Source organism: Streptomyces sp. SolWspMP-5a-2, from assembly GCF_900091845.1.
GTDB lineage: Bacteria > Actinomycetota > Actinomycetes > Streptomycetales > Streptomycetaceae > Streptomyces > Streptomyces doudnae.
In genome coordinates, this window is sequence record NZ_FMCI01000167.1 from 1 (window position 1) to 45,993 (window position 45,993).

The following is a 45,993-nucleotide window of genomic DNA, read 5'->3' on the forward strand; positions in this document are numbered from 1 at the left end:
AGGCCGCGGCACCGGCTCCGGCCGCCGCGCCCGCCAAGCCCGCCGCCGCCCGGCCGAAGGCCGTCCCGGCGACCGAGGCCACGGGCGGCCCGGAGTTCGTGACGCTGCGCGGCCCCGCCGCCGCCGTCGCGAAGAACATGAACGCCTCCCTCGAACTGCCCACGGCCACCTCCGTGCGCGCGGTCCCGGTGAAGCTGCTGTTCGACAACCGCATCGTCATCAACAACCACCTGAAGCGGGCCCGGGGCGGGAAGATCTCCTTCACCCACCTCATCGGCTACGCGATGGTGCAGGCCATCAAGGCCATGCCGTCGATGAACTGGCACTACGCGGAGAAGGACGGGAAGCCCACCCTCGTCAAGCCGGAGCACGTCACCTTCGGCCTCGCCATCGACCTGGTGAAGGCCAACGGCGACCGGCAGCTCGTGGTGGCCGGCATCAAGAAGGCCGAGACCCTGAACTTCTTCGAGTTCTGGCAGGCCTACGAGGACATCGTCCGGCGCGCCCGCGACGGCAAGCTGACGATGGACGACTTCACCGGCGTCACGGTCTCCCTGACCAACCCCGGCGGCCTCGGCACCGTCCACTCCGTGCCGCGCCTGATGCCCGGACAGTCGGTCATCATGGGCGTCGGCTCCATGGACTACCCCGCGGAGTTCCAGGGCACCAGCCAGGACACCCTGAACAAGCTCGGCATCTCGAAGGTCATGACGCTCACGTCGACCTACGACCACCGGGTCATCCAGGGCGCCGCCTCCGGCGAGTTCCTGCGCGTCGTCGCCAACCTGCTCCTGGGCGACCAGGGCTTCTTCGACGACATCTTCGAGGCGCTGCGCATCCCCTACGAGCCGGTGCGCTGGCTCAAGGACATCGACGCCTCGCACGACGACGACGTCACCAAGGCCGCGCGGGTCTTCGAGCTGATCCACTCCTACCGGGTCCGCGGCCACGTCATGGCCGACACCGACCCGCTGGAGTACCGCCAGCGCAAGCACCCCGACCTGGACATCACCGAGCACGGCCTCACCCTGTGGGACCTGGAGCGCGAGTTCGCCGTCGGCGGCTTCTCCGGCAAGTCCCTGATGAAGCTGCGCGACATCCTCGGCGTGCTGCGCGACTCGTACTGCCGCACCACCGGCGTCGAGTTCATGCACATCCAGGACCCCAAGCAGCGCAAGTGGATCCAGGACCGCATCGAGCGCCCGCACACCAAGCCGGAGCGCGAGGAGCAGCTGCGCATCCTGCGGCGGCTGAACGCGGCGGAGGCCTTCGAGACCTTCCTGCAGACCAAGTACGTCGGGCAGAAGCGGTTCTCCCTGGAGGGCGGCGAGTCCGTCATCCCGCTGCTCGACGCGGTGCTGGACTCGGCCGCCGAGTCCCGCCTGGACGAGGTCGTCATCGGCATGGCCCACCGCGGCCGGCTGAACGTCCTCGCCAACATCGTCGGCAAGTCGTACGCGCAGATCTTCCGCGAGTTCGAGGGCAACCTCGACCCGAAGTCGATGCACGGCTCCGGCGACGTCAAGTACCACCTGGGCGCCGAGGGCACCTTCACCGGTCTCGACGGCGAGCAGATCAAGGTCTCGCTGGCCGCCAACCCCTCCCACCTGGAGACGGTCGACCCGGTCATCGAGGGCATCGCCCGCGCCAAGCAGGACATCATCAACAAGGGCGGCACGGACTTCACCGTCCTGCCGGTGGCCCTGCACGGCGACGCGGCCTTCGCGGGCCAGGGCGTGGTGGCCGAGACGCTGAACATGTCGCAACTGCGCGGCTACCGCACCGGCGGCACGGTCCACATCGTCATCAACAACCAGGTCGGCTTCACCGCGGCCCCCGAGTCCTCGCGCTCCTCCATGTACGCGACGGACGTGGCCCGCATGATCGAGGCCCCGATCTTCCACGTGAACGGCGACGACCCCGAGGCCGTCGTGCGCGTCGCGCGGCTGGCGTTCGAGTTCCGCCAGGCGTTCAACAAGGACGTGGTGATCGACCTCATCTGCTACCGCCGCCGCGGTCACAACGAGTCCGACAACCCGGCCTTCACCCAGCCGCTGATGTACGACCTGATCGACAAGAAGCGCTCGGTGCGCAAGCTCTACACCGAGTCCCTGATCGGTCGCGGCGACATCACCCTGGAAGAGGCCGAGCAGGCGCTCCAGGACTACCAGGGGCAGTTGGAGAAGGTCTTCACCGAGGTCCGCGAGGCCGTCTCGCAGCCGGGCACCGGCCCGGTCTCCGACCCGCAGGCCGAGTTCCCGGTCGCCGTGAACACGGCGATCTCGGCGGAGGTCGTCAAGCGGATCGCCGAGTCGCAGGTCAACATCCCCGACACCTTCCACGTCCACCCGCGGCTGCTCCCGCAGCTGCAGCGCCGGGCGGCGATGGTCGAGGACGGCACCATCGACTGGGGCATGGGCGAGACCCTCGCCGTCGGCTCCCTCCTGCTGGAGGGCACCCCGGTCCGGCTCTCCGGCCAGGACTCGCAGCGCGGCACCTTCGGCCAGCGCCACGCGGTCCTCATCGACCGCGAGACGGGCGAGGAGCACACCCCGCTGCAGTACCTCGCCGAGGAGCAGTCCCGCTACAACGTCTACAACTCCCTGCTCTCCGAGTACGCGGTCATGGGCTTCGAGTACGGCTACTCGCTGGCCCGCCCGGACGCGCTCGTGATGTGGGAAGCCCAGTTCGGCGACTTCGTCAACGGCGCCCAGACCGTGGTCGACGAGTACATCTCGGCGGCCGAGCAGAAGTGGGGCCAGACCAGCGGCGTCACGCTGCTGCTGCCGCACGGCTACGAGGGCCAGGGCCCGGACCACTCCTCGGCCCGGGTCGAGCGGTTCCTCCAGCTCTGCGCGCAGAACAACATGACGGTCGCCATGCCGACCCTGCCGTCGAACTACTTCCACCTCCTGCGGTGGCAGGTGCACAACCCGCACCACAAGCCGCTGGTGGTCTTCACCCCGAAGTCGATGCTGCGCCTGAAGGCCGCCGCGTCGAAGACGGAGGAGTTCACGTCGGGTCAGTTCCGGCCCGTCATCGGCGACTCGACGGTCGACCCGGCCGCGGTCCGCAAGGTCGTCTTCGTCGCGGGCAAGCTGTACTACGACCTGGAGGCCGACCGCCAGAAGCGCGGGGTCACCGACACGGCGATCATCCGCATCGAGCGGCTGTACCCGCTGCCGGGCGCCGAGCTGCAGGCGGAGATCGCCAAGTACCCGAACGCCGAGAAGTACCTGTGGGCCCAGGAGGAGCCGGCCAACCAGGGTGCCTGGCCGTTCATCGCCCTGAACCTGATCGACCACCTGGACCTCGCCGTCGGCGCGGACGTCCCGCACGGCGAGCGGCTGCGGCGCATCTCCCGCCCGCACGGCTCGTCGCCCGCGGTCGGCTCGGCCAAGCGGCACCAGGCGGAGCAGGAGCAGCTGGTGCGCGAGGTCTTCGAGGCGTGACCCGCTGACCCCGGCCGTCCGGACGTCCGGCCCCGTCGCCCCCTGGGGGTGGCGGGGCCGGACGCGTTCCGGCGGGCGCGTCATAACCTGGGGGGCAGCAACCCCCGGCCCACGGCCCAGCCCCAGGAGAGCAATCCGTGTACTTCACCGACCGAGGCATCGAAGAACTGGAGAAGCGGCGCGGCGAGGAGGAGGTCACCTTCGAGTGGCTCGCCGAGCAGCTACGGACGTTCGTCGATCTCAACCCGGACTTCGAGGTACCGGTGGAACGCCTGGCGACCTGGCTGGCCCGGCTGGACGACGACGAGGACGCCGACGACTGACCGGCGGCCCGGCGGCGGACGGGTCGCCGGAGCAGGTGGACGAGGGGTGCCCACGGGCGCCCCTCGACGCGTGTACGGGCCTCCGCGGGCGTTCCGGGGCTTCCCGGGTGGCCGGTGCGGGCCGCGCCGCGCCCGTGGCCCCCGGGTGGCGTCCGCGGGGCTCAGTCGCGGGGCCGGGTCAGGTCGTGGACGAGGCCGAAGGCGCCGTGGGCCAGCAGCAGCGCCCCGGCCGCCGCCCAGCCCGCGCCGCGGCGGCGCAGCCCGCGGACGGTGAGCGGGAGGCCGACGGCGATCTGGGCGAGGGCCAGGGCGCGGGCCCGCGAGGTGCCCGACCGGGGCAGCCAGGGGCCGAGGGGGCTCGCGTCGACCGCGTCCAGCTCGGCGCGGACCGCCTCCCGCCAGCCGGGCCAGGCGACCGTGCGAGCGCCGGGGTGGGCGCGGGCCGCCTCGCGCAGACGGTCCTGCGGCTCGCCCGGGGCGAGTCCGGCGGGCAGCGCCACCTCCGCGCGGGCGAGCACCAGGAGCAGGCCGCGCAGCCGCGCGCGGGCGTCGAGGACCCGGGTCGGGTCGGGCGCGGTGAGCCGGTCGAGGGCCTGCACGTCCAGGACGGGGTCGAGGCCGAGGCGGGCGGCGAAGGTGCGCATGGCCTCGTCCTCGCCCGCCGGGGTGCCGTCGGCGAGCCAGACGTAGCCGACCGGGCGGCGGAAGCCGGAGGCGAGGGTGAACCCGGCCCGGTCGGCGTCCCACCACAGGGCCAGGGCGGGCCAGGGGGCGCCGACGGCGAGCGCGGTGGCCCAGCCGGTCAGGACGCGGTCGACGGGCTCGGAGCCGTCCTGCCAGGGCCTGCCCTCGGGCACGAGCACGCTCCACGGGCCGCCCGCGCCGGTGACCAGCATGGGTTCGCGCAGCAGATGAGCCGCGGGGGCGACCGAGGCGGGCTCCGCGCGGCACAGCAGCAGGGCGCCGGTGGCGGACCCGGTGCGGACAGTGTCCTTCGACATGATCACACGGTAGGACGACAAGCGGCTTTGCGGCATTTCGTGGGCATCCGGTCCCCGAACGAGCGCCTTGACAAACCCCGACCGCGATATATCGTGTTTAGAGTGAAGACGCGATATGGCGCGTCCGCACGGGGAGGTGCAGGATGTCCGAGTGGTCCGTCGCGGAGCCCGCGAAACTGACGTTCGACGAGCCGGTGAGAGAGCTCCAGGTGCGCGTCGTCAACGGAACGGTGAACGTGATGGGCACCGAGGAAGGTTCCGCGCGCTGCGAGATCACCGAGGTGGAGGGCCCGCCCCTCGTGGTGACCCAGCGGGACGGCGTCCTCACGGTGGCCTACGAGGACCTCACCTGGAAGGGGTTCCTCAGCTGGCTCGACCACCGCAGCAGGCGCCGCAGCGCGGTCGTCTCGCTCGCGGTGCCCGCCGCCACCCGGGTGGAGGTGGGGGTCGTCGGGGCGGCGGCCGTCGTCTCCGGGATCGACGGGCCGACGGAGGTGAAGGGCGTCTCCGGGGACACCACGCTGGTCGGCTGCACCGGAGCGGTCCGCGCCGACACCGTCTCGGGGAACCTGGAGGCCCAGTCGCTCAGCGGCGACCTGCGCTTCCACTCCGTCTCCGGGGACCTGACGGTCGTCGAGGGCGCGGGCCCCTCGGTGCGGGCCGAGTCGGTGAGCGGCTCGATGATCGTCGACCTGGACCCGGCGGGCCGCCCCACCGACATCGGTCTGACGAGCGTCTCGGGCGAGATCGCCATCCGGCTGCCGCATCCGGCGGACGCGCGCGTGGAGGCGAACACCGCGAGCGGTTCCGTGTCGAACGCCTTCGAGGACCTGCGGGTCGGCGGCCAGTGGGGCGCCAAGCGCATCACCGGGCGGCTGGGCACCGGCCAGGGCAGCCTGAAGGCCACCACCGTCTCCGGTTCGATCGCGCTGCTGCGCCGGCCACCGGCCGAGGAGGAGCCGTGGGAGCGGGAGCCGGGGGCACCGGTGGACGGGGCCCCTGAGGGCCCGGGGGACAATTCCCCTTCCGGCCCGGCCGACGGCGGGGGCGACGACCCGGACGAGCGCGCGAGCGACGCCCCGGACGGCGCCGCGCCCGACGGCCCGAGCGACGGCCCGACCGGTGGTCCGACCGACAAGAAGGTGCTCTGACATGTCCCCCGTCTTCGCCCACGGCCGCCTCCGCCTCTACCTGCTGAAGCTGCTCGACGAGGCACCGCGCCACGGCTACGAGGTGATCCGGCTCCTGGAGGAGCGGTTCCAGGGGCTGTACGCGCCGTCGGCGGGCACCGTCTACCCGCGGCTGGCCAAGCTGGAGGCGGAAGGTCTGGTCACCCACACCACCGAGGGCGGCCGCAAGGTGTACGCCATCACGGACGCGGGCCGCGCCGAACTCGCCGACCGCAGCGGTGAACTGGCCGACCTGGAGCTGGAGATCCGCGACTCGGTGGCGGAGCTGGCTGCGGAGATCCGGGCCGACGTCCGGGGCGCCGCCGGTGACCTGCGGCGCGAGATGCGGGCCGCGGCCTCCGAGGCCCGGCGCGGCCCCGGGGCGCGGGCGGGCAGGACCGCGGGCGACGGCGGCCCCGACGGCGGTGGGGACTTCGCCGACATCGGCGACAAGGAGTCCTGGCGCGCGGCCAAGGAGGAGATGCGGCGCGTCAAGCAGGAGTGGAAGGAACAGGCCCGCCGGGCCAAGGACGAGAGCCGCCGGGCCAGGGAGGACGCCCAGCGCGCCCGGCACCAGGCCAAGGAGGCCCAGGAGCGGGCCCGCGCGCAGGCCCAGGAGGAGGTCCAGCGCATCGCGCGCCGGGTCCAGGACCAGGTCCAGGACCACTTCACGCGGGGCGACTGGCCGACCGGGGTGCGCGAGGGGCTGACCGAACTGGCCAAGGAGTTCGGCGAGTTCGGTAAGGACTTCGGCAAGGAGTTCGGCAAGGACCTGGGGTTCGGCCGGTCGTCCCGCCCCGGCGCCGAGGAGGGGCCGGACACCCGCGGCGACTACAGCCACGGGGAGGACGTCCCGTTCGCGTACGAGCCGAGCTGGGCGCACGAGAGCCCGACCGGCGACACCGCCCGCGACCTCGACCGGCTCCTCGACCGCTTCCGTGACGACATCCGCGACGCCGCCCGCGACCACGGCGTCACGGACGACCAGCTCCGTGACGCCCGCCGCCATCTGTCGACGGCCGCCGCGCACATCGGGGCGCTGCTGCGGACCCCGAAGGGCTGACCGGCGGGTCGGCGCCCCGGCCGGGGCCGGGCGGGCGTCAGCTCGCCCGGGACTCCGCTCCCCCGTCGTGCAGGGCCTGCGTCACCGTCTCGTGGGTGACTCCGTGGTCGTGCAGGATCTCGGCCTCGCCGCCGGGGCGGGTGACGAGGGCGAGCAGCAGGTGCTCGTCCCCGATGTGCCGGTCGCCGCGGGCCCCTGCGGCGCGCAGGGCGCGCGCGAGGACGTCCTTGGCGTCCGGGGTGAAGGGGCGCCGTCCCCGGCCCGCCCGCCGGTCGCCGGACATCGCGCCGACCCCGTGCGCCTCCTCCACCCGGGCGACGATCTCGGTGACGTCGATGCCGAGTCCGGCGAGGGCGTCGGAGTCGGCGCGGGAGAGTCCGGCCCTGCGGCGGGTGTCGGCCAGGGCCCGGCGCACGGACTCCTTGCGCTCGGCGCCGACGCCGAGCGCGGCGAGGACGGCGCGGCAGCGGCCGCTCTCCCGGTCGAGGAGGGCGAGCAGCAGATGGCCGGGATCGACGCGCGGCGCCCGTGCCGCTTCGGCGTGTCCGACGGCGCCCTGCACCACCGCCCGCGCGTCCCCGGTGAACCGTTCGAACATCAATGCCTCCCGTACTTCTTGTGCACGGCCTGCCTGCTGACGCCGAGTTCGGCGGCGATCTCCTGCCACGACCAGCCCTGCCGGCGCGCGCTGCGCACCTGGACCGCCTCCAGTTGCTCCAGCAGACGGCGCAGTGCGGCGACGGCACGCAGGCCGACCCGCGGGTCACGGTCGCCCGCTCGCGCGGCGAGATCCGTTGCTTCGGTCATGCCGTCAACTTACGTTGACACAGACAGACCGTCAACCCTGGTTGACACGAAGGGGCGGCGGGGAGACAGCCCCGGTGCCGGAGAAGTGGCCCGGCACCGGAGGGGGGGCCGTACTCGGGAGGCGCACCCGGGGAGGCGTACCCGGGGAGGCGTACCCGGAGGGGGAAGGCGGCCGTGCCGGGAGGGTCAGGCGTTGGTGAGGACGATCTTGCCGAACTGCTCGCCGGACGCGAGGCGTTCGAAGCCCTCGCGGGCCCGGTCCATCGGCAGCACCTCGTCGATGACGGGCCTGACCCCCGTCGAGGCGCAGAACGCCAGCAGGTCGTCCAGCTCGTCCTTGGTGCCCATCGTGGAGCCGACGACCTTGAGTTCGAGGAAGAAGATCCGGGTCAGCTCGGCGTGCGAGGGCCGGTCGCCGCTGGTGGCGCCGGAGATGACGAGCGTGCCGCCGGGCTTCAGCGACTTCACCGAGTGCGACCAGGTCGCCGCGCCGACCGTCTCGATCACCGCGTCCACCCGCTGCGGCAGCCGCGCGCCGGGCTCCAGGGCCTCCACCGCGCCCAGCTCCACCGCCCGCGCCCGCCGGGCCTCGTCGCGGCTGGTGGCGAAGATCCGCAGGCCCGCCGCACGGCCGAGCACGATCGCGGCCGTGGCGACCCCGCCGCCCGCGCCCTGCACCAGCACCGAGTCGCCGGGGCGCACCCCCGCGTTGGTGAACAGCATCCGGTACGCGGTCAGCCAGGCCGTGGGCAGGCAGGCAGCCTCGGCGAAGGAGAGTTCCCTGGGCTTGGGGAGGATGTTCCAGGTCGGCACGGCGACCTGCTCGGCGAACGTGCCCTGGTGCCGCTCGGTGAGGATGGACCGGGGTTCGCGCGGGCCGACGCCGTGGCCGCTCTGTCCGATCACGGAGTGCAGGACGACCTCGTTGCCGTCCGCGTCGACCCCGGCGGCGTCGCAGCCGAGGATCATCGGCAGCCGCTCCTCGGGCAGGCCGACGCCGCGCAGCGACCAGAGGTCATGGTGGTTGAGGGAGGCGGCCCTGACATCGACGGTGCTCCAGCCGGGGCGGGCGCCGGGGGCCGGACGCTCCCCCAACTCCAGTCCGGAGAGCGGCTGGTCGTGGTCGATGCGAGCGGCGTAGACGGCGAACATGGCGTCGACGATAGGGCTCCGCCCGTGCCCCGGGGAACCGGACGCCCCTGTGACACTCGCCCTCTTGAATCCGGCGCGAGGGGCTGGTGGGGCCCGCGGGAGAGCGCGCCGCCCTGCCCCGGGGCGTCTCCCGCGGGCCCGGCAGCTCCCGCGCGGACCCGGCTCCGGCCCCCGGAACGCCGGAAGGCCCCGCCGGGGACGGCGGGGCCCGTGGTGCGGGAGGGGCGTCAGCGGCGGGCGACGCCCTCCGCGCGGGCCGCCGCGGCGACGGCCGCCGTCACCGCGGGGGCGACGCGCTCGTCGAACGGCGACGGGATGACGTAGTCGGCGGCGAGGTCGTCGCCGACCACCCCGGCGAGCGCCTCGGCCGCCGCGATCTTCATGCCCTCGGTGATCCGGGACGCCCGGACCTGGAGCGCGCCCGCGAAGATGCCGGGGAACGCGAGGACGTTGTTGATCTGGTTCGGGAAGTCCGAACGCCCGGTGGCGACGACCGCCGCGTACTTGTGGGCGACCTCGGGGTGCACCTCGGGGTTCGGGTTGGCCATGGCGAAGACGAACGCGCCCTCGGCCATGGAGGCGACCGCGGACTCCGCCACCGTCCCGCCGGAGACGCCGATGAAGACGTCGGCGCCCGCGAGGGCGTCCTCCAGCGTGCCGGTGAGCCCGGCCTTGTTGGTGAACCCGGCGACCTCGCGCTTGACCGGCGTCAGATCGGCGCGGTCGGCCGAGACGACACCCTTGCGGTCGGCGACCGCCACGTCCCCGATACCGGCCTCGACCAGCATCCTGGCGATGGCGACACCGGCCGCGCCCGCCCCGGAGATGACCGCGCGCAGATCGGCGAGGCCCTTGCCGGTCAGCCGCGCCGCGTTGCGCAGGGCGGCCAGCGTCACGACCGCGGTGCCGTGCTGGTCGTCGTGGAAGACCGGGATGTCGAGCCGCTCCTGGAGCCTGCGCTCGATCTCGAAGCACCGGGGCGCCGAGATGTCCTCCAGGTTGACGCCCCCGAAGGAGGGCGCGAGCCGCACCACGGTCTCGACGATCTCGTCGACGTCCGTGCAGGCGAGCGCGATCGGCACCGCGTCGACGCCGCCGAACTGCTTGAACAGGATCGCCTTGCCCTCCATCACCGGGAGGGACGCCTCGGGACCGATGTCCCCGAGGCCGAGCACGGCCGTGCCGTCCGTGACGACGGCGACGACCGATGACTTCCACGTGTAGTCGTGGACGAGTTCCGGCTGCTCGGCGATCGCGGTGCACACGCGCGCGACGCCAGGTGTGTACGCCAGGGACAGGTCGTCCTTGTCGCGGATCGGCACGGTGGCCTGCACAGCCATCTTGCCGCCGCGGTGCAGCGCGAACGCCGGATCGAAGGAGTCGAGGGGCTCGCCCCCGCCGTCCTGGTCCGCCGTGCTGTCGCTGCGAGGATTGACGATCTCCGCTGCCACTTGTCTGACCCCTTAGATGTTCATTCGATGGAGGGTTGCCACTCCTGGTGAGGGGTGGGCGGGACCGCGTGTGCCCGATTTTGTGAGGTACGCAAAGGACATACGCGACGGGCGCGCCGCACACGCGCCCGGAGCCCCGGATGAGGGGTGTAAAGAACCTTCTTACCGGACGGAGCGCTTCGCGGACGAGCCCATTCGGGGCAAGCTCCCATCGGGGGTCGGGGAGGTCACGTCTTGGTGACGAGAATGGTCACGAAATATGGCGACACCTGACCGGCCCCCGTGCTGACCTGGGGCCGAAACAGTGAGCAACGCCTCTGGTCCGGCGTCCGCATCCCGAGACGCGCGGGAGATCCTGCGGTCCGCGGCGGTGAATCCCGCAGATGGTCCGGCGGGGGTGCGCCGGTCCGGCGCGGTTCGGCCGAGACCCGTTATCCGATTTTGACATCGGAGGTCCCCTGAACGGCGTAGCCCGAATGGCAAGATGCCGTCATCGTTCAAGGTCGCGACACTCAACGGTGCGTGTACCCGTCGACCCGTCGGCAACTCCACCCATCCGCCGGAGGACCAGAAAATGACCGCATTCACCACCCGCCGTACGACCGCCCGCGCCAGGACCGCCGCGGTCGCGGCGATCGCGGTCGCCGGCGCCCTGATCCTCACCGGCTGCGGTGACCAGACCAAGGACGACGGCGCCAAGAGCTCGGACGGAGCGAGCGACAGCTCCGCCCCGCTGGCCGACAAGCTGCCCGCGGAGATCCGCAGCGCCGGGGTCGTCAAGGTCGGCTCGGACATCGCGTACGCGCCGGTCGAGTTCAAGGACGACTCCGGGAAGGTCGTCGGGCTCGACCCGGACCTGGCCGCCGCCATGGGCAAGCAGCTCGGCGTGAAGTTCGAGTTCGAGAACGGCACGTTCGACGCGCTGCTCACCGGTATACGTTCCAAGCGGTACGACATCGCGATGTCGGCGATGACGGACAACAAGAACCGCCAGGACGGCGTCGACCCGGACACCGGCAAGAAGGTCGGCGAGGGCGTCGACTTCGTCGACTACCTGACCGCGGGCGTCTCCATCTACACGCGCAAGGGCGACACCGAGTCGATCACGACCTGGTCCGACCTGTGCGGCAAGAAGCTCGGCGTGGAGCGCGGCACGGTCTCCGAGGACCTCGCCAAGGCCGAGGCGAAGAAGTGTCCGAGCGGCAAGAAGCTCACCATCGAGGCGTTCGACGACGACCAGCAGTCCCAGACCCGGCTGCGGGCGGGCGGCGTCGACGCGGCCTCCTCGGACTTCCCGGTCGCCGCGTACGCGGTGAAGACCTCCGGCGGCGGCAAGGACTTCGAGCTGGTCGGCGAGCAGGTCGAGGCCGCGCCGTACGGCATCGCCGTCAGCAAGGAGAACACCCAGCTGCGGGACGCGGTCCAGGCCGCGATGGACGCCCTGATCAAGAACGGCGAGTACAAGAAGATCCTCACGAAGTGGGGCGCCGAGGAAGGCGCCGTCACCAAGTCCGTCGTCAACGGCGGCAAGTGACCGCGCGCGCGGCCACCGAGAGGCATGACCCGTGACTGCTGACACCGAGAAGGCGGCGGCCCCCGAGACGCCCGCCGCAGGACCGCAGGCCATCAAGGCCGTGCCGGTCCGGCACTACGGGCGGTACCTCACCGCCGTCATCGCGATCGGCCTGCTGGCCTCGATCGTCTACGCGTTCGGCCAGGGCAAGATCAACTGGCACGCCGTACCCGACTACTTCTTCGACGACCGCATCCTGACCGGCGTCGGCAAGACCCTGCTGCTGACGGTCCTGTCGATGGTGATCGGCATCGTGGGCGGCATCGTCCTCGCCGTGATGCGGCTGTCGAAGAACCCGGTGACGTCGTCCATCGCCTGGTTCTACATCTGGTTCTTCCGCGGCACCCCGGTGCTGGTCCAGCTGTTCGTCTGGTTCAACCTGGGCCTGGTCTTCCAGTACATCAACCTCGGTCCGATCTACAAGGACTACTGGTCGAGCTTCATGACGCCGCTGCTGACGGCGCTGCTCGGCCTGGGTCTGAACGAGGCCGCCTACATGGCGGAGATCTGCCGGGCCGGTCTGCTCGCCGTGGACGAGGGCCAGACCGAGGCGTCGCACGCCCTGGGCATGAGCCACGCCAAGACGCTGCGCCGGATCGTCATCCCGCAGGCGATGCGCGTGATCGTGCCGCCGACGGGCAACGAGGTCATCAACATGCTGAAGACGACCTCCCTGGTGGCGGCCGTCCAGTTCCAGGAACTCTTCCGCTACGCGCAGGACATCGGCCAGAACTCCGGTGCCCCGGTGGAGATGTACTTCCTCGCCGCGGCCTGGTACCTGATCATGACGTCGATCCTGAGCGTGGGCCAGTACTACGTCGAGCGGTACTACGCGCGCGGCTCCAGCCGCCAGTTGCCGGCGACACCGTGGCAGAAGGTCCGAGCCCATCTGGGGTCCTTCTCCAGCAGGAAGGTCGCGGTATGACCGAGAAGCTCAGCGGCGCGCGGGCCGTCGCCCCGCGCGACCCGTCGGTGCCGATGGTGAAGTCGGAGGGCGTCCACAAGTCCTTCGGGCCCGTCGAGGTGCTCCAGGGCATCGACCTGGAGGTGAAGGCCGGTGAGGTGTTCTGCCTGATCGGCCCCTCCGGCTCCGGGAAGTCGACGTTCCTGCGCTGCATCAACCACCTGGAGAAGATCAACGCCGGACGGCTGTACGTCGACGGCGAGCTGGTCGGCTACCGCCAGAAGGGCGACAGGCTGTACGAGCTGAAGGACAGCGAGGTCGCGCTCAAGCGGCGCGACATCGGCATGGTCTTCCAGCGCTTCAACCTCTTCCCGCACCTGACCGCCGCCGAGAACGTCATGGAGGCGCCGGTCCAGGTCAAGGGCGTCAGCAAGGCGCAGGCGCGGGAGCGGGCGACGCAGCTCCTGGAGCGGGTGGGCCTCGCCGACAAGGCCGGGAACTACCCCTCGCAGCTCTCCGGCGGCCAGCAGCAGCGGGTGGCCATCGCGCGGGCGCTGGCGATGGACCCGAAGCTGATGCTGTTCGACGAGCCGACCTCGGCGCTCGACCCGGAGCTGGTCGGTGACGTCCTCGACGTCATGCGCGACCTCGCCGAGTCCGGCATGACCATGGTCGTCGTCACCCACGAGATGGGCTTCGCCCGCGAGGTGGGCGACAGCCTGGTCTTCATGGACGGCGGTGTGGTCGTCGAGTCGGGCCACCCGCGCGAGGTGCTGACCGACCCGCAGCACGAGCGGACGAAGGCGTTCCTGTCGAAGGTCCTCTGACCGGACCGCACGACGCGAGAGGGGTGGCACGGCGAGTCCGTGCCACCCCTCTCGCGCGCCGCGCCGGACGCCGCCGCGGGCGCTACTTGAGGGCCAGCAGCAGGGTGTCCGTCGGCGAGCACCAGACCGGACGGGCCTCGGCGAAGCCGTGCTCGCGCAGTACCCGCGCGTGCCAGCCGACCGAGGGGGTGTCGCCCTCGGCGTGCTCGCCGTAGATCTCGAAGCGGCGGGCGGTCGGCCCGGCGAGGACCGGGTCCTGGGCGGCGAGCGCCCACCACTGCGCCCAGTCGACGGCGCCCGCGGCCTTGGCCTGTTCCATGCGGACGTGGCGCTGGGCCCGCTCGGCGGCGTTGATCCGGGGCGTGGAGTCGTCGATCATGTGGTCCGCGTTCATGAAGACACCGCCGTCGCGGACGAGTCCCGCGATCTGACCGTAGAGGGCCGCGAGGGGTTCGCTGTGCAGCCAGTGCAGGGCCGTCGCGGTCAGGACGGCGTCGTAGGAGCCGTGCGGCAGCCGCGCCGTCCACTCCGGGTCCTTGAGGTCGGCGGCGACGAGGGTGACCCGGTCGTCGCCCGCGAAGGTGCCCCCGGCGATGGCGAGCAGCGCGGGATCGAGGTCGACGCCGGTGCTGGTGGCGCCGGGCAGCCGGTCCAGGAGCCGGGCGGTGATGGTCCCGGTGCCGCAGGCGAGGTCCAGGACGCGCGGGGTGGGTCCGGCGAGCGCCTCGACCATGTCGAGCATGATCCGGAAGCGCTCCTCGCGGTCCGGCATGTACCACTCCTGCTGGCGGTCCCAGCTCCGCTGCCAGGCGGCCCAGTCGGTGCCGTCGCTCGCCGTCGTCTCGGTGTTCGTGTCCGTCATCGGGCTCCTCCGTCAGGTGACGACGCGCGTTGCCGTAATACCCTGTAAGGACGATCAGCCATTACCTGACCGTCGGCACGACCCTAGAACACTGCCGTAAGGACTACAAGTGGAACTGGCCTATTACTCGGACTACGCGGTCCGGCTCGTCAACAGCGAGGAACCGGCCCGGGGCAAGGACTCCCTGACCTCGGTCGAGGCCGTACGGGACCTCTTCGGCGCGAACGGTTCGGCGGCCCGCCGCGCCACAGACGCCGACGTCACCCGGTTCCGTTCGGTGCGGGGCCGGCTGCGCGCGGTCTTCGAGGCGGCCGACGGCGGCGACGAGACCCTCGCGGTGGACCTGCTGAACTCCCTGCTCCTGGAGTTCCCGGTGAGCCCGCAGATCTCCGGGCACGACCACCGCGACGACGACGGCAGCCCGCTGTGGCACATGCACCTCGCCGACCACCCCTCGAACGCGACGGCGGGCTACGCCGCGATCGCCGCGATGGGCCTGGCCTTCCACCTGACCGAGTACGGCGTGGACCGGCTCGGCGTGTGCGAGGCGCCGCCGTGCCGCAACGCCTACCTGGACACCTCGACCAACCGCTCCCGGCGCTACTGCTCCGACCGGTGCGCGACCCGGGCCAACGTGGCCGCCTACCGGGCCCGCAAACGCCTGGAGGCCGACCGGTCGGAGAACACCGGCCTGGCCGCCGAGAAGGCCCAGCGGGCCACCGCGAGCGGCGAACGCTGACCGTCGGCGCGCGGCCGGTACCGCAGCCGCACCCGGCCCAGCACCAACTCCTCGGGGACGGTGCCGTAGTCGGTGCTGTCGCCCCCCGCGTACGGGTTGTCGCCCAGCACCCACCAGCCGCCCGCACGGCGCTCGGCCGCCCGCTTGACCACCAGCAGGTCCTGCTGGAAGGGGTGGCGCAGGACCACCACGTCACCGGCCCGGACGCGGGCGCCGTAGCGCACCACCAGCAGGTCCCCGTGGCGCAGCGTGGGCGTCATGGACGGCCCGTGCACCCGGGCGGCCCCGTAGGGCAGCAGGTGCCGCCCGCGCTCGCTCTCCTGCGACAGCCCCGTCATCAGCGGCACCTCCCCGGTCCGATCCTCCACCAGTCTCAGTCTGACCCCGGACTTTTGTCCTAAGCGCATGGGGGCACTCGCGAAATCGGCCGTCCCAGGGAGTAATGTCGCACCTGAGAAGACGATCACGAGGAAGGAATGCTCCATGCTTTCCCGCCTGTTTGCCCCCACGGTCAAGGTCAGCGCGCACTGCGACCTGCCCTGCGGTGTGTACGACCCGGCCCAGGCCCGCATCGAGGCGGAGTCGGTGAAGGCCGTGCAGGAGAAGATGGCCGCCAACGACGACCCGCACTTCCAGGCGCGGGCCACCGTCATCAAGGAGCAGCGCGCCGAGCTGGCGAAGCACCACGTCTCCGTGCTGTGGAGCGACTACTTCAAGCCGCCGCACTTCGAGAAGTACCCGGAGCTGCACCAGCTGGTCAACGAGACCCTGAAGGCCCTGTCGGCCGCCAAGGGCTCCACCGACCCGGCGACCGGCCAGAAGGCCCTGGACTACATCGCCCAGATCGACAAGATCTTCTGGGAGACGAAGAAGGCTTGATCTCTGGCGAGGCTGCCTGACCTGCGGTTTCGCGGGTCGCATCGCCTACCTGTCCGCACCCGGTCCGCAGGCCGCCGAGAACGGCGTCCATGACGGTCCGGGTGCGGTCTTCTTCGCCCGGCCACAGGTGGGCGTAGATCCGCAGTGTGACGACGGCGGACGCGTGGCCGAGGACCAGCTGGACCTGCTTGACGCTCGCTCCGCCGGCGATGAGCGCGGAGGCGTGGAAGTGCCGCGGGTCGTGGGTGACCATGTGCGGCGGCTCGACAGGCTTGCGGCCCTCGCGCCCGGCCGCCTTGTTCTCCTCCGCCTGGAGCGTCCTGCGGGCGCAGTTCCACTCCGTCTTCCAGCGGCGGTAGTTGAGGGGCTCGCCCTCCTCCATCGTGAACAGCCGCTCCTTGGAGGGGCGTGCCGCGAGGTGGATAAGAAGGGTTTCCGTGACGACCTCGCCGACCGGTACCGTATGGCGAGATTTGGCGGTCTTCGGCGGGCCGATCTTCGCGGTAGCGGGCTCGCCATTTGCCGTTGGGGTGCTTCTGAATGTTGGCCAAGTGGCCTCTTCTTTGTATCGGTTGCCAGTAGTGGCCGCCGTCCTCGATGTCGCCGCTGAGGGTGCGGGCGTCGCGGGTCTCGTCAGCAGCCCGAGGGGGACTGGGTAAGTTCCTCCGCAACAATCCGCCCGGACGGATGGACTACATCCGCATAGTCGGCGACGGCTACGACATCACCTACCCCTGAGGGATGTGAACCGTGTCCTCCCACCACAGCATCTTCATCCACCCCGGTCACCCTGTCGACGCCCTCGTCGGGGACGTGGCGCTGGCCTGTGGTGGGAGACTGCGGCCCACCGTGAACGGGCCCGCGGACTACATCCTGGGCCTGAGCGACGCAACGCTTGAACTGGAAACGGAACATGGGTACGGGGAAGACAAAGGTGTTCCCTTCGAGCGCTACGAAGTCGTCCTGACTGTGCGCAACTCCGACGGCGACATGGAGCGGGAGGAAGTCATCGCCCGACAGATCTTCCACGAACTCGCGGTTCTGCGGCGATACTGGCTGGTCCTCGTCTTCGACCTTCAGGCAGTCATCGACACGGCTGCTCCGCCCGGGCAGAGAACGTTCCCGCCTGCCGGAGACCGATAGGCGAATTCGGGGTGGGTGACAGTGCGCTGTCACCCACCCAGGGCCTCGGCAAAGTTGTTGATCAGGCTGTCAGGAGTGCCGGTGGTGCGGTGCGGGCGTTCGCGCTGGTGATCAGGTGGACGATCTCGACGGTCCGTCGGCCCTTCCTGGTGACGGTGCGTCGCAGTAGAGCGACCTGCACGGCTCCGCTGCGCGAGGGCGGCGACCAGGTGCGGAGCCGCGGAGCCGCGGCAGCTTGCGCCCCGGGCCGTCTTGCTGTCGACGGCGATCACCCTGCGGCCTGCGAGACGTACGGTCCAGGTCACCGCCCAAGCACCCAGCACCGCATCGAGACGGTCCGCGTCGAGGCGGGCGAACAGGCGCCGCAGCGTCGATTCAACGGCAGAAGGCCGGGTCGGCGGCCTGCAGGGATGATCCCCGCAGGTCGCCGACCCGGCCCTTTACTAGGAGACGAAAAAGGCCTGATCCCCGGATCTGGCTTTCTTCTGACCTGGGATCGTCGTCCAGGTCGCAGCGTCTCCGTCCTGGTGGGCTTCCTGCCCGCGGGGCGGGGGCACCGGGTTTCGCCCCCTGGGTAAAAGTCGCGCGGTGCGGGCCGAGGGCAAGCCCCTGCCGCCCGGGGCGCAACCCCTCCCCGGCGTGCGATGCTGGCGGGGTGAACCGTGAGGACCTGGTGCGGCTGCGGAAGGCGCGGGACCGGATGGACCGCGACTACGCGCTCCCCCTTGATGTCCCGGAGCTGGCCCGCACCGCCCTGATGTCGCCGGGCCACTTCCAGCGCAGCTTCCGCGCCGAGTACGGCGAGACCCCCTACGGCTACCTCATGACCCGCCGGGTCGAGCGGGCGAAGACGCTGCTGCGCCGGGGCGACCTCTCGGTGACCGAGGTCTGCATCGCCGTCGGCTGCACCTCGCTCGGCTCCTTCAGCTCCCGCTTCACCGAGCTGGTCGGCGAGACCCCGAGCGCCTACCGGGCCCGCCCGCACGAGAGCGGCGCCGTGATCCCGCCCTGCGTGGCCCGCCGCTTCACCCGCCCGAAACGACGCCCCCAGCTCCCCTAGGGCGTGTCTGTCCACGGGCGGCGCGAACCCGCCTCGGCGTCCTAGCCTGGAGGCATGGACATCGCCCTGCGCACCTGTTTCCTCGCCGTCGACGACCACGACAAGGCCATCGCCTTCTACCGGGACGTCCTGGGTCTGGAGATCCGCAACGACGTCGGTTTCGAGGGCATGCGCTGGGTCACCGTCGGATCGCCGGCGCAGCCGGACGTGGAGATCGTGCTGGAACCGCCGGGCGCCGACCCGGACGCCTCCCCCGCCGACAAGGAGGCGCTGAGCCGCCTGCTCGCCAAGGGCATGCTGCGCGGCGTCATCTTCTCCACCGCCGACTGCGACGCCCTCTACACCCGGGTCCGGGACTCGGGCGCCGACGTGCTCCAGGAACCGATGGACCAGCCCTACGGCGTGCGGGACTGCGCGTTCCGCGACCCGGCGGGCAACCTGCTGCGCTTCATGGAGCGGGCCGCCTGAGTCCGGCGCCCGCGGGCGGCGCTCACTCCCCCGGCCAGGCCCGGACCTCCACCACGGCATTCACCGGGATCGGCCCGTACACGTGCGGGAAACCCCCCTCGTAGCGCACCTCCGCGTCCAGCAGTGCCGGGTCGACGACCAGGACCACCAGGTCGTCCAGACCGGCGTAGAACGCCTCTGCGACGCCCGGGAGTTGGGCCGCTGTGGAGCAGTGCACGAAGCCCTCCTCCTGGAGGGTGCGCCCCCGGGTGGACATCTCGTAGACGCCCCGCGCGCGGGACGCGTCCCAGAGCGCGCGTTCGGTGAGGTGGAGGATGGTGGCATCGGCAGCGTCCGGCATGGCACCACCGTACGGGGCGGGGCCGTACGGACACCGGGGAGGTTCCCCCTGTGCCGGGGAGGTCACCGGGGAGCCGGGGTGGTGAGGCTGCTCGGACGTGACGTGCGCGGCACCGGGCCCGGCCAGGTGCGGCTGCGGCCCCGCGCATCGTGGGGATGCGCGGGACCCGCCGGGCCGAAACCCCCGAGGCCCACACGGGGTCAGGTCCGCGTGGTCTCGCGGTCTCGGCCGTCTCGGCTGTCCTGTCCGTCTCGGCCGTCTCCGGGACTTCCTGGTTCCTTCCGCGAGCGCCGCGCGGGGTGCCGCCGCACCCCGTTCGACAGCCGCCCCCGTCTTCTCTCCCCCCTGTGGCCGCGCCCCTGTCAGTTGCTGCGGCGCGTCACGAACTCCGCGAGGGCCAGCAGGCCGCCCGCCGACTCCGGTTCGGGGACCGCGCGGGACAGCTCCTGCATCGCGCGGGCCATCCGGTCAGCCGCCTGGACCTGCGCCCAGTCCCGGCCGCCCGCCCGTTCGACCGCCAGCGCGATCCGGTCCACGGCCTCCTGGTCGCCCTCCGCGCAGGGCAGCGCGTACAGCTCCGCCAGCTCCGCCGAGGCCGGGGCGCCGGAGGTGAGGGCGGCGACCACCGGCAGGGACTTCTTGCGGGCCGCGAGGTCGGCGCCGGCCGGTTTGCCGGTGCGGTGCGGGTCGCCCCATATCCCGATGACGTCGTCGATGAGCTGGAAGGCGAGCCCGGCCTGGCGGCCGAACGCGTCCAGCGCGTCGACGTCCTCGCGGTCCGCGCCCGCGTAGAGGGCGCCCAGCGCACAGGCGCACCCGAGCAGGGCGCCGGTCTTCGCCTCGGCCATCGTCAGCACCTCGGCGAGGGAGACCTCCGTCGGGGAGCGCCGTTCCATCGCGGTGTCGGCCTGCTGTCCCGCGCACAGCTCGATGACGCAGTCGGTGAGCCGGACGGCGGCCCCCGCCGAGGCCGGGTGCGGGTCCTCGGCGAACAGCCGCAGGGCGAGCGCCTGGAGGGCGTTGCCGGTGAGGATGGCGTCGGCGTCCCCGAAGACCGTCCACGCGGTGGGCCGGTGGCGGCGGGTGGGGTCCCGGTCCATCACGTCGTCGTGCAGGAGCGTGAAGTTGTGGACCAGCTCCACCGCGGCCGCGGCCCGGACCGCCCGTTCCCTGGCCCGCGGGCCGCCGAGCGCGCCGGCCGCGGTGAGGACGAGCGCGGGACGGATCGCCTTGCCCGCGTTGCCGTCCGCCGGGGTGCCGTCCGCGTGCTCCCAGCCGAAGTGGTAGCGGGCGACCCGGCGCAGCGATCCGGGCAAGGAGTCCACGGCGGCCCGCAGTTCGGGGTCGACGCGGGCACGGGCGCGTTCCAGGATCGCCGCGGCCTCGGATCCGTCCAGGGGGTGTGCCTCCACCGTCAGTTCGGCCATGGGGTCCCCCTCGGACAGTGCTCGGACGCCACCGCCCGGACCGCCGCCGGGCGTGTACGCCGGAGATGTACCCGCCCCGGAGGGCGGGGACACGGCTCCGAGGTGCAAAGACGTCACCGCCAGCGGCCGATCTCGACGTTCTCCAGCACGCCGAGCGCGTCCGGCACGAGGACCGCCGCGGAGTAGTAGGCGGTCACCAGGTAGTTGATGATCGCCTGCTCGTTGATGCCCATGAAGCGCACCGACAGGCTCGGTTCGATCTCGTCCGGGATGCCCGCCTGCTGGAGGCCGATGACGCCCTGCTCGCTCTCGCCGGTGCGCATCGCGATGATCGAGGTGGTGCGGGCCTCGGTGACCGGGATCTTGTTGCACGGGTAGATCGGCACGCCGCGCCAGGTCGGGATGCGGTTGCCCGCCACCTCGATGGACTCCGGGACCAGCCCGCGCTTGTTGAACTCGCGGCCGATCGCGGAGATCGCGCGCGGGTGGGCGAGCAGCAGCTTGGTGCCGCGGCGCCTGCTGAGCAGCTCGTCCAGGTCGTCGGGGCTGGGCACGCCGTCGTGCGGCTGGAGGCGCTGGTCGTACTCGCAGTTGTGCAGGAGCCCGAACTCCCGGTTGTTGACCAGCTCGTGCTCCTGACGCTCCTTCAACGCCTCGACGGTGAGCCGCAACTGGTGCTCGGTCTGGTTCATCGGCTGGTTGTAGAGGTCGGCCACGCGCGAGTGGATGCGCAGGACGGTCTGCGCGATGCTCAGTTCGTACTCGCGGGGGCGGGCCTCGTAGTCGACGAAGGTGTGCGGGATGTCGGGCTCGCCGCTGTGGCCCGCGGCGAGGTCGACGGCCTTCTCGCCGTACTTGTTGGTGCTCTGCTCCGGGATCGCGCGCACCTCGGCCAGGTGGTCGCGCAGGGAGTCGGAGCGCTCCGCGATCTGCTGGACGTCCTGGCGGGAGAGGGCGAGGACCGTGCAGGCGGTGACCGCGCGGGCGGTGGACTCCCAGACGGCGTCGTCGGAGAGCAGCGCGGCCTCGCCGAAGTAGGCGCCGTCGGCGAGCACGCCGAGGACCGCGTCGTCGCCGTAGGGGCCGGTACCGACCCGCTCCACCCGGCCGTGCGCGAGCAGGTAGACCTCGTCGGTCGGGGTGCCGTCCGAGACGATCACGTCCCCGGGAGCGAACTCCCGCTGGCGGCAGCGCTGGGCCAGCTCGCCGAGCACGTCCTGGTCCTCGTAGGAGCGCAGGGCGGGCAGTTCGCCCAGCTCCGCCGGGATGACCTCGACCCGGTCGCCGGTCTTCACGAACGTGATGCGGCCGTCCCCCACGGTGTACGTGAGACGCCGGTTGACCCGGTACGCGCCGCCCTGCACATTGACCCACGGCAGCATGCGCAGCAGCCAGCGCGAGCTGATCTCCTGCATCTGCGGCGCGGACTTGGTCGTGGTGGCCAGGTTCCGCGCGGCGGCAGTGCCGAGACTCTGCTGCGGCTTGTCCTGCTCCGTACGGACCTCTTCGCCTACCGACATATGAGAATTGCCCTCCCTGTCCTGCGCCGATGCCTGCCGCTCGGGCGCATCGGCGTGCTCACGGGGCAACCCTTCCATCACGGAGCGTGCTGATGCTATTACCCGAAAGAGCGGGAATGGATCACCGGCGGCCGGGGCATGATGAGCGTTCCGCCGACGGCCCGCATCCACCCAAACGCCTCGAACTCCCCTGCCAGATGTCCTGATCGGGTCGCACAGGGCCCGAACAAGGCATGTGGACGGGCTCCTTCCGGTACAAGCAGCGGTACGAGACGGCCGTGCACGACGGCCGTCGGCGCAGCACGGAAGAAAGGGGCGGTCATGGCCTCACCCATGTCCGCGGGCACGTTCCTGCGCGCTCTCAGGGCCGAGGGCGTCACCGTCGTCGAGGTCGGCGACTGGGAGCACCACAACCGCAACCACAAGGGGCCGTGGGGCCCCGTGAACGGCGTGATGATCCATCACACGGTGACGAGCGGCACCGCGAGGACGGTGGCGCTCTGCCGGGACGGCCACAGCGAGCTGCCGGGACCGCTCTGCCACGGCGTCATCGCCAAGGACGGCAAGGTCCACCTGGTCGGCTACGGCCGCGCCAACCACGCGGGGTTCGGCGACGACGACGTCCTGCGCGCGGTCGTCGCGGAGAAGTCGCTGCCGCCCGTCAACGAGGCGAACACGGACGGGAACCCGCGCTTCTACGGCTTCGAGTGCGAGAACCTCGGGGACGGCAAGGACCCGTGGCCGCAGGCCCAGTTGGAGGCGATCGAGAAGGTCTCCGCAGCCGTCTGCCGCCACCACGGCTGGACGGAGAAGTCGGTGATCGGGCACCTGGAGTGGCAGCCGGGCAAGGTGGACCCCAGGGGCTTCACCATGGCGTGGCTGCGCGGCCGGGTCCGTGACCGCCTGAAGTGACCGTCGCGGCCTGGGCCACCGGTCAGGACCGGGTGGCCCCGGCCGCGCGGGACCGCCGGGCGGCGCGCTGTCCTCGCAGGTCACAATGGTGACGTGACCGGCAGCACCCCCCTCGACCCGTCCGCGGTCCCCGATCCGGGGCACGCCGCCGACCCGCGCGCCGTCCTCCGGCCGAACCTGCCCTCCCCGCTGCGGGAGGTGCGGGACGGCCGGTTCGAGCGGCGCGGGGTGCGGCTGCTCGTCAAACGGGACGACCTGATCCATCCGGACCTCGTCGGCAACAAGTGGCGCAAGCTGGCGCCGAACCTCGCCGCCGCGGCCGGCCGGACCGTCGTCACCTTCGGCGGCGCCTACTCCAACCACCTGCGCGCCACGGCCGCCGCGGGCCGCCTCCTGGGGCTGTCCACGGTCGGCGTGGTGCGCGGGCAGGAGCTGGCCGACCGGCCGCTCAACGCGTCCCTGGCCCGGTGCGCGGCCGACGGCATGCGGCTGCGGTTCGTGGACCGCTCGACGTACCGGAGGGTGTCCGAGCCGGAGACGCTGGCGGCCGTGCTGCGCGCGGCGGACGCCCCGCGCGCGTACGTCGTCCCGGAGGGCGGCAGCAACGTCCTGGCGGTCCGCGGCTGCCGGGCGCTCGGCGAGGAACTGCGCGGGCACGCGGACGTCGTCGCGGTGGCCTGCGGCACCGGCGGCACGCTCGCCGGACTCGCCGCGGGGCTCGCCGGGGGACAGCGCGCGCTGGGCGTCGCGGTCCTGCGCGGCGGCTTCCTCGGCCGGGAGACGCAGGCCCTCCAGGAGGCGGCGTTCGGCCACCGCGTGGGCGCGTGGGACGTGGACGACCGCTTCCATTTCGGCGGCTACGCGCGCGTGCCGGCCGCGCTGGAGGCGTTCGCGGCGGACTTCGAGGACCGGCACGGCGTCCCCGTGGAACATCTCTATGTCGCCAAGTTGCTGTACGGACTCGTCGCCCTGGCCGAGGAGGGCGGGTTCCCGCGCGGGACGACGGTCGCCGCGGTGATCACCGGGGCGCCGTTCACCGGGTGACGCCCCCGCGGGCGGCGGCCCTCACGCCGTCTCCCGGTAGGCCGCCGCCTCCTCCAGGTCGAGGCGTCTGAGCAGGGTGCGGAGCATTTCGTCGTCGATGTGGCGGGCGTCGCGCAGCCGCACGAAGACCTCGCGCTCGGAGCTGATCATCGCCCGGGACAGCCGCCGGTAGACGTCGTCCACGGTCTCCCCCGTGACCGGGTTGACCTGGCCGAGCCGCTCCCAGACGGCGTTGCGGCGGCGTTCGAGGACGGTGCGCAGGCGGTCGGCGAGCGGCGGCGGCAGGGCGTTGGACTCGTCCGCCAGGAGTTCGTCGAGACGGCGTTCGGCGGCCCGGGACGCCTGCGCCTGGGCGTTGGCCTCGGCCAGCGTCTCGGCCCGTGAGTCGCGGCCGGGCAGCTTCAGGAGCCGGATCAGAGTGGGCAGGGTGACGCCCTGGACGACCAGCGTGCCGATGACGGTGGTGAAGGTCAGGAACAGGATCAGGTTGCGCCCGGGGAAGGGGGCGCCGTCGTGCAGTTCGACCGGGATCGAGAAGGCGATGGCGAGCGAGACGACGCCCCGCATGCCCGCCCAGCCGATCACGAAGGGGCCCTTCCAGCCGGGGTTCTCCTCGCGCCCCCGGATGCGGGCGGACAGCAGCCGGGGCAGGAAGGTCGCCGGGTAGACCCAGACGAAGCGGGCCGCGACGACGACCAGGAAGACGGCGACGGCGTACCAGGCGGCGCTGAGCCCCTGGTAGGCGCCGAGGCCCTTGAGGACGATCGGCAGCTGGAGGCCGATCAGGGCGAACACGGCGGACTCCAGGACGAACGCGACCATCTTCCAGACGGCCTCCTCCTGGAGGCGGGTGGCGAAGTCGACCTCCCACGCGCGGTGGCCGAGCCAGAGCGCGACGACCACGACCGCGAGGACACCGGAGGCGTGCACCTGCTCCGCGGCCGCGTAGGCCACGAACGGGATCAGCAGGGAGAGCGTGTTCTGGAGCAGCGCCTCCTTCAGGTGGGTGCGCAGCCAGTGCAGCGGCACCATCAGCACCAGGCCGATGCCGACACCGCCGAACGCGGCGAGCAGGAACTCGCCGATACCGCCCGCCCAGGTGGCGCCCTCGCCGACGGCCGCCGCGACCGCGACCCGGTAGGCGGTGATCGCCGTGGCGTCGTTCACCAGGGACTCGCCCTGGAGGATCGTGGTGACCCGGGAGGGCAGGCCGACCCGGCGGGCGATCGCGGTGGCGGCGACCGCGTCCGGCGGCGCGACCACCGCGCCGAGCACCAGCGCCGCCGTCAGCGACAGCCCCGGCACGATCCGGTAGGCGGCCCAGCCGACCACGAGGGTCGCGAACAGCACGTACCCGACGGACAGCAGCGCGACCGGCCGGAGCTGCGCCCTGAGGTCCAGGTAGGAGCTGTCGGTGGCGGCGGTGTACAGCAGCGGCGGCAGCACCAGGGGCAGCACGATCTCCGGGTCGAGGGTGTAGTCGGGCACCCCGGGCACGTACGACACGATCAGCCCGATCGCGACGAGCAGCAGCGGCGCGGGCACCGGTGTGCGCCGGGCCGCCGCCGCCACCGCCGCGCTCCCCGCCACCAGCAGCAGCAGTGGCATCACGTCCATCGTCCTCGCCCGCCCTCGTCATTCCGCGCGGTCGTCCCCGCGGGAGTCGTAATCTGGCAATCATGAAACAGTGCACGCACGCCGACGCGCTGCCGCACCCGGAACCCGTCCCGCTGAGCGAGACGTGCACCGAGTGTCTGGCGCTCGGCACCCACCCCGTCCAGCTCCGGCTCTGCCTCACCTGCGGCCACGTCGGGTGCTGCGACTCCTCGCCAGGACAGCACGCCACCGGGCACCACAAGGATTCCGGTCACCCGGTGATGCGGACCTTCGAGCCGGGCGAGAGCTGGCGTTGGTGCTTCGTGGACCACGTCCTGGTGTGACCGGAGGCGACTCCGGTTCAGTACGGTTCGACGGTCCGGCCACTGGGTACGTCAACCCGGCGCGCGCTCTTCCCAATTGGGCCCGCAGACCCCCTAGCCACGGAGCGTATTCATAGGTTTACTATGAGTGACGGCAAGGGGATGGGGTCCTGGGGACAGGACAGTTCGGAGCGCGATAGCGTCACCGCTGAACCACTCATCGCGTTACCCCGGGGGGCGACCCTCGGCCCCGAAAAGCTTGTACCACCTTGGAGGTGAGGGTGTCCCAGATCGCAGGCGAGCCCGCGACCCAGGACTTCGTGGAAGTCCGGCTGCCGGCCGCGGGTGCCTACCTGTCGGTGCTGCGTACGGCCACGGCCGGCCTCGCGGCCCGTTTGGACTTCACCCTCGACGAGATCGAGGACCTCCGCATCGCGGTGGACGAGGCCTGCGCGATCCTGCTCCAGCAGGCCGTGCCGGGCTCGGTGCTCAGTTGTGTCTTCCGACTGGTCGACGACTCGCTGGAGGTCACCGTCTCGGCGCCCACCACCGACGGCCACGCCCCGTCCCGCGACACCTTCGCCTGGACCGTCCTGTCCGCCCTGGCAGGCAAGGTCTCCTCCGCGGTGGACGAGGACAAGACCGTGTCGATCAGCCTCTACAAACAGCGCGGCGCGGGACCCGGGCCGGCGTGAGGACAGGGGACGGTCCGGTGCGTGACGAAGAACGCGGCACCCGGGAGCCACCGGCCGACGGCGCAGGTGGTTCCCGGCGCGCGGGGGACGCCGTCGACGGCGTGACCGGCATCCCCGAGCAGGCCCGCCCGCACCCGCAGGACGACGGGGGACGCGAGGGGGAGGGCGCCGCGCCGGGCACGCCCCCGGGCGGGCGGAACGGAGTCTCACCGGTCCGCCCGGACGCGAGGGCGCAGCGAAGGACAACGGGCGGGACGATGAGCGAGCACCAGCGAGACGAGCAGCAGGCTCCACCGGCCGCGCCACCGGCCACCCCTCACGACGCGCACGACCGCAGCGGAGCGCGGGCGCTGTTCATCGAGTTGCGGGGGCTGCAGGACGGCAGCCCGGAGTACGCGGAGCTGCGCAACCGGCTGGTGCGGATGCACCTGCCGCTCGTCGAGCACCTCGCCCGCCGGTTCCGCAACCGCGGCGAACCGCTGGACGACCTCACGCAGGTCGCCACCATCGGCCTGATCAAGTCGGTCGACCGCTTCGACCCGGACCGCGGCGTCGAGTTCTCGACGTACGCGACCCCGACGGTCGTCGGCGAGATCAAGCGGCACTTCCGTGACAAGGGCTGGGCGGTGCGGGTGCCGCGCCGCCTCCAGGAGCTGCGGCTCGCGCTCACCACGGCGACCGCGGAGCTGTCCCAGCAGCACGGCCGCTCCCCCACCGTCCACGAACTCGCCGAGAAGCTGGCGATCTCGGAGGAGGAGGTCCTGGAGGGCCTGGAGTCGGCGAACGCCTACTCGACGCTCTCGCTGGACGTGCCGGACACGGACGACGAGTCCCCGGCCGTCGCGGACACCCTGGGCGCGGAGGACGAGGCGCTGGAGGGCGTCGAGTACCGCGAGTCCCTGAAGCCGCTCCTGGAGGATCTCCCGCCCCGGGAGAAGCGGATCCTGCTGCTGCGCTTCTTCGGCAACATGACGCAGTCGCAGATCGCGCAGGAGGTCGGCATCTCGCAGATGCACGTGTCGCGCCTGCTGGCGCGCACCCTCGCGCAGCTCCGGGAGAAGCTCCTCGTCGAGGAGTAGCAGCGAGGCGGCCCGACGGCCGTCGCGGAAGCGAGTACGAACGCACCCCGCGACGGCCCGGTTCCCCGGGGACCGCAGTCCACCGGCCCCGCGGAGGTCGGCCTCCCTGGGCACCATCGCCCCCGCGAAAGCCCGGCCTCCCCGAACAGCCCCGGCCACCGGCCACGCGACGGCCCGGCTCCCCGAACACCACCCCCGCGAGGGCCCGGCGCCGATCACCCCGGCCCCGCGGCGCCGCTCCCCCGGCCGTGCCGTCTCCCGGTGTCGGCCCGCCTACTTCTCGGTCGCGCGTCCGCCGTCGCGGGGGCGTCCGGCGGGGTCCTTCTCGGCGTCCGCCCGTCCCGGGCCCCGGATGCCGAGGGTGCGGTTCGTCTCCGGGTGGATCAGCAGGACCAGCGCGGCGACGGCGACGACCCCCAGGACGATCCCCGCCGGGATGGCCACGCTGTCCGCCTGGAGCAGCGTGTAGGCGACCGGCAGCGCCATGATCTGCGTGATCACCGCGGGGCCCCGGCTCCAGCCGCGCAGCCCCAGCAGACCGCGTGCGGCCAGCAGCGGCAGCAGCGCGAGGACGAGCAGGGTGATCCCGCCGGTGACGGCGGAGCCGCGGCCGTCCGGGTCCCCGGTGAGGCCGCCGACGAGCATCCACGCGCCGCCCACGACGAGGGCGGCCCCCTCCAGCGCGGCGAGCGCGGCGGCGTACGTCAGCCGGCGCGGACGGCGGTCCGCTGGGGGCCTGACGACGGAGTCCTCGGTGGCGGGGTTCGGCTCTCTGGTCACCTCAGCAGGGTAGCCGTCGGCCGCGCGGCGCCCCGGGCTCCCTCCGTGGCGAGGCTCACGCCCCCGCCTCTTACCGGATCCCTACCTCGGCCTGTGCCGGGTACCACCCAGTAGGTAACCTGCAACCCATGCGTGCACTCCTCGTGGTCAATCCGGCGGCAACCACCACAAGCGCACGTACGCGCGACGTCCTCATCCACGCGCTCGCCAGCGAGATGAAGCTGGAGGCGATCACCACCGAGTACCGCGGGCACGCGCGCGACCTGGGCAGGCAGGCGGCCGACAGCGACGACATCGACCTGGTGGTGGCCCTCGGCGGCGACGGCACGGTCAACGAGGTGGTCAACGGTCTGCTGCACGCGGGCCCCGACCCCGAGCGGCTGCCCCGGCTCGCGGTGGTCCCGGGCGGCTCCACCAACGTCTTCGCCCGCGCGCTGGGGCTGCCGAACGACGCCGTGGAGGCGACCGGCGCGCTGCTGGACGCACTGCGCGAGAACAGCGAACGCACGGTCGGAATGGGGCGGGCCGAAGGCACCCCGGGGACCGAGGACGAGGCGGCGCCCGCGCGTTGGTTCACTTTCTGCGCGGGACTGGGATTCGACGCGGGTGTGGTCGGGCGCGTGGAACAACAGCGCGAGCGGGGCAAGAAATCCACGCACGCGCTCTATCTCCGCCAGGTGATGCGTCAGTTCCTCCAGGAGCCCAACCGCCGCCAGGGGACTATCACTTTGGAGCGGCCGGGTGCCGATCCGGTGACCGATCTCGTGCTCTCCATAATCTGCAACACCTCGCCGTGGACGTATCTGGGCAATCGTCCGGTGTACGCCGCGCCTAAGGCTTCGTTCGATACCGGGCTCGACGTAGTGGGTCTCAGCCGCATGTCGACCGTGGCGGTTGCCCGGTATGCCACACAATTGCTCACTTCGTCCCCCGAGCGGGGACCCCATGGCAGGCATGCGGTGGCCCTGCACGACCTGGACCAGTTCACCTTGCATTCGAAGGCCCCCCTCCCCCTCCAGATGGACGGCGACCACCTCGGACTGCGCAGAAGCGTGACGTTCACAGGCGTACGCCGTGCACTGCGTGTGATTGTGTGAGCAGAAAAGGCCAAAGTCCTTTCACTCGAACGTTTAGGCCAGGGTCCACCCCATGGAAGTACGGCTGTGACCTAGTCGACACCGAGGAATCAAAAAAACTTTCCAGAAGGGGTTGTATCCGCCGCTGAGGTTTGCGAGTCTCTACGTGGCGATCGGGACGGCCCCCGCAACACCAGCCTCCACAGATCACCGGAACCCCTCTTCGAAACACAGGACCACACCAGGGAACCTGGCGGTAGGCCCTTCACTTGTTGAGGGATTCGTGAAAGCGTTCACATTCACAAGCAACTTGCACGTAATACCAAGGAGAGGTAGCAGCCATGGACTGGCGTCACAACGCCGTTTGCCGCGAGGAAGACCCCGAGCTCTTCTTCCCCATCGGCAACACCGGTCCTGCGCTGCTGCAGATCGAGGAAGCCAAGGCCGTCTGCCGTCGCTGCCCGGTTATCGAGCAGTGTCTGCAGTGGGCGCTTGAGTCCGGCCAGGACTCCGGCGTCTGGGGTGGTCTCAGCGAGGACGAGCGCCGTGCCATGAAGCGCCGCGCCGCCCGCAACAGGGCTCGTCAGGCCTCCGCCTGACCACATCCACCCCGTACACAGCCTGAGCTTGGCGGCGCGTACAGCGAGTACGCATCTCCCGCCCCCGAGCCGCAGCGCGCAGTACCCCGATGCGCTTACGCTTAGCGAACAAGCAGCAACGAGCACAGGCCCCGGACCTTCTCGAAGGTCCGGGGCCTTTTGCTGTCACGGGAGTTGGCGTTCCGCACGGCGGACATCCGGCAGAGTCGTTTCTGCCGGAGTCCGGAGCCGGATCCCCTATTTGTTGGCCTGCACCGGGACGTCCAGGATGACCCGGGTGCCCCCTTCCGGCACCGGCACCATGTCGAAGGTCCCGCCCAACTCGCCCTCCACCAGCGTCCGGACGATCTGGAGGCCGAGGTTGCCCGCGGTGTGCGGGTCGAACCCCTCGGGCAGTCCGACGCCGTCGTCCTGGACGGTGACCAGCAGCCGCGTCTCCTTCGTGGTGCCGCCGCGCACCGCCGACACCTCGACGGTCCCGGTCTCGCCCTCGCGGAAGCCGTGCTCCAGCGCGTTCTGGAGGATCTCGGTGAGCACCATGGAGAGCGGGGTGGCGACCTCGGCGTCCAGGATGCCGAAGCGTCCGGTGCGGCGGCCGGTGACCTTGCCCGGCGAGATCTCGGCGACCATCGCGAGCACCCGGTCGGCGATCTCGTCGAACTCCACCCGCTCGTCCAGGTTCTGAGACAGCGTCTCGTGCACGATGGCGATCGAGCCGACCCGCCGCACCGCCTCCTCCAGCGCCTCCCGCCCCCGGTCGGACTCGATCCGGCGGGCCTGGAGCCGCAGCAGCGCGGCGACCGTCTGGAGGTTGTTCTTCACCCGGTGGTGGATCTCCCGGATGGTCGCGTCCTTGGTGATCAACTCCCGCTCGCGGCGGCGCAGTTCGGTGACGTCCCGGAGCAGGACGAGCGAGCCGATCCGGGTGCCCTTCGGCTTGAGCGGGATCGCCCGGAACTGGATCACCCCGTCGTGCGCCTCGATCTCGAACTCCCGGGGCGCCCAGCCGCTGGCGAGCTTGGCCAGGGCCTCGTCCACCGGCCCCCGGGTGGGGGCGAGTTCGGCGGTGGTGACGCCGAGGTGCTGGCCGACCAGGTCGGAGGCGAGGCCCATCCGGTGGTAGGCGGAGAGCGCGTTCGGGGAGGCGTACTGCACGATGCCGTCCGCGTCGAGCCGCAGCAGTCCGTCGCCGACCCGGGGGGCCGCGTCCATGTCCATCTGCTGGTTCGGGAACGGGAAGGAGCCGGCCGCGATCATCTGCGCGAGGTCGGACGCGCTCTGCAGATAGGTCAGTTCGAGGCGGCTCGGGGTGCGCACGGTGAGCAGGTTGGTGTTGCGGGCGATGACACCGAGGACCCGGCCCTCGCGGCGGACCGGGATCGACTCGACCCGGACCGGGACCTCCTCGCGCCACTCGGGATCGCCCTCGCGCACGATCCGGCCCTCGTCGTGGGCGGCGTCGAGCATGGGACGGCGGCCGCGCGGGACGAGGTGGCCGACCATGTCGTCCTGGTAGGAGGTCGGCCCGGTGTTCGGGCGCATCTGGGCGACCGAGACGTACCGGGTGCCGTCGCGGGTGGGGACCCACAGGACCAGGTCGGCGAAGGAGAGGTCGGAGAGCAACTGCCACTCCGAGACCAGCAGATGGAGCCACTCCAGGTCGGAGTCGTCTAGGGCGGTGTGCTGGCGGACCAGTTCGTTCATGGAGGGCACGGAAGGGAGCGTACCTCCCGGTTTGCGCGGGCCCCGGGACACCCGCGGGCCGCGGCGCCTGGGAGGGACCCTCGACCCTCCCGGCACCGCAGCCCGGAGCAGCATCGGCCGTGGGGTGTGCGGTCCCGGTCGGCCGAAGGATGAGGATCCGGGGCAGTCAGGGCAGAGAGCTCCGGGTCCTCGGTCCGCCCTCCTGTGCGGGGAAGGCGGAAGTCGTGTGCCGTGGCGCCGTTCCGCCACTCCTACGATTGTGGACTAGACCACTACGTGTGTCCATGTGTCGGAGCCTGTTTGTTGCCGTCGCTTCCGGTGCTGTTCCCCGGCGGCTCGCGGACATACTCGGACGTCCTGGTATCCACTCCGCAGCCTAGCCCGCGCCCCTCGTCCGTGGGGGCCTTCGGGCGGAGCAATCCGGCGAACGAACGACCGCGGACTCGGTGCGGCCCGGTAGGGCACGGCGCACCTCGGTACGGCGCACCTCGGTACGGCGCACCTCGGCATGGCGCGCTCCATGCCGCCCGCGCCCCTGTCCCCGTCCCGCCCCACCCTCGCCCCCGCGCCGCGCCGCGCCCTCCGCCCTCCGCGGCATGCCGCAGGTCCGGGGCGGCGCTGTCGAGGCCGCCGCGGAAGAGAGGCATGGAAGGGGAGCGCGGAAGGGGGGCGTGGCCTGCGTGTTCATCTGCTCGCCGCCTCGCGTGGGGGGAATTTTGCGGCGGGTGACAGCGGGAGGTGAGCGAGTGGGACGGGCGGTCCGCACCTGGGCCGTCGGAGTGAATTCTGTTAGATTGGTCTAAACCACATAGCCCTCTCCGGACCGTTCCCGCGGTCCCCTCAGAACGGCAGGACCAGCGTGGAAGTTGTCATCGTCCCGGACGCCGCGGCGGGTGGCGAGCTGATCGCCGACGCGCTGGCGCAGCTCCTGCGGCGCAAGCCCGACGCCCTGCTCGGGGTGGCCACCGGTTCGACGCCGCTGCCCGTCTACCAGGCGCTGGCGGCGAAGGTGCGCTCCGGTGCGGTGGACACCACGCGGGCGCGCATCGCGCAGCTCGACGAGTACGTGGGCCTGCCGGCCGACCACCCCGAGTCCTACCGTTCGGTGCTGCGGCGCGAGGTGCTCGATCAGCTCGGCATCGGCATGGACGCCTTCCTCGGTCCGGACGGCGCGGCCGAGGACGTGCGGGCCGCCTGCGAGGCGTACGACCGGGCGCTGGCCGAGGCGGGCGGGGTGGACCTGCAGATCCTCGGGATCGGCACGGACGGGCACATCGGCTTCAACGAGCCGTGCTCCTCCCTGGTCTCCCGCACCCGCATCAAGACGCTCACCGAGCAGACCCGCGTCGACAACGCGCGCTTCTTCGACGGCGATCTGACGCAGGTCCCGCACCACGTCATCACCCAGGGCATCGGCACCATCCTGGAGGCCAGGCACCTGGTGCTGCTCGCCACCGGCGAGGGCAAGGCCGACGCGGTCGCGGCGACCGTCGAGGGCCCGGTGGCCGCCGTCTGCCCCGCCTCCGCGCTCCAGCTGCACGGACACGCGACGGTCGTCGTGGACGAGGCCGCGGCCTCCAAGCTGAAGCTCGCGGAGTACTTCCGCCACACCTACGTCAACAAGCCGGACTGGCAGGGCATCTGAGCACGGCCGAAGGCGCCGGTCCCCTCGGGGGCCGGCGCCTTCGGTGTGCGCGGGGCGGGGCGACGGGCCGTCGCCCCCGGGTCAGGGCGCGGTCGGCGGCCGGGTGCCCGCGATGACCTCAGCGGCGGCGCGGCCGCAGACCCGGGCCGCTCCGTGGGTGGCGAGGTGCAGGGCGCCGCGGGGAGCGGCCTGCGGGACGCCCATCTCGACGACCAGGGTGTCCGGGCGGGCAGCGAGCAGGGCGTCGAGGGCCGCGGCCATCCACGGGTGCCGGTGCTCGTCGCGGACGACGGCGACCACCCGGCGGGAGCCCGCGGCGGCCAGGGCGGCGGGGCCCGCGCCGTCGCCGGAGAAGCTGCCGGTCCCGGTGCCGGGCAGCAGCCGCAGCAGCTCGGCGGCGACGCCCCAGGGGGTCTCGTCGCCGACGGCGATGTTGGCGACCGGGGTGAGGGCGGCGACGTAGGGCGCCTCGGTGAGCGGGGTGAAGGGGCGGCCGGTGCCCGGGGTGATCCGCAGCGCCCGTCGGGCGGCCCGCAGGCCGACGTCGGAGGCGTCGGCGACCGGACCGCCGTCCGCCCGGCCGCCGGGCTCGCGGGCCGTCGCGCCCGCCGTCCAGGTGGCGAGCGTCCGCACCCGGGCGGCCGCCTCGGCGAGGCGTTCCTCGGGGAGTTCACCGGCGCGGACCGCGCCGACCAGGGCGTCGCGCAGCCTGCGGACGGTGTCGTCGTCGGCGAGGCCGCCGCCCACGCAGATGGCGTCGGCGCCCGCGGCGACGGCGAGCACGCTGCCGCGTTCGATGCCGTAGCCGGCGGAGATGGCCTGCATCTCCATGCCGTCGGTGACGATCAGGCCGTCGTAGCCGAGTTCCTCGCGCAGCAGGCCGGTGAGGATGCGCCGGGAGAGGGTCGCGGGGCGCTCCGGGTCCAGGGCGGGGACCAGGATGTGGGCGCTCATCACGGCGCGGGTGCCGGCCGCGATCGCCGCGCGGAAGGGCGTCAGCTCGCGTGCGGCGAGGTCGGCCGCGGAGACGTCGATGCGGGGCAGCGCGTGGTGGGAGTCGGTGGCCGTGTCGCCGTGGCCGGGGAAGTGCTTGGTGCAGGCGGCCACGCCCGCGGCCTGGAGACCGGTGACGTAGGCGGCGGTGTGCCGGGCGACCAGGGCGGGGTCGGCGCCGAAGGAGCGGACCCCGATCACCGGGTTGCCGGGGTTGGAGTTGACGTCGGCCGAGGGCGCCCAGTTGAGGTTGACGCCGCAGGCCGCGAGCCGTCGGCCGAGGTCGTGGGCGACCTCGCGGGTCAGCTCGGGGTCGTCCACCGCGCCGAGGGCGTGGTTGCCCGGGTAGGAGGATCCGGCGCGGACCTCCAGGCGGGTGACGTCGCCGCCCTCCTCGTCGATGGCCACCAGGACGTCGTCCCGCTCGGCGCGCAACTGGGCCGTCAGCGCGGCGAGTTGCTCGGGCGAGGCGATGTTGCGGCCGAAGAGGCCGACGGAGGCGAGGCCCTCGCCGAGCCGCCGCAGCAGCCAGTCGGGGGCGGTGGTGCCGGTGAAGCCGGGCTGGAGAACGGTGAGCGCGTCCCGCGTCAGGGTGTCGGTGCCGCTGGCGAATGTCGTCATCGGGGGGCGTTTATCCCTTCACGGCGCCCGCGGTCAGACCCGCGGCCATCTTGCGCTGGACGAGGAGGAAGAGGACGACGATGGGCAGGGCCATCATGGTGGCTCCCGCCATCATCGGGGCGTACTCGGTGCCGTGCTTGGTGGTGAAGTTGCCGAGCCAGACGGTCGCCGTCTGGTTCTTCTGGCTGAGCAGCATCAGGGCGTACAGGTACTCGTTCCACGCCTGGATGAAGCCGTACACCGAGGTGGCGACCATGCCGGGGGCGAGGAGCGGGAAGACCACCCGGACGAAGGCGCCGGTGCGGCTGCAGCCGTCGACCATGGCCGCCTCCTCCAGCTCCTTAGGGATGTTGACGATGAACCCGCGCAGCGTCCAGACCGTGAAGGGCAGGATGAAGGTCAGATAGGTGATGATCAGGCCGGTGAGCTTGTCGTACTGCCCCAGGTCGTTGAGGAGCAGGAAGACCGGGATGATCATGGCGACCAGCGGGATCATCTGCACCGCCAGGATGCCGACGATCACGATCTTGCGGCCGCGGAAGGCGAACCGGGAGATGGCGAGCGCGGCCAGCAGGCCGACGACGACGCCGATGGCGACCACCGAGAGGGAGACGACCAGGCTGCGTCCGACCGGGCCCCAGAAGTCCGCGATGTCCAGCGCGCGGCTGAAGTTGGACAGCGTGAGGGACGACGGCAGCAGGCTCGGGTCCGGGTCGATGGCGTCCTTGGCGGGCTTGAACGCCGTGTTGAGCATCCAGTAGACGGGGAAGCCCGCGACGACGAAGACCAGCAGCCCCAGGACGTTCCAGCCGAGCTTGGACTTGCGGGGCGGGCGCACGGCCCGGGGGGCGGTCGCGGTGCTCGCGCTGCTCATTCGACGTCTCCGATCTTCAGCATCTGACGCATGTAGACGGCGACGACACCGAGCAGCAGGAGCACGGTGATGAGGGCGATCGCCGAGCCCTGCGCGTAGTCGTTGACCACGAAGGCACGGTCGTACGAGTAGGTGGTGAGGAGCTGGAACTCCGCCTCGGGATGGCCGTTGCGCATCACGAAGACCTGCGGGAAGACGCCCATGTCCCAGATGACCGACAAAGTCGTGAGCATCACGATGATCGGCTTGAGGATGGGCAGGGTGACGTACCGGAAGACGCCCCAGGCGCCCGCGCCGTCGAGCCGGGCGGCCTCCTCCAGCTCGGCCGGGACCTGGGTGAGACCGGCGCTGAGGGTGATCACCACGAACGGGACGGCTCCCCAGATCACCAGGAGCATGATCACGGCCAGGCCCTGGGGGCCGCTGGCGAACCAGTTGTGGCCGATCATCTCGACGCCCGGCAGCTTGCTGAGGAGCGCGTTGAGGATGCCGTAGTCGGCGTCGAACAGCCACTTGAAGACGGTGGTGGCGACGATGATCGGCATGCCCCAGCTCGCCACGAGCACGATGTTGATCAGGGTCTTCACCCAGCCGGAGACCCGCTGCAGGAGCAGCGCGACGAGCATGCCGAGCACCATGGTGAAGACGACGGACCCGGCCGCGAAGACGATCGTGCGCAGCACGACCTGCCAGAACTCGCCGTCCCCGAGCACCCCGGTGAAGTTGTCGAAGCCGACCCACTCGGCGGGCTGGAAGCCCCAGAGCTGGGACTGCCCGAACTTCTGGAAGGAGAGGCTGAGCAGGCGGAACAGCGGGTAGCCGAGGACCAGCGCCAGGATCAGCAGGCAGGGGGCGAGCAGCAGCCAGGGGGTGGTCGCGCCGCCCTGGGTCCGCACGCGGCGCGGCTTCCCGGCGGCGGCGGGCGGTGGCGGTGCCTGCCGCGGTGGCGGCACCTTGGCGGGGGTGGTGGTGTCTGCGGCACTCATCGCGCGCTCCTCAGCGGTCCCTCATCAGGTCGTACGGTCCCACGAGCCCCGTACCTCCCGCCCTGGCGGTCGTACAGGCCCACGGAAGGCGGGACCCCGCCGTCGGACGGGGTCCCGCCTCGCGTCACTTGGTGTTGATGACCTTGTCGATCGCGGCGTCCGCTTCCTTCGCGGCGTCGGCGACCGACTTCTTGCCGGTGCCGATGTTCTGCAGCATCGTCTGGAGGACCTGGGCCTTCTCGACCTGGCCCCAGCCGGGCGCCATCGGGACGAACCAGTTGGACTCGGCCGCGGTGGCCGGGACCGCCGTCGCCGGGTCGCTCTTGAGGGTCGCGAGGTCGGTCTTGTTGTTGGGCAGGTTGCCCTTGGCGATCAGGCCCTTCTGACCGGCGGGACCGGTGAAGGCGTTGATCCACTCGGCGGCGACGTCCTGCGCCTTGGACTTGACCGGGACCGCGAGGTCCGAACCGCCCAGGAAGACCGGCATGTTCTTGCCGGAGGGGCCGGGCATCACGAAGTTCTCGAGGTTGTCCTTGAGCTTGCCGGTCTTGTCGTTCTTCGGGTCGGCGGAGGTCGCGCCCTCCCAGGCCGCACCGAAGATCATGCCCGACTTGCCCTGGCCGTAGACGATGTACCGGTCGGACTCGTCCTTGGTCTTGTCGCCGTGCATGTACCTGTCGACGACGTTCTTGTACTCACCGAGGCCCTTGAGCGACTCGGGCGAGGAGAGGCTGCCCTTCCACTGGCCGCCCTCCTCCTTGGCGATGGCGCCGCCGGCGTCGTAGACGAAGGACATGGCCGCGTACCAGTCACGGGTGGGCTGGTACCAGGCGGAGAACTTGTCGCCCTCCTTCTTCTGCACCTTGTCCAGGGCGGCGGTCAGCTCCGCGTACGTCTTCGGCGGGGTCTTGACCCCGGCGGCGGCGAACACGTCCTTGCGCCAGTTGGCGACCCGGCCACCGGCGTAGTACGGGACGCCGTACGTCTTGCCGTCGTAGGTCACCGACGCCTTGAGGCCGTCGAGCCAGGCGGAGGAGTTGTCGAACTTGGCCGCGTCCAGGGGCGCGAAGGCACCCTTGACCATGTAGCCGAGCATCTCGGTGTTGCCCATCTCGACCACGTCCGGCGCCTTGTCGGTGGCGAGGACGGCGTCGAGCTTGGTGTTCTTGTCCGGCCAGCCGTAGTACTCGTGGTTGATCTTGATGCCGGGGTGCTTCTTGGTGATCGCCGCGTCGGCGGCCTTCACCAGGTCGGGCCAGTTGTTCTGGGCGTCGACGGTGAGCCAGACGGTCAGCTCCTTGGCGTCCGCCCCCTGCTTGTCCGAGCCCTTGTCACTGTCCCCGCACGCCGCGATGGAGACCATCATGCCCGCGATACCGATCGCGGCTACCAGCTTGCGCTTCACGCCATCCTCCTCAGGGATGCCACAAACCCCCCTGCCTCCCCGCGGTGACCGTCGTCGACATACGTACCGCCCGTGGAGCCGGGACCTGGACCAATGGTGTAGACCAGTAGGGGGAGCTTGGCCCAGACCAACAAGCGTGTCAAGGGTGGCCGAATAGGCTCCGACCAGCCGTTATGGGACCTACATATGCAGGAACCTTTAAGTAAGAAGCCCTCGAAAATGCGCCCCCGCGCGGGGGTCCTCCCGGTAGACCACTTGAGGTGGTGGACTAGACCAACGCGGGGCACGACGGTATACAGAGGGGATCACGGAGCGTGCGGGTCCACCCGCACGCGGCCGTGCCACGATGTGAGCCGTGGCCGACGGGGCGCCGGTCGCATCTGCACCAGGAGCCGGGAAGGCAGAGCATGAGCACCGACGTCGGCAGTGCGGAGAACGAGGGTGGGGCAACCGTCCGTACCGCGCGCGTGCCCAAGTACTACCGCCTCAAGAAGCACCTGCTGGACATCACGGACACGCAGACGCCCGGCACCCCTGTACCGCCGGAGCGGACCCTCGCCGCCGAGTTCGACACCTCCCGCACCACCGTCCGCCAGGCCCTCCAGGAGCTGGTCGTCGAGGGGCGGCTCGAACGCATCCAGGGCAAGGGCACCTTCGTCGCCAAGCCGAAGGTCTCCCAGGCGCTCCAACTCACCTCGTACACCGAGGACATGCGCGCCCAGGGGCTCGAACCCACCTCGCAGCTGCTGGACATCGGCTACATCACCGCCGACGACCGGCTCGCCGGGCTCCTCGACATCACGGCCGGCGGCCGGGTGCTGCGCATCGAGCGGCTGCGGATGGCCAACGCCGAACCGATGGCCATCGAGACCACCCACCTGAGCGCCAAGCGCTTCCCGGCGCTGCGCCGTTCGCTGGTGAAGTACACGTCCCTCTACACCGCGCTCGCCGAGGTGTACGACGTCCATCTCGCCGAGGCCGAGGAGACCATCGAGACCTCGCTGGCCACCCCGCGCGAGGCCGGGCTGCTCGGCACCGACGTCGGTCTGCCGATGCTGATGCTCTCCCGGCACTCCCTCGACCGCACCCAGCAACCGGTCGAGTGGGTGCGCTCGGTGTACCGGGGCGACCGCTACAAGTTCGTCGCCCGCCTCAAGCGCCCGCAGGACTGAGCGAGTTCACATTTCGTACCCCCGTCCACTCCTTCACCGAATCGGCATACGGATATGCCGCCGGGGTCTTCCGCAGCTCTGACACCGTGACCTAGATTGCCTGCGCATTGCGCACGTGAAGTGCAGGTTCGCAGCGAGGGGACGGAGCCGCGGTATGTCCGATGTGCGGGAGACGGAGCCACCGGTGGTGACACCGGTACGGGTGGTGATCGCGGTCTGCCTGGTGGCGCCCTTCGTGGCGATGCTCTGGGTCGGGTCGTACGCGAAGACGGACCCGGCGTTCATCGGCATCCCGTTCTTCTACTGGTACCAGATGGCGTGGGTGCTGATCTCGACCGCGCTCACCATGACCGCGTACCGGCTGTGGCAGCGTGACCAGAGCGCCCGCGCCACCGCGAAGGGTGGTGCGGCGAAGTGAAGGACGGCGTGAACGGCGTCGCGCTCGGCGTCTTCGTCTTCTTCTTCGTGGCCGTCACCGTCGTCGGCTTCCTGGCCGCGCGCTGGCGCAAGGCCGAGAACGAGCACAGCCTCGACGAATGGGGCCTGGGCGGACGGTCGTTCGGCACCTGGGTCACCTGGTTCCTGCTGGGCGGCGACCTCTACACCGCGTACACCTTCGTCGCGGTGCCCGCGGCCGTCTACGCGGCGGGAGCGGCCGGCTTCTTCGCGGTGCCGTACACGATCCTGGTCTACCCGCTCATCTTCACCTTCCTGCCCCGCCTCTGGTCGGTCTCGCACCGGCACGGCTACGTGACGACGTCGGACTTCGTGCGCGGCCGGTTCGGCTCCAAGGGGCTGTCGCTCGCGGTCGCCGTCACCGGCATCCTCGCGACGATGCCGTACATCGCCCTCCAGCTCGTCGGCATCCAGGCGGTCCTCGACGTGATGGGCGTCGGCGGCGACGACGGCACCAACTGGTTCGTGAAGGACCTGCCGCTGCTGATCGCCTTCGGCGTGCTGGCCGCGTACACCTACTCCTCGGGACTGCGGGCCCCCGCGCTCATCGCGTTCGTGAAGGACACCCTGATCTACCTCGTCATCGCGGTGGCGATCATCTACATCCCGATCAAGCTCGGCGGCTTCGACGAGATCTTCGCCAAGGCCGACGCGAAGTTCACCACGACCGGCGTGGGCGGGCTCGCGCCCCCGGCCGCGGGTCAGTGGACGTACGCCACGCTGGCGCTCGGCTCCGCGCTGGCCCTGTTCATGTACCCGCACTCGATCACCGCGACGCTCTCCTCCCGCAGCCGGGACGTGATCCGCCGCAACACCACGATCCTGCCCCTGTACTCGCTGATGCTCGGCCTGCTGGCGCTGCTGGGCTTCATGGCGATCGCGGCCGGGGTGAAGGTGGACAACGGGCAGCTCGCCATCCCGCAGCTGTTCGAGGACATGTTCCCGGACTGGTTCGCGGGCGTGGCCTTCGCGGCGATCGGGATCGGGGCGCTGGTGCCCGCGGCCATCATGTCCATCGCGGCGGCCAACCTCTTCACCCGCAACATCTACAAGGACTTCATCCGGCCGGACGCCACGCCCGCTCAGGAGACCCGGGTCTCCAAGCTGGTCTCGCTGCTGGTGAAGGTCGGCGCGCTGGTCTTCGTCCTCACCATGGACAAGACGGTCGCCATCAACTTCCAGCTCCTCGGCGGGATCTGGATCCTGCAGACCTTCCCGGCCCTGGTCGGCGGCCTGTTCACCCGCTGGTGCCACCGCTGGGCGCTGCTCGCGGGCTGGGCGGTCGGCATGGTCTACGGCACGGTCGCCGCGTACGGGGTGGCGTCGCCGACCCAGAAGCACTTCGGCGGCTCCTCCGACGAGATCCCCGGCATCGGTGAGATCGGCTACATCGGCATGACCGCGTTCGTCCTCAACGCCCTGGTCGTGGTGGTCGCGACCTTCGTCCTGCGGGCCCTGAAGGCGCCCGAGGGCGTCGACGAGACCCGCCCCCAGGACTACACGGCGGACGCGGGCGACCCGGGCGTCGAGGTGGAACTGCCCCCGGCGACGGCGGGTTCCACCCACTGAGACACCCGCACACCGCGCACGACCCGCAGCGGGCCGCCGTCGAAGGAGACGGCGGCCCGCTGTCACGCTCCGGAACCGCTCCCCCGCGAGCCGCTGGACCGGCCCGCGCGCCACCGTCCGCGCGGCGCCCCCCGCCGCACCCGGACGGGTCTCCCGGCGGGCCCGCGTCGAGCGCACAGGGCCCTTCCCGGGGCGTTCCCGAGCCACCCGGCGGACCGCACATCCGTCCCTCACGCACCCGTCCGCCCGGGGCCCGCCCAGATCACTCTGCTCACCTACGAGTTGACGCTCCGAGACCGGCGCGACACAACATCTGGGGGTGCTACCGCAGCCCGGCACTAGATGTATGCTCATGCTCGCTGTCGCCGCAGGGGAATCCGGTGCGAATCCGGAACTGTCCCGCAACGGTGTACTTGCGTACATTCGCGTACCCGCGTTCCGTACGCACGTCCAGTCCGAGGACCTGCCGACAGCGCGCCCGGCCTCCCGGTCCGGGCGCCCTGAGACGTCCGGGCCTCGCGGAATGGGCGGTCGGACGCGGCGTGTGTGCGCCCGCGGCCGACCCCTGCCCTCTTCGAGGCCCCCGTGCCGAGCGAGGGAGAGCCCCCACGTGACCATCGCGCCAGTCGACCCGGCTTCAGTCACCCCGGTGGAGAACGACGGCCCCGGTGCCGCGCTGCTGCGGACCCTGACCGAGCTGACCGCCGACCTCCCCGACGCCGACCCCGGCCGGGTCGCCGCCTCCGCGCTGCGCGGCCGGTCCGCGCGGGCCGACGAGGCGGAGCTGCGCGAGCTGGCCACCGAGGCGGCCGCCGGACTCATCTCGGAGGACCCCGCCTACTCGCGGCTCGCCGCCCGGCTGCTGACCATCAGCATCGCCGTCGAGGCCGCCACCCAGGGCGTCACGTCCTTCACCGAGTCGATCGCCGTGGGCCACCGCGAGGGCCTGATCGCCGACCGCACCGCGGAGTTCGCCCGCACGCACGCCTCCCGCCTGGACGCGCTGATCGACCTGCGCGGCGACGACCGCTTCGGCTACTTCGGCCTGCGCACCCTCTACAGCCGCTACCTGCTGCGCCACCCGATCACCCGCAAGGTCGTCGAGACGCCCCAGCACTTCCTGCTGCGGGTCGCCGCCGGTCTCGCCGAGGACGACACCGCCCGCTCGGTCGACGAGGTCTCGGCGCTCTACGGGCTCATGAGCCGCCTGGACTACCTGCCGTCCTCGCCCACCCTCTTCAACTCCGGTACCCGCCACCCCCAGATGTCGTCCTGCTACCTGCTGGACTCGCCGCTGGACGAGCTGGACTCCATCTACGGCCGCTACCACCAGGTGGCCCGGCTCTCCAAGCACGCGGGCGGCATCGGCCTCTCCTACTCCCGCATCCGCTCCCGCGGTTCGCTGATCCGCGGCACCAACGGGCACTCCAACGGCATCGTGCCGTTCCTGAAGACGCTGGACGCCTCGGTGGCCGCCGTCAACCAGGGCGGCCGGCGCAAGGGCGCGGCCGCGGTCTACCTGGAGACCTGGCACTCCGACATCGAGGAGTTCCTGGAGCTGCGCGACAACACCGGTGAGGACGCCCGGCGTACGCACAACCTGAACCTCGCGCACTGGATCCCGGACGAGTTCATGCGCCGGGTCAACGCCGACGGGCAGTGGTCGCTGTTCTCCCCCTCGGACGTGCCGGACCTGGTCGACCTGTGGGGCGACGAGTTCGACGCCGCGTACCGCGCGGCCGAGGCGGCGGGCCTGGCGAAGAAGACCATGCCGGCCCGTGAGCTGTACGGCCGCATGATGCGCACCCTCGCGCAGACCGGCAACGGCTGGCTGACCTTCAAGGACGCGGCCAACCGGACCGCCAACCAGACGGCCGAGCCGGGCCACGTCGTGCACTCCTCGAACCTCTGCACGGAGATCCTGGAGGTCACGGACGACGGCGAGACCGCGGTCTGCAACCTCGGCTCGATCAACGTCGGCGCGTTCGTGGCCGGCGGGGACATCGACTGGGAGCGCCTGGACGAGGCCGTCCGCACCGCCGTGACGTTCCTCGACCGGGTCGTCGACATCAACTTCTACCCGACCGAGGAGGCGGGCCGCTCCAACTCCAAGTGGCGGCCCGTGGGTCTGGGCGCGATGGGCCTGCAGGACGTCTTCTTCAAGCTGCGGCTGCCGTTCGACTCGGCCGAGGCGAAGGCGCTCTCCACCCGGATCGCCGAGCGGATCATGCTCGCCGCGTACGAGGCGTCCGCCGACCTCGCCGAGCGCAACGGGCCGCTCCCCGCCTGGGAGAAGACCCGCACCGCCCGCGGTGTGCTGCACCCCGACCACTACGGCGTCGAGCCGACCTGGCCGGAGCGCTGGGACGCGCTGCGCGCCCGGATCGCCACCACCGGCATGCGCAACTCGCTGCTGCTCGCCATCGCCCCGACGGCGACGATCGCGTCCATCGCGGGCGTGTACGAGTGCATCGAGCCGCAGGTCTCCAACCTGTTCAAGCGCGAGACGCTCTCCGGCGAGTTCCTCCAGGTCAACTCCTACCTGGTGGAGGAGCTGAAGAAGCTCGGCGTCTGGGACGCCCGCAGCCGCGAGGCGCTGCGCGAGGCCAACGGCTCGGTGCAGGACTTCGCCTGGATCCCGGCGGACGTGCGGGCGCTGTACCGCACGGCGTGGGAGATCCCGCAGCGCGGTCTGATCGACATGGCCGCGGCCCGCACCCCGTACCTCGACCAGGCGCAGTCGCTGAACCTGTTCCTGGAGACGCCGACCATCGGCAAGCTCTCCTCGATGTACGCGTACGCGTGGAAGTCGGGCCTGAAGACCACCTACTACCTGCGTTCGCGTCCGGCGACCCGGATCGCGCGGGCCGCCCAGGCCCAGGCGCAGGCCACTGTCCCCGTCCAGGCCGCCGACCCCGACGCGGTCGCCTGCTCCCTGGAGAACCCCGAGTCCTGCGAGGCATGCCAGTAATGACCAGCGAAGCCAAGAACCTGCTCGACCCCGGCTTCGAGCTGACCCTGCGTCCGATGCGCTACCCGGACTTCTACGAGCGCTACCGGGACGCGATCAAGAACACCTGGACCGTCGAGGAGGTGGACCTGCACTCGGACGTCGCCGACCTGGCGAAGCTCTCGCCCGAGGAGCAGCACCTGATCGGCCGCCTGGTGGCGTTCTTCGCGACCGGTGACTCGATCGTGGCGAACAACCTGGTGCTGACGCTGTACAAGCACATCAACTCCCCCGAGGCGCGGCTGTACCTGAGCCGTCAGCTGTTCGAGGAGGCCGTGCACGTCCAGTTCTATCTGACGCTGCTCGACACGTACCTGCCCGACCCGGAGGACCGCACGGCGGCCTTCGCGGCGGTCGAGAACATCCCCTCGATCCGCGAGAAGGCGGAGTTCTGCTTCAAGTGGATCAACGAGGTGGAGAAGCTGGACAGCCTGCAGACGCAGGCCGACCGGCGCCGCTTCCTGCTCAACCTGATCTGCTTCGCCGCGTGCATCGAGGGCCTGTTCTTCTACGGTGCCTTCGCGTACGTCTACTGGTTCCGCAGCCGCGGTCTGCTGCACGGTCTCGCCACCGGCACCAACTGGGTCTTCCGTGACGAGACGATGCACATGAGCTTCGCCTTCGACGTGGTCGACACGGTCCGCAAGGAGGAGCCCGAGCTGTTCGACGACCAGCTCCAGCAGCAGGTCACGGACATGATGCGGGAGGCCGTCGAGGCGGAGCTGCAGTTCGGCCGCGACCTGTGCGGCGAGGGCCTGCCGGGCATGAACACCGAGTCGATGCGCCAGTACCTGGAGTGCGTCGCGGACCAGCGGCTGACCCGGCTCGGGTTCGCGCCGGTGTACGGCTCGGAGAACCCGTTCTCCTTCATGGAGCTGCAGGGCGTGCAGGAGCTGACCAACTTCTTCGAGCGCCGTCCCTCGGCGTACCAGGTCGCCGTGGAGGGCACGGTCGACTTCGACGAGGAGTTCTGACCGGTTCCCGGTCCGGCCCGCGCCGGTGACCGGGGCCACGCACGGATTCGTCACGGACGGCCCGGGGAGCGACTCCCCGGGCCGTCCGCGTGCGTGCGGGCCCCGGCGGCGGGCCGGGGTGGATCCGGAAGCGGGGCCGGTACGTCCCAGGGGTGAGGAGGCCCCATGCGACCCGTACGAGCAACGACGCCCCGCACCGCCCTCGCCGTCTGCGCGCTGAGCCTGCTGCTGGCGGGCTGCGGCGGCGGGACCGACGGCGCCGGCGGCGCCCCCGAGCACCGCCCGGACCGTCCCGCCGTCGCCACGTCGTCCGCCCGCCG

At 71.4% G+C, this 45,993-nt stretch carries 42 protein-coding genes, 1 pseudogene and 1 riboswitch; of the genes and pseudogenes, 25 read left to right on the top strand and 18 right to left on the bottom strand.

What is annotated here, in order from left to right; translation table 11 throughout:
* A partial coding sequence (locus GA0115242_RS17150) for a multifunctional oxoglutarate decarboxylase/oxoglutarate dehydrogenase thiamine pyrophosphate-binding subunit/dihydrolipoyllysine-residue succinyltransferase subunit (RefSeq protein ID WP_093829341.1) occupies positions 1 to 3,452 on the top strand: 3,452 nt, incomplete at its 5' end.
* A gap of 137 nt (positions 3,453 to 3,589) precedes the next feature.
* Positions 3,590 to 3,775: a DUF6104 family protein gene (locus tag GA0115242_RS17155; protein ID WP_093829343.1), complete on the top strand. Its 186-nt coding sequence runs from the start codon at positions 3,590 to 3,592 to the stop codon at positions 3,773 to 3,775.
* 161 nt (positions 3,776 to 3,936) lie between these two features.
* Here the strand turns inward: GA0115242_RS17155 and GA0115242_RS17160 are convergent, their stop codons facing one another.
* Complete coding sequence (locus tag GA0115242_RS17160) at positions 3,937 to 4,776, bottom strand: hypothetical protein (RefSeq protein ID WP_093829413.1); 840 nt, start codon at positions 4,774 to 4,776, stop codon at positions 3,937 to 3,939.
* A 143-nt stretch (positions 4,777 to 4,919) separates the two neighbouring features.
* On the opposite strand from GA0115242_RS17160, the gene GA0115242_RS17165 reads away from it, so the two are divergent.
* A complete protein-coding gene (locus GA0115242_RS17165; RefSeq protein WP_093829345.1) occupies positions 4,920 to 5,927 on the top strand; it encodes a DUF4097 family beta strand repeat-containing protein in 1,008 nt (335 codons plus the stop codon).
* Position 5,928: 1 nt separating this feature from the next.
* Positions 5,929 to 7,008: a PadR family transcriptional regulator gene (locus GA0115242_RS17170; RefSeq protein ID WP_093829347.1), complete on the top strand. Its 1,080-nt coding sequence runs from the start codon at positions 5,929 to 5,931 to the stop codon at positions 7,006 to 7,008.
* Between the two features lie 37 nt (positions 7,009 to 7,045).
* Here the strand turns inward: GA0115242_RS17170 and GA0115242_RS17175 are convergent, their stop codons facing one another.
* From GA0115242_RS17175 to GA0115242_RS17190, 4 genes are all read right to left on the bottom strand, one after another.
* The gene (locus GA0115242_RS17175; RefSeq protein WP_093829349.1) at positions 7,046 to 7,606 is read right to left on the bottom strand and encodes a Clp protease N-terminal domain-containing protein; all 561 of its coding nucleotides are present in this window, start codon (positions 7,604 to 7,606) and stop codon (positions 7,046 to 7,048) included.
* On the bottom strand, positions 7,606 to 7,815 hold the full coding sequence (locus GA0115242_RS17180) for a helix-turn-helix domain-containing protein (RefSeq protein ID WP_093829351.1): 210 nt from the start codon (positions 7,813 to 7,815) through the stop codon (positions 7,606 to 7,608). Before GA0115242_RS17180 ends, GA0115242_RS17175 begins: the two co-directional genes overlap by 1 nt.
* Before the next feature lie 186 nt (positions 7,816 to 8,001).
* Positions 8,002 to 8,967: a zinc-binding dehydrogenase gene (locus GA0115242_RS17185; protein ID WP_093829353.1), complete on the bottom strand. Its 966-nt coding sequence runs from the start codon at positions 8,965 to 8,967 to the stop codon at positions 8,002 to 8,004.
* Positions 8,968 to 9,194: 227 nt separating this feature from the next.
* Positions 9,195 to 10,418, bottom strand: a complete 1,224-nt coding sequence (locus GA0115242_RS17190) for an NAD(P)-dependent malic enzyme (protein ID WP_093829355.1) — start codon at positions 10,416 to 10,418, stop codon at positions 9,195 to 9,197.
* Positions 10,419 to 10,992: 574 nt separating this feature from the next.
* Here GA0115242_RS17190 and GA0115242_RS17200 point away from each other — a divergent pair.
* Genes GA0115242_RS17200 through GA0115242_RS17210 form a run of 3 tightly spaced genes read left to right on the top strand, consistent with a single transcriptional unit; the run spans position 10,993 to position 13,722 of the window.
* Positions 10,993 to 11,952 carry an ABC transporter substrate-binding protein gene (locus GA0115242_RS17200; protein WP_093829357.1) on the top strand — a complete coding sequence of 320 codons (960 nt, stop codon included), beginning with the start codon at positions 10,993 to 10,995 and terminating at the stop codon, positions 11,950 to 11,952.
* A 31-nt stretch (positions 11,953 to 11,983) separates the two neighbouring features.
* On the top strand, positions 11,984 to 12,916 hold the full coding sequence (locus GA0115242_RS17205; protein ID WP_093829359.1) for an amino acid ABC transporter permease: 933 nt from the start codon (positions 11,984 to 11,986) through the stop codon (positions 12,914 to 12,916).
* 53 nt (positions 12,917 to 12,969) lie between these two features.
* Entirely contained in the window at positions 12,970 to 13,722 is a 753-nt protein-coding gene (locus tag GA0115242_RS17210) for an amino acid ABC transporter ATP-binding protein (protein ID WP_093829415.1), read from the top strand.
* Between the two features lie 82 nt (positions 13,723 to 13,804).
* On the opposite strand, the gene GA0115242_RS17215 is transcribed toward GA0115242_RS17210, so the two are convergent.
* Positions 13,805 to 14,584: a class I SAM-dependent methyltransferase gene (locus GA0115242_RS17215; protein ID WP_093829361.1), complete on the bottom strand. Its 780-nt coding sequence runs from the start codon at positions 14,582 to 14,584 to the stop codon at positions 13,805 to 13,807.
* 109 nt (positions 14,585 to 14,693) lie between these two features.
* Here GA0115242_RS17215 and GA0115242_RS17220 point away from each other — a divergent pair, with 109 nt between their 5' ends.
* Positions 14,694 to 15,323: a CGNR zinc finger domain-containing protein gene (locus GA0115242_RS17220; protein ID WP_093829363.1), complete on the top strand. Its 630-nt coding sequence runs from the start codon at positions 14,694 to 14,696 to the stop codon at positions 15,321 to 15,323.
* Here GA0115242_RS17220 and sodX read toward each other — a convergent pair.
* On the bottom strand, positions 15,227 to 15,661 hold the full coding sequence (gene sodX, locus GA0115242_RS17225; protein WP_093829417.1) for a nickel-type superoxide dismutase maturation protease: 435 nt from the start codon (positions 15,659 to 15,661) through the stop codon (positions 15,227 to 15,229). The two genes, GA0115242_RS17220 and sodX, sit on opposite strands and share 97 nt — an antisense overlap.
* 145 nt (positions 15,662 to 15,806) lie before the next feature.
* On the opposite strand from sodX, the gene sodN reads away from it, so the two are divergent.
* Positions 15,807 to 16,202 (top strand): superoxide dismutase, Ni, encoded by a 396-nt coding sequence (gene sodN, locus GA0115242_RS17230; protein ID WP_093829365.1) that lies wholly within the window; start codon positions 15,807 to 15,809, stop codon positions 16,200 to 16,202.
* A gap of 10 nt (positions 16,203 to 16,212) precedes the next feature.
* Here sodN and GA0115242_RS17235 read toward each other — a convergent pair.
* A pseudogene (locus GA0115242_RS17235) lies at positions 16,213 to 16,707 on the bottom strand (tyrosine-type recombinase/integrase); the annotation flags it as partial.
* A gap of 245 nt (positions 16,708 to 16,952) precedes the next feature.
* Between GA0115242_RS17235 and GA0115242_RS17240 the strand changes: the two are divergent.
* From GA0115242_RS17240 to GA0115242_RS17255, 3 genes are all read left to right on the top strand, one after another.
* On the top strand, positions 16,953 to 17,345 hold the full coding sequence (locus tag GA0115242_RS17240; protein ID WP_093829367.1) for a hypothetical protein: 393 nt from the start codon (positions 16,953 to 16,955) through the stop codon (positions 17,343 to 17,345).
* Positions 17,346 to 18,000: 655 nt separating this feature from the next.
* Complete coding sequence (locus GA0115242_RS17250) at positions 18,001 to 18,405, top strand: helix-turn-helix transcriptional regulator (protein WP_093829369.1); 405 nt, start codon at positions 18,001 to 18,003, stop codon at positions 18,403 to 18,405.
* Between the two features lie 54 nt (positions 18,406 to 18,459).
* Positions 18,460 to 18,873 carry a VOC family protein gene (locus tag GA0115242_RS17255; protein ID WP_093829371.1) on the top strand — a complete coding sequence of 138 codons (414 nt, stop codon included), beginning with the start codon at positions 18,460 to 18,462 and terminating at the stop codon, positions 18,871 to 18,873.
* A 22-nt stretch (positions 18,874 to 18,895) separates the two neighbouring features.
* On the opposite strand, the gene GA0115242_RS17260 is transcribed toward GA0115242_RS17255, so the two are convergent.
* The 3 genes from GA0115242_RS17260 to GA0115242_RS17270 all read right to left on the bottom strand — a co-directional run bounded on the left by GA0115242_RS17260 (position 18,896) and on the right by GA0115242_RS17270 (position 22,160).
* On the bottom strand, positions 18,896 to 19,213 hold the full coding sequence (locus tag GA0115242_RS17260; RefSeq protein WP_093829373.1) for a DUF952 domain-containing protein: 318 nt from the start codon (positions 19,211 to 19,213) through the stop codon (positions 18,896 to 18,898).
* A gap of 362 nt (positions 19,214 to 19,575) precedes the next feature.
* Positions 19,576 to 20,640, bottom strand: coding sequence for a family 2 encapsulin nanocompartment cargo protein polyprenyl transferase (locus GA0115242_RS17265; RefSeq protein ID WP_093829375.1), 1,065 nt, complete (start codon positions 20,638 to 20,640; stop codon positions 19,576 to 19,578).
* Positions 20,641 to 20,753: 113 nt separating this feature from the next.
* On the bottom strand, positions 20,754 to 22,160 hold the full coding sequence (locus tag GA0115242_RS17270) for a family 2B encapsulin nanocompartment shell protein (protein ID WP_093829377.1): 1,407 nt from the start codon (positions 22,158 to 22,160) through the stop codon (positions 20,754 to 20,756).
* A gap of 321 nt (positions 22,161 to 22,481) precedes the next feature.
* Here GA0115242_RS17270 and GA0115242_RS17275 point away from each other — a divergent pair, with 321 nt between their 5' ends.
* Both GA0115242_RS17275 and GA0115242_RS17280 read left to right on the top strand, forming a co-directional pair.
* A complete protein-coding gene (locus GA0115242_RS17275; protein ID WP_093829379.1) occupies positions 22,482 to 23,072 on the top strand; it encodes an N-acetylmuramoyl-L-alanine amidase in 591 nt (196 codons plus the stop codon).
* A gap of 93 nt (positions 23,073 to 23,165) precedes the next feature.
* On the top strand, positions 23,166 to 24,116 hold the full coding sequence (locus GA0115242_RS17280) for a 1-aminocyclopropane-1-carboxylate deaminase/D-cysteine desulfhydrase (protein ID WP_093829381.1): 951 nt from the start codon (positions 23,166 to 23,168) through the stop codon (positions 24,114 to 24,116).
* A gap of 21 nt (positions 24,117 to 24,137) precedes the next feature.
* Here the strand turns inward: GA0115242_RS17280 and GA0115242_RS17285 are convergent, their stop codons facing one another.
* A complete protein-coding gene (locus GA0115242_RS17285; RefSeq protein WP_093829383.1) occupies positions 24,138 to 25,733 on the bottom strand; it encodes a Na+/H+ antiporter in 1,596 nt (531 codons plus the stop codon).
* A 62-nt stretch (positions 25,734 to 25,795) separates the two neighbouring features.
* Between GA0115242_RS17285 and GA0115242_RS17290 the strand changes: the two genes are divergently transcribed.
* From GA0115242_RS17290 to GA0115242_RS17300, 3 genes are all read left to right on the top strand, one after another.
* Complete coding sequence (locus GA0115242_RS17290) at positions 25,796 to 26,056, top strand: UBP-type zinc finger domain-containing protein (RefSeq protein WP_093829385.1); 261 nt, start codon at positions 25,796 to 25,798, stop codon at positions 26,054 to 26,056.
* 260 nt (positions 26,057 to 26,316) lie between these two features.
* Positions 26,317 to 26,730: an anti-sigma regulatory factor gene (locus GA0115242_RS17295; protein ID WP_004925829.1), complete on the top strand. Its 414-nt coding sequence runs from the start codon at positions 26,317 to 26,319 to the stop codon at positions 26,728 to 26,730.
* Positions 26,727 to 27,809 carry an RNA polymerase sigma factor SigF gene (locus GA0115242_RS17300; protein ID WP_093829387.1) on the top strand — a complete coding sequence of 361 codons (1,083 nt, stop codon included), beginning with the start codon at positions 26,727 to 26,729 and terminating at the stop codon, positions 27,807 to 27,809. Before GA0115242_RS17295 ends, GA0115242_RS17300 begins: the two co-directional genes overlap by 4 nt.
* Before the next feature lie 273 nt (positions 27,810 to 28,082).
* On the opposite strand, the gene GA0115242_RS17305 is transcribed toward GA0115242_RS17300, so the two are convergent.
* Positions 28,083 to 28,589 carry a hypothetical protein gene (locus tag GA0115242_RS17305; protein ID WP_093829389.1) on the bottom strand — a complete coding sequence of 169 codons (507 nt, stop codon included), beginning with the start codon at positions 28,587 to 28,589 and terminating at the stop codon, positions 28,083 to 28,085.
* Positions 28,590 to 28,717: 128 nt separating this feature from the next.
* Here GA0115242_RS17305 and GA0115242_RS17310 point away from each other — a divergent pair, with 128 nt between their 5' ends.
* The gene (locus tag GA0115242_RS17310; protein ID WP_093829391.1) at positions 28,718 to 29,686 is read left to right on the top strand and encodes a diacylglycerol/lipid kinase family protein; all 969 of its coding nucleotides are present in this window, start codon (positions 28,718 to 28,720) and stop codon (positions 29,684 to 29,686) included.
* A gap of 320 nt (positions 29,687 to 30,006) precedes the next feature.
* Positions 30,007 to 30,264, top strand: coding sequence for a WhiB family transcriptional regulator (locus GA0115242_RS17315; protein WP_003992873.1), 258 nt, complete (start codon positions 30,007 to 30,009; stop codon positions 30,262 to 30,264).
* 237 nt (positions 30,265 to 30,501) lie between these two features.
* Here the strand turns inward: GA0115242_RS17315 and GA0115242_RS17320 are convergent, their stop codons facing one another.
* Entirely contained in the window at positions 30,502 to 31,968 is a 1,467-nt protein-coding gene (locus tag GA0115242_RS17320; RefSeq protein WP_093829393.1) for a sensor histidine kinase, read from the bottom strand.
* Positions 31,969 to 32,827: 859 nt separating this feature from the next.
* Between GA0115242_RS17320 and nagB the strand changes: the two genes are divergently transcribed.
* Positions 32,828 to 33,613: a glucosamine-6-phosphate deaminase gene (nagB, locus tag GA0115242_RS17325; protein ID WP_093829395.1), complete on the top strand. Its 786-nt coding sequence runs from the start codon at positions 32,828 to 32,830 to the stop codon at positions 33,611 to 33,613.
* Between the two features lie 81 nt (positions 33,614 to 33,694).
* Here the strand turns inward: nagB and GA0115242_RS17330 are convergent, their stop codons facing one another.
* The 4 genes from GA0115242_RS17330 to GA0115242_RS17345 all read right to left on the bottom strand — a co-directional run bounded on the left by GA0115242_RS17330 (position 33,695) and on the right by GA0115242_RS17345 (position 38,492).
* Positions 33,695 to 35,227 (bottom strand): glycoside hydrolase family 3 protein, encoded by a 1,533-nt coding sequence (locus GA0115242_RS17330; protein ID WP_093829397.1) that lies wholly within the window; start codon positions 35,225 to 35,227, stop codon positions 33,695 to 33,697.
* Positions 35,228 to 35,237: 10 nt separating this feature from the next.
* A complete protein-coding gene (locus GA0115242_RS17335) occupies positions 35,238 to 36,101 on the bottom strand; it encodes a carbohydrate ABC transporter permease (protein ID WP_093829399.1) in 864 nt (287 codons plus the stop codon).
* Entirely contained in the window at positions 36,098 to 37,087 is a 990-nt protein-coding gene (locus GA0115242_RS17340; protein WP_093829401.1) for a carbohydrate ABC transporter permease, read from the bottom strand. Before GA0115242_RS17340 ends, GA0115242_RS17335 begins: the two co-directional genes overlap by 4 nt.
* Positions 37,088 to 37,211: 124 nt before the next feature.
* Positions 37,212 to 38,492, bottom strand: a complete 1,281-nt coding sequence (locus GA0115242_RS17345; protein WP_093829403.1) for an extracellular solute-binding protein — start codon at positions 38,490 to 38,492, stop codon at positions 37,212 to 37,214.
* 407 nt (positions 38,493 to 38,899) lie between these two features.
* On the opposite strand from GA0115242_RS17345, the gene GA0115242_RS17350 reads away from it, so the two are divergent.
* From GA0115242_RS17350 to GA0115242_RS17370, 5 genes are all read left to right on the top strand, one after another.
* Positions 38,900 to 39,664 carry a GntR family transcriptional regulator gene (locus GA0115242_RS17350; RefSeq protein ID WP_093829405.1) on the top strand — a complete coding sequence of 255 codons (765 nt, stop codon included), beginning with the start codon at positions 38,900 to 38,902 and terminating at the stop codon, positions 39,662 to 39,664.
* A gap of 154 nt (positions 39,665 to 39,818) precedes the next feature.
* Positions 39,819 to 40,082, top strand: coding sequence for a DUF3311 domain-containing protein (locus tag GA0115242_RS17355; RefSeq protein WP_176729838.1), 264 nt, complete (start codon positions 39,819 to 39,821; stop codon positions 40,080 to 40,082).
* Positions 40,079 to 41,689 (top strand): monocarboxylate uptake permease MctP, encoded by a 1,611-nt coding sequence (mctP, locus tag GA0115242_RS17360; protein WP_093829407.1) that lies wholly within the window; start codon positions 40,079 to 40,081, stop codon positions 41,687 to 41,689. Before GA0115242_RS17355 ends, mctP begins: the two co-directional genes overlap by 4 nt.
* 339 nt (positions 41,690 to 42,028) lie before the next feature.
* A riboswitch (cobalamin riboswitch) is annotated at positions 42,029 to 42,175 on the top strand.
* A 124-nt stretch (positions 42,176 to 42,299) separates the two neighbouring features.
* Complete coding sequence (locus GA0115242_RS17365; protein ID WP_093829409.1) at positions 42,300 to 44,660, top strand: ribonucleoside-diphosphate reductase subunit alpha; 2,361 nt, start codon at positions 42,300 to 42,302, stop codon at positions 44,658 to 44,660.
* A complete protein-coding gene (locus tag GA0115242_RS17370) occupies positions 44,660 to 45,673 on the top strand; it encodes a ribonucleotide-diphosphate reductase subunit beta (protein WP_093829411.1) in 1,014 nt (337 codons plus the stop codon). The genes GA0115242_RS17365 and GA0115242_RS17370 overlap by 1 nt, the downstream gene beginning before the upstream one ends.
* Positions 45,674 to 45,993 lie beyond the last annotated feature (320 nt).

Coding starts and splice junctions, on each gene's coding strand:
- GA0115242_RS17270 (WP_093829377.1), bottom strand. CDS start 22,160: ATGTCGGTAGGCGAAGAGGTCCGTACGGAGCAGGACAAGCCGCAGCAG.
- GA0115242_RS17170 (WP_093829347.1), top strand. CDS start 5,929: ATGTCCCCCGTCTTCGCCCACGGCCGCCTCCGCCTCTACCTGCTGAAG.
- GA0115242_RS17265 (WP_093829375.1), bottom strand. CDS start 20,640: ATGGCCGAACTGACGGTGGAGGCACACCCCCTGGACGGATCCGAGGCC.
- GA0115242_RS17310 (WP_093829391.1), top strand. CDS start 28,718: ATGCGTGCACTCCTCGTGGTCAATCCGGCGGCAACCACCACAAGCGCA.
- GA0115242_RS17175 (WP_093829349.1), bottom strand. CDS start 7,606: ATGTTCGAACGGTTCACCGGGGACGCGCGGGCGGTGGTGCAGGGCGCC.
- GA0115242_RS17335 (WP_093829399.1), bottom strand. CDS start 36,101: ATGAGCAGCGCGAGCACCGCGACCGCCCCCCGGGCCGTGCGCCCGCCC.
- GA0115242_RS17165 (WP_093829345.1), top strand. CDS start 4,920: ATGTCCGAGTGGTCCGTCGCGGAGCCCGCGAAACTGACGTTCGACGAG.
- GA0115242_RS17290 (WP_093829385.1), top strand. CDS start 25,796: ATGAAACAGTGCACGCACGCCGACGCGCTGCCGCACCCGGAACCCGTC.
- GA0115242_RS17185 (WP_093829353.1), bottom strand. CDS start 8,967: ATGTTCGCCGTCTACGCCGCTCGCATCGACCACGACCAGCCGCTCTCC.
- GA0115242_RS17320 (WP_093829393.1), bottom strand. CDS start 31,968: ATGAACGAACTGGTCCGCCAGCACACCGCCCTAGACGACTCCGACCTG.
- GA0115242_RS17370 (WP_093829411.1), top strand. CDS start 44,660: ATGACCAGCGAAGCCAAGAACCTGCTCGACCCCGGCTTCGAGCTGACC.
- sodX (WP_093829417.1), bottom strand. CDS start 15,661: ATGACGGGGCTGTCGCAGGAGAGCGAGCGCGGGCGGCACCTGCTGCCC.
- GA0115242_RS17260 (WP_093829373.1), bottom strand. CDS start 19,213: ATGCCGGACGCTGCCGATGCCACCATCCTCCACCTCACCGAACGCGCG.
- GA0115242_RS17350 (WP_093829405.1), top strand. CDS start 38,900: ATGAGCACCGACGTCGGCAGTGCGGAGAACGAGGGTGGGGCAACCGTC.
- GA0115242_RS17355 (WP_176729838.1), top strand. CDS start 39,819: ATGTCCGATGTGCGGGAGACGGAGCCACCGGTGGTGACACCGGTACGG.
- GA0115242_RS17255 (WP_093829371.1), top strand. CDS start 18,460: ATGGACATCGCCCTGCGCACCTGTTTCCTCGCCGTCGACGACCACGAC.
- GA0115242_RS17210 (WP_093829415.1), top strand. CDS start 12,970: ATGGTGAAGTCGGAGGGCGTCCACAAGTCCTTCGGGCCCGTCGAGGTG.
- GA0115242_RS17200 (WP_093829357.1), top strand. CDS start 10,993: ATGACCGCATTCACCACCCGCCGTACGACCGCCCGCGCCAGGACCGCC.
- GA0115242_RS17160 (WP_093829413.1), bottom strand. CDS start 4,776: ATGTCGAAGGACACTGTCCGCACCGGGTCCGCCACCGGCGCCCTGCTG.
- GA0115242_RS17285 (WP_093829383.1), bottom strand. CDS start 25,733: ATGGACGTGATGCCACTGCTGCTGCTGGTGGCGGGGAGCGCGGCGGTG.
- GA0115242_RS17215 (WP_093829361.1), bottom strand. CDS start 14,584: ATGACGGACACGAACACCGAGACGACGGCGAGCGACGGCACCGACTGG.
- GA0115242_RS17275 (WP_093829379.1), top strand. CDS start 22,482: ATGGCCTCACCCATGTCCGCGGGCACGTTCCTGCGCGCTCTCAGGGCC.
- GA0115242_RS17330 (WP_093829397.1), bottom strand. CDS start 35,227: ATGACGACATTCGCCAGCGGCACCGACACCCTGACGCGGGACGCGCTC.
- GA0115242_RS17180 (WP_093829351.1), bottom strand. CDS start 7,815: ATGACCGAAGCAACGGATCTCGCCGCGCGAGCGGGCGACCGTGACCCG.
- sodN (WP_093829365.1), top strand. CDS start 15,807: ATGCTTTCCCGCCTGTTTGCCCCCACGGTCAAGGTCAGCGCGCACTGC.
- GA0115242_RS17340 (WP_093829401.1), bottom strand. CDS start 37,087: ATGAGTGCCGCAGACACCACCACCCCCGCCAAGGTGCCGCCACCGCGG.
- GA0115242_RS17315 (WP_003992873.1), top strand. CDS start 30,007: ATGGACTGGCGTCACAACGCCGTTTGCCGCGAGGAAGACCCCGAGCTC.